General features: G+C 42.7%; 33 protein-coding genes and 1 riboswitch. Of the genes, 12 read left to right on the top strand and 21 right to left on the bottom strand.

Going from position 1 to position 44,805, the window contains the following annotated elements:
* The first annotated feature begins 162 nt into the window (after positions 1 to 162).
* Complete coding sequence (locus A3EO_RS12495) at positions 163 to 1,035, top strand: TonB-dependent receptor domain-containing protein (protein WP_018345523.1); 873 nt, start codon at positions 163 to 165, stop codon at positions 1,033 to 1,035.
* A 54-nt stretch (positions 1,036 to 1,089) separates the two neighbouring features.
* Here A3EO_RS12495 and A3EO_RS0100450 read toward each other — a convergent pair whose 3' ends face one another.
* The 4 genes from A3EO_RS0100450 to ttrB all read right to left on the bottom strand — a co-directional run bounded on the left by A3EO_RS0100450 (position 1,090) and on the right by ttrB (position 7,272).
* Positions 1,090 to 2,151 carry an ABC transporter substrate-binding protein gene (locus A3EO_RS0100450; protein ID WP_018345522.1) on the bottom strand — a complete coding sequence of 354 codons (1,062 nt, stop codon included), beginning with the start codon at positions 2,149 to 2,151 and terminating at the stop codon, positions 1,090 to 1,092.
* An 86-nt stretch (positions 2,152 to 2,237) separates the two neighbouring features.
* Positions 2,238 to 2,326: riboswitch (TPP riboswitch) on the bottom strand.
* A 101-nt stretch (positions 2,327 to 2,427) separates the two neighbouring features.
* Positions 2,428 to 5,514, bottom strand: coding sequence for a tetrathionate reductase subunit A (locus A3EO_RS0100445; protein ID WP_018345521.1), 3,087 nt, complete (start codon positions 5,512 to 5,514; stop codon positions 2,428 to 2,430).
* A complete protein-coding gene (gene nrfD / locus A3EO_RS0100440; RefSeq protein WP_018345520.1) occupies positions 5,507 to 6,547 on the bottom strand; it encodes an NrfD/PsrC family molybdoenzyme membrane anchor subunit in 1,041 nt (346 codons plus the stop codon). The genes A3EO_RS0100445 and nrfD overlap by 8 nt, the downstream gene beginning before the upstream one ends.
* On the bottom strand, positions 6,547 to 7,272 hold the full coding sequence (gene ttrB / locus A3EO_RS0100435; protein WP_018345519.1) for a tetrathionate reductase subunit TtrB: 726 nt from the start codon (positions 7,270 to 7,272) through the stop codon (positions 6,547 to 6,549). The genes nrfD and ttrB overlap by 1 nt, the downstream gene beginning before the upstream one ends.
* A 134-nt stretch (positions 7,273 to 7,406) precedes the next feature.
* Here ttrB and A3EO_RS13635 point away from each other — a divergent pair, with 134 nt between their 5' ends.
* From A3EO_RS13635 to A3EO_RS0100415, 5 genes are all read left to right on the top strand, one after another.
* Positions 7,407 to 8,153, top strand: a complete 747-nt coding sequence (locus tag A3EO_RS13635) for a phosphate/phosphite/phosphonate ABC transporter substrate-binding protein (protein WP_233432284.1) — start codon at positions 7,407 to 7,409, stop codon at positions 8,151 to 8,153.
* Positions 8,153 to 9,124 (top strand): sensor histidine kinase, encoded by a 972-nt coding sequence (locus A3EO_RS13630; RefSeq protein WP_233432283.1) that lies wholly within the window; start codon positions 8,153 to 8,155, stop codon positions 9,122 to 9,124. Before A3EO_RS13635 ends, A3EO_RS13630 begins: the two co-directional genes overlap by 1 nt.
* Positions 9,125 to 9,133: 9 nt before the next feature.
* Positions 9,134 to 9,715 carry a response regulator gene (locus tag A3EO_RS0100425; RefSeq protein ID WP_018345518.1) on the top strand — a complete coding sequence of 194 codons (582 nt, stop codon included), beginning with the start codon at positions 9,134 to 9,136 and terminating at the stop codon, positions 9,713 to 9,715.
* A gap of 27 nt (positions 9,716 to 9,742) precedes the next feature.
* Entirely contained in the window at positions 9,743 to 10,084 is a 342-nt protein-coding gene (locus A3EO_RS0100420) for a thioredoxin family protein (RefSeq protein WP_018345517.1), read from the top strand.
* 216 nt (positions 10,085 to 10,300) lie between these two features.
* Complete coding sequence (locus A3EO_RS0100415; protein WP_018345516.1) at positions 10,301 to 11,689, top strand: glucose/sorbosone family PQQ-dependent dehydrogenase; 1,389 nt, start codon at positions 10,301 to 10,303, stop codon at positions 11,687 to 11,689.
* 53 nt (positions 11,690 to 11,742) lie between these two features.
* Here the strand turns inward: A3EO_RS0100415 and A3EO_RS12490 are convergent, their stop codons facing one another.
* The 3 genes from A3EO_RS12490 to A3EO_RS0100400 form a co-directional block, all read right to left on the bottom strand.
* Positions 11,743 to 12,645 (bottom strand): DMT family transporter, encoded by a 903-nt coding sequence (locus A3EO_RS12490; RefSeq protein WP_018345515.1) that lies wholly within the window; start codon positions 12,643 to 12,645, stop codon positions 11,743 to 11,745.
* Between the two features lie 21 nt (positions 12,646 to 12,666).
* Positions 12,667 to 13,440, bottom strand: coding sequence for a M48 family metallopeptidase (locus tag A3EO_RS0100405; RefSeq protein WP_039082671.1), 774 nt, complete (start codon positions 13,438 to 13,440; stop codon positions 12,667 to 12,669).
* A gap of 84 nt (positions 13,441 to 13,524) precedes the next feature.
* Positions 13,525 to 14,448 (bottom strand): cupin domain-containing protein, encoded by a 924-nt coding sequence (locus A3EO_RS0100400; RefSeq protein ID WP_018345513.1) that lies wholly within the window; start codon positions 14,446 to 14,448, stop codon positions 13,525 to 13,527.
* 95 nt (positions 14,449 to 14,543) lie between these two features.
* Between A3EO_RS0100400 and A3EO_RS0100395 the strand changes: the two genes are divergently transcribed.
* Positions 14,544 to 14,882, top strand: a complete 339-nt coding sequence (locus A3EO_RS0100395; RefSeq protein ID WP_013746054.1) for a carboxymuconolactone decarboxylase family protein — start codon at positions 14,544 to 14,546, stop codon at positions 14,880 to 14,882.
* A 69-nt stretch (positions 14,883 to 14,951) separates the two neighbouring features.
* On the opposite strand, the gene ppa is transcribed toward A3EO_RS0100395, so the two are convergent.
* The 4 genes from ppa to argE all read right to left on the bottom strand — a co-directional run bounded on the left by ppa (position 14,952) and on the right by argE (position 17,911).
* Positions 14,952 to 15,479: an inorganic diphosphatase gene (gene ppa, locus A3EO_RS0100390; protein ID WP_018345512.1), complete on the bottom strand. Its 528-nt coding sequence runs from the start codon at positions 15,477 to 15,479 to the stop codon at positions 14,952 to 14,954.
* A gap of 112 nt (positions 15,480 to 15,591) precedes the next feature.
* Entirely contained in the window at positions 15,592 to 16,215 is a 624-nt protein-coding gene (locus A3EO_RS0100385) for a LysE/ArgO family amino acid transporter (protein ID WP_018345511.1), read from the bottom strand.
* The gene (gene trmL, locus A3EO_RS0100380; RefSeq protein ID WP_018345510.1) at positions 16,212 to 16,697 is read right to left on the bottom strand and encodes a tRNA (uridine(34)/cytosine(34)/5-carboxymethylaminomethyluridine(34)-2'-O)-methyltransferase TrmL; all 486 of its coding nucleotides are present in this window, start codon (positions 16,695 to 16,697) and stop codon (positions 16,212 to 16,214) included. The genes A3EO_RS0100385 and trmL overlap by 4 nt, the downstream gene beginning before the upstream one ends.
* Before the next feature lie 65 nt (positions 16,698 to 16,762).
* The gene (gene argE / locus A3EO_RS0100375) at positions 16,763 to 17,911 is read right to left on the bottom strand and encodes an acetylornithine deacetylase (protein ID WP_018345509.1); all 1,149 of its coding nucleotides are present in this window, start codon (positions 17,909 to 17,911) and stop codon (positions 16,763 to 16,765) included.
* 78 nt (positions 17,912 to 17,989) lie between these two features.
* Between argE and argC the strand changes: the two genes are divergently transcribed.
* The 3 genes from argC to argH all read left to right on the top strand — a co-directional run bounded on the left by argC (position 17,990) and on the right by argH (position 21,230).
* Positions 17,990 to 18,997 (top strand): N-acetyl-gamma-glutamyl-phosphate reductase, encoded by a 1,008-nt coding sequence (gene argC, locus A3EO_RS0100370; RefSeq protein ID WP_018345508.1) that lies wholly within the window; start codon positions 17,990 to 17,992, stop codon positions 18,995 to 18,997.
* A 4-nt stretch (positions 18,998 to 19,001) separates the two neighbouring features.
* Entirely contained in the window at positions 19,002 to 19,775 is a 774-nt protein-coding gene (argB, locus tag A3EO_RS0100365; protein ID WP_018345507.1) for an acetylglutamate kinase, read from the top strand.
* An 81-nt stretch (positions 19,776 to 19,856) separates the two neighbouring features.
* Positions 19,857 to 21,230 carry an argininosuccinate lyase gene (gene argH, locus A3EO_RS0100360; RefSeq protein ID WP_018345506.1) on the top strand — a complete coding sequence of 458 codons (1,374 nt, stop codon included), beginning with the start codon at positions 19,857 to 19,859 and terminating at the stop codon, positions 21,228 to 21,230.
* Positions 21,231 to 21,490: 260 nt separating this feature from the next.
* Here the strand turns inward: argH and A3EO_RS0100355 are convergent, their stop codons facing one another.
* The 7 genes from A3EO_RS0100355 to napF are packed head-to-tail and all read right to left on the bottom strand — an operon-like array spanning position 21,491 to position 27,526.
* Positions 21,491 to 22,108: a cytochrome c3 family protein gene (locus A3EO_RS0100355; protein WP_013746046.1), complete on the bottom strand. Its 618-nt coding sequence runs from the start codon at positions 22,106 to 22,108 to the stop codon at positions 21,491 to 21,493.
* A 10-nt stretch (positions 22,109 to 22,118) separates the two neighbouring features.
* A complete protein-coding gene (locus tag A3EO_RS0100350; protein WP_018345505.1) occupies positions 22,119 to 22,589 on the bottom strand; it encodes a nitrate reductase cytochrome c-type subunit in 471 nt (156 codons plus the stop codon).
* A gap of 3 nt (positions 22,590 to 22,592) precedes the next feature.
* The gene (napH, locus tag A3EO_RS0100345) at positions 22,593 to 23,456 is read right to left on the bottom strand and encodes a quinol dehydrogenase ferredoxin subunit NapH (protein WP_018345504.1); all 864 of its coding nucleotides are present in this window, start codon (positions 23,454 to 23,456) and stop codon (positions 22,593 to 22,595) included.
* On the bottom strand, positions 23,456 to 24,211 hold the full coding sequence (napG, locus tag A3EO_RS0100340) for a ferredoxin-type protein NapG (RefSeq protein ID WP_018345503.1): 756 nt from the start codon (positions 24,209 to 24,211) through the stop codon (positions 23,456 to 23,458). The genes napH and napG overlap by 1 nt, the downstream gene beginning before the upstream one ends.
* Before the next feature lie 27 nt (positions 24,212 to 24,238).
* On the bottom strand, positions 24,239 to 26,716 hold the full coding sequence (gene napA, locus A3EO_RS0100335; RefSeq protein WP_018345502.1) for a nitrate reductase catalytic subunit NapA: 2,478 nt from the start codon (positions 26,714 to 26,716) through the stop codon (positions 24,239 to 24,241).
* A gap of 21 nt (positions 26,717 to 26,737) precedes the next feature.
* Positions 26,738 to 27,013: a chaperone NapD gene (locus A3EO_RS0100330; protein ID WP_013746041.1), complete on the bottom strand. Its 276-nt coding sequence runs from the start codon at positions 27,011 to 27,013 to the stop codon at positions 26,738 to 26,740.
* Positions 27,014 to 27,016: 3 nt separating this feature from the next.
* Positions 27,017 to 27,526, bottom strand: a complete 510-nt coding sequence (napF, locus tag A3EO_RS0100325; protein ID WP_018345501.1) for a ferredoxin-type protein NapF — start codon at positions 27,524 to 27,526, stop codon at positions 27,017 to 27,019.
* A 225-nt stretch (positions 27,527 to 27,751) separates the two neighbouring features.
* Between napF and narQ the strand changes: the two genes are divergently transcribed.
* Entirely contained in the window at positions 27,752 to 29,455 is a 1,704-nt protein-coding gene (gene narQ / locus A3EO_RS0100320) for a nitrate/nitrite two-component system sensor histidine kinase NarQ (protein WP_115241556.1), read from the top strand.
* Positions 29,456 to 29,500: 45 nt separating this feature from the next.
* On the opposite strand, the gene def is transcribed toward narQ, so the two are convergent.
* Positions 29,501 to 30,016, bottom strand: a complete 516-nt coding sequence (gene def, locus A3EO_RS0100315; RefSeq protein ID WP_018345499.1) for a peptide deformylase — start codon at positions 30,014 to 30,016, stop codon at positions 29,501 to 29,503.
* A 200-nt stretch (positions 30,017 to 30,216) separates the two neighbouring features.
* Between def and dprA the strand changes: the two genes are divergently transcribed.
* On the top strand, positions 30,217 to 31,419 hold the full coding sequence (dprA, locus tag A3EO_RS0100310) for a DNA-processing protein DprA (protein ID WP_018345497.1): 1,203 nt from the start codon (positions 30,217 to 30,219) through the stop codon (positions 31,417 to 31,419).
* Positions 31,420 to 31,521: 102 nt separating this feature from the next.
* Here the strand turns inward: dprA and A3EO_RS0100305 are convergent, their stop codons facing one another.
* Both A3EO_RS0100305 and A3EO_RS13020 read right to left on the bottom strand, forming a co-directional pair.
* Positions 31,522 to 44,358: a YadA-like family protein gene (locus tag A3EO_RS0100305; RefSeq protein ID WP_018345496.1), complete on the bottom strand. Its 12,837-nt coding sequence runs from the start codon at positions 44,356 to 44,358 to the stop codon at positions 31,522 to 31,524.
* Positions 44,359 to 44,582: 224 nt separating this feature from the next.
* Positions 44,583 to 44,738 carry an ESPR domain-containing protein gene (locus tag A3EO_RS13020; protein WP_018345495.1) on the bottom strand — a complete coding sequence of 52 codons (156 nt, stop codon included), beginning with the start codon at positions 44,736 to 44,738 and terminating at the stop codon, positions 44,583 to 44,585.
* Between the last annotated feature and the right edge of the window lie 67 nt (positions 44,739 to 44,805).

Genomic DNA, 44,805 nt, shown 5'->3' with positions numbered 1-44,805 from the left:
GCTTTGCGGAGTAACATACAAAAATAGGAGTGTAAAAATGGTGCTATTTTATATTGTTATTGATTTTTCGCCAACATCGACAACAACAAACGCCAGATTCGCTTGTGCCTTATATCTCCGCCCTGAAAGGCAGAGTTTTACGGCACATAATCTGATAAATTAGTGCTATCCCCAAGCATTCGTTATGACAATTATCGTAGCAAAGAAAAAAGCCAAGGAAATTATTCGGAACATCGCTGGTCTCCTTCTTTAGCGTTGTTATGGAAAGCCACAGATTGGTTAGATCTTTCTGCTCGTTATAATGAAGCCTTCAGAGCCCCTTCACTGCAAGAAAAATTTACTTCCGGAAACCATTTTGGCTATAGCAGTCGTGGTCGAGCAACCTCAAATAAATTTATCTCTAATCCTAATTTGAAACCTGAGGTGGCAAAAAATAAAGAAATCTCAGCATATTTTCATTTTGATAATTTCATCACACAAAATGATAAAGCGGAATTAACCACCACCTTTTTCCAAAATGATGTGAAAAATCTTATTAATCTCGAAACCTACTATTCAAAACCGAATAGTGCATTTAATTTTATGCCGGATCTTTCACAATATCGTAATATTGCAAACGCTCGTTTACGTGGGTTTGAAATTGAAGGAAAATACAGCTTCAACAATCTTTCTTTTGCACTCAGTTATGGTCAAACACGCGGTAAAAATAAAAATAGTGGAGAATATTTAGAAAACATCAACGCCGATAAATATTCAGCCGCTATTGATTATGCTTTATTCGCAAATGCACTCAAACTAGGAGCAAGAATTAGTTACTATGCAAAACAAGATCGTGTTCCTCAAGACTCGCCTTCTTATCCAAGTTATACACTAACAGATTTAACGGCAAGTTTTTCACCGTTATCAGGTAGTTTAAAAAATATCCGTATTGATTTAGCCATTGATAATTTGTTTGATAAACGCTATTTACCGGCATTTAACTTAATGGAAGGAACCGGTCGCAATGTGAAGGTTGGTGTAAGTTACTACTTCTAAACGTCATTAAAAAAGGAACGAGAGTGCAACCTCTCGTTCCCATTCCAACATGATCTATTTCAATTTCACTTCATCCAACCATTTCTTCGTTAAACGCTTACCTTCTTCATCCGAACCAAAACGATCAAAATCAAAATTAATTAAATGCAATGTTTTCGGATCAACAGAATTTGGTGAGGCTTTTGCATAAATATTGGTTGGGATTTGATACATTCTCTCTTCTCGCCACGGAATTTCCTGTGCTTCTGCACTCAATGCCCAATCCATAAATAATTTAGCATTTTTTAAATTACGTGCGCCTTTGATAATACTGATACCACCTAAAGAATAACTATCCCCTTCACAAGGTAAAATTGCTTTAACCGGTGCGCCTTTTTCTTTTTCAGTCTCATAGCTATGAATAAAACCGACAGTTACCGCAGCATCACCTCGCGAAAGATTGGTTGTTTCTGTTCCACTTTGAGCATAATTTGAAATATTTTTATGCAAAGCTTTCAAATAACGGAATGCTTCATCTTCACCAAATAACTGTACCAATGTTGCAATAAAAGTATAACCCGTACCAGAACTTCTCGGATCAGGCATTTGCACCTGATCCTTAAATTTCGGATCAAGCAAATCTTTCCAACATTTCGGATACTCTTTAATGCCTAATTGTTTAAATTTTTCCGTATTTACGCCCATTCCCAACACAATCATATAACCGATCGACGTGTAATCACCGTGTTTAGCCAAGAGCGATTTTAATTGAGGAATAGTTTCAGCCTGTTTTGGTGAACGGTACGGATAGAGTAATCCCAACTCGGCAGCCTGAAAATGCGGTTCAAGCGTACCGCCGTACCAAATATCACCTTGAGGCTTGGTGCTTTCCGCTTTAATTTTAGATAACGTTGAGCCGGTGCTGTTGCGTACGAATTTGGCATCAACGTGATATTTTTCACCGAAAATCTGCGTCATTTTTTCACAAACTCGATATTGCACACTGCAATAAATGGTGAGTTGTCCTTCCGCTTTTGCCTGCTTAATTGGCATAAAAATCGCCAATAAACAGGATAAAACCAGTATTTTTAATAAAACACTTTTTAGACGATATTGTTGAGAATAATAAATTTGCATAACACTTCCTTGGAATTAATAAATATAAATAATGTTAACTGATGGGAACAAAAGAGAAACATTTCAATATTATATTGAATAGATAAGGCGTTTTCTTATTAGTTTCCTACGTCAGCATTAACTGAATCAGGTTCTCGGGTATGTTCTCAGCCATAAAGCACCCCGACTAATTCGAAATCAGTATAGGATCGGTTAAACTTTTCTGTCAAACGAATTTCTTTGCCAAAAAATAAGGTACACCGAAGTGTACCTTATTAAGTTTATGTGGGGTAATGATTAAATCTTGGTGATTTTTGCCGGTAATCCTTGTCGCACTGCGGAACCACACACCCAATCAACCCAAGGTGAAGCGATCTGTTTAGTATCATCAATCAAGCCAAGATCATTAATATTAATGCCCTGCTTAATGCGCTCATCGCCGGCAATCACTTTGCCATCAATTTCATAGCTGGTTGCACCAAGTTGTTTATGTCCATAACCGTGTTCAATCGCAATTGTACCCGGCATCACGCCATCAATAACCATCACTTGAACATTCACTTTGCCACCCGGTGTCGCCAATTCCACCAAATCGCCGTGAGCAATTTTAAATTTAACCGCATCTTGGCTGTTCATTGCCACAATGCCGCTTGGCTTAATGCTATGAAGGCGTAACAATGGCGCAGTAATGCTGCTCATCAAATTCGATTTAAACGACATTAACGCAAACGGCCATTCTGCTTTCGGATAACGACTTTCAACGGTACTGTTATCCGCAAATTGTGGTGCAAAATATTTCGGGCAACCGTGATAATGCTCACCGTTTTGATGATTTTTCGCTTTTGCCACCGTAGGATTCCACACCTGCAAGCACGCTTTCCATTTTGCTGTCATATTTTCACCGTCCCACGCACTGTTAAACGGCGCAAAACGTCCGCCTTTACAGAAAACGGTCGCGGCTTTCAACACTTCTTCCGGTTTTAAGGTTTTATTAAGCAACGGCATAATGCGTTCAACACCGGACAATAAACGATCTTCCTGTGTCGCATCATTCACCGGCTGTTTACCGTCAAAAGCGATGTTGGCGGCAGCACGTAAGAAATAATCTTCACTGCAGTTTAATGGATAAGTCTGCTGCTGATTATCGCTGATGGCATTCTCATCAAATCCCGGCAACCCCATTGCCTTGGCAACGTGAATGATAAAACTTTCCATACAGATAGTTTCACCATCGGCATTCTTGGCATTTGCGGATTGAATAACCGGCCAACGCGCCGTGCTGGTTTTAGTCGGCACACCTGCCCACGGCGTACTAAAGCCCCAGCTTTCAAAGTTGTGTGTATCCGGCACGATATAGTCCGCCAACGCAGTGGTTTCATTCATAAAAGCGTCCACAGCAATAAATAACGGCAACACTTTCGGATCACGTAACTTCTCTTCAGCAATATGATGAATACCAGTTAAACCATATAATGGATTGGTCATATGGCTAATCCACGCTTTTAATGAATAAGGATAACCTTGCAAGGCGGAGGTAATCATTTCCGACATTTGACCGCCAACAAACGGATACCAAGCTGCACGTGCAGGATAAGGCGAGCCTTGCGCCGATTTGCGTTTAAACTCACTTGATTTTTCATACTCACGTTTACTGCGCGCTAAATTTGTGCCTTTTGGTTTCACCATATCCGGGAAACTCGCTAGATTGTAACGAGAACCGGGTGCAAAATCTTTGAATTTACCACCACTGACACTCATTCCGCCTTTCTTGTTCATATTGCCAATCATCACATTGAGCAATAAGATCGCCCACGCAGTATAGAAACCATTGCTTTGCATTGTGCCGCCGTGAGTAATGGCAACCGCTTTATGTCCGTGTGAAGTAAATTCTTTTGCCAAAGCTTCGATTGTTGCCACCGGCACTCCGCACAAAACCGCATACTCTTGCAATGTATGTTCAAAGCAAGACTCTTTTAATAGAGTCAAGGCAGACTTCACTGCCACAGCAGAGCCATCTTTTAAGGTAACGGTTTCATCCACCCAAATTTGCGCTTTTGCCGACGATTTAGCGACAACAAATTGAGCATCTTCCGCATTTTTCACTAAATCATAATTTTCTACCACTTTATCTTCCGCATCCGGTGCAACATCAAACAGATCCTGTTCTGTCAATGCTTGACCAAAGCGTGGATGTTGTGGCTCAACGATAAATAAATGGGAGGCATTACAATAACTTGCTGCACCTGCCTGCTGCATTGCAAATTGGCTCGGTAATGATAAATAATCTGCATTAAAGCGTTCATTTTCAATAATCCAACGCAACATTGCCAATGCCAACGCTAAATCACCGCCCGGTAAAACCGGCACCCAACGATTGTTTTGCGTAGCGTGTGTTGACGTTAATTCCAATCGAGGCGAAACCACCACATAATCAAAATTATCTCCCGCACGTTTTTTCGCTAATTGACGTGCCTGACGTTTAAACGGGTTGCCTGACTGTGCCGGTGAAGTTCCCATAAAGAGAATAAACTCACAATTATCCCAATCCGGTTTTGCGTGTGAGTTTTTATCCAAATCATTCATCACCGCACCGGAACCGGCACGATAGGACAAACCGCAATAAGAGCCGTGAGAAGCAAAATTAATAGTGCCGAAACTGTTATTCGCAAAACGTTGCAATAACGGCTGTCTGCCTTCCGGGCCAGCAAAAGTCACGAAAAGCTGGTTCGCTTTCGGACCGAAATCCGGATTTTCCGCATCTACAGGCGTTTTCAAATCGCGAATCGCTTTTAAGCCATCAATATGACCTTCACCAAACAGATCACCACCATTCACCACTTCTTCAATTAATTGTTCAAAGCTAATGGTTTTCCATTTACCTTCGCCACGTTTACCCACACGTTTTAATGGTTGCGTAATGCGATAAGGGCTGTTTACCCCTTCCATAAACGCCGCACCACGTGCACAAGCGGTGGAGCGATTTTCCAAGCCGTTTTCACCTGCTACACTTAATTCTGCCTGTTGTAACGAGGTGTTGTAATTCAAATATTCATCGGCAGAAAGCGGATGATACGGATTACCGCTGATGCGAATGACCTTATTCTGTTTCAAATCCACTCGAGCACGCAAACCGCAAAGTGTCCAACAACCCATACATTGGGTATTACACACAATTTGATCGGTATTCGGCATCACTTTATTATTCTCAACCTTATATTCCGGTGCGAGTGAATTACCGTGAATATTATGTTTGGTTTTTTCACCGGAAGAACCTGTGAAAACGCCATTAGCAATTTCTTTCACTTTTGGTGAATAACCGGCTACAAAAGCAGCAGCACCAACAGCCAAACCGCCTTTAAGTAAATTACGACGTTTATTATCCATTACGCTGCTCCTTATTAATTAATCCGAATAATTGCCACAAAATCACACTTACAGTCACCCATAAACCGGCTACCGAAAGCATTCCTAATCCGCCGTCAACGCCCCAATTAAACTGATATGGGTTCATTAATGCGTTATATTTTGCGACAGTTTGCACTTCAAGTAACAACACCCAACGAACCATTGCGGTTAAGATAAGTGAAGCAATTAATAACAGACATTGCATTGTTTTTGCCTGTGCGCTGAACAGTGCCAATAATAAGGTCAATCCCCAAATCACAGCAGTGAATGCCACCGCCGGACGAGCTTGACACAAAATGGATAAATCCAACGCAGTTTCTGATGAGTGATAATAGATAGCTCCAACAGTCGCGGCTAATAACAGCAAACAAGCAATCACTAATGGTTTCATCAGCACTTTATTATTTGTACCGTTAATCATAGAAATCGCAAAATGTGTTAACAGAATTGCGCTCGGCAACGCACTGAAAATAATCAATGGAATGAGCCAAGGTTGATGCCACAACGGGCGCGCAACAACGTTATATACCTCCATTGAAGTATAAAGCAGAATTAAGATACTACTGATGATAGTTAAAATTCTAAAAATCCAACACCAAAGTGTGTTATTTAAATTGCCGACATAAAGCAATGCCAACCATTTTTGTGTTGGACGTTGCGGTAATTGACGCAATAAAAACAGAATATAACCGACCAAACTCAACATAAAAATTGGTAGGAAAATTGAGCCCCACGCCATCCACGACCAATTAGCCAAATAAACATAAAAATGCCACACTCTTCCCGGCTGATGTAAATCCGCAGTGAGCGCAATCGGTGCAACAATGGCAAAGCTTAATGCTACTAACAACGCTATCAATTCCGACTTAGACTGATAGGGTTTAACAAAAAAGCGAATACAAAGTGCGACAATAATGGCACATAATGCCAAGCCGATATAGAAGAAATAACTTACTGCCCAAGGTAGCCACGCAATAGCTTGCGGTTCAACTAAAACTTCGCGAATCATCATTATTCCCCCTTACCCTGCCAAAGCATAGGTTGTCCCTGTACACGGCTTACAAACGCATCATCAAGCCCTAAATAGAAAACGTGCGGCTGTGTTCCTGCTTCCGGTTTCAACACTTTTAATTGATCTTTATGACTATCAAACAGTTTTCTGATTTGGCTATTCAGATCGGCAAGATCACCAATAATTCGTGCTCCACCAACACAACTTTCCACGCACGCCGGTAATAAACCTGCCTCCAAACGATGCGCACAAAAGGTGCATTTATCTGCTGTTTTGGTCTCTTCATTGATAAAACGGGCATCATAAGGGCAAGCTTGAACGCAATAAGCGCAACCGACACAACGTTCATTATCGATAACGACAATGCCGTCTTTTTGTTGATAAGTTGCCTGCACAGGGCAAACCGGCACGCACGGCGGATTATCGCAATGGTTGCATAATCGTGGTAATAACACGTTGTTTACTGTCTGCTTACCATCGGTAATTTCATATTGACGTACCGTTGTCCGAAATTCACCGATCGGTGTTTGATTTTCGATATTGCAGCTGACGGTACAAGATTGACAACCGATACAACGGCGTAAATCAATAATCATCGCATAACGATGCTGTTGATCACCGCCACGTCTAGGTGGCTGAAACGCAATACTTTCAAGCGGAATCAAACTTGCGCCGAAAGTGAGTGCGGTCAGCGATTTAAGTGCTGTTCGTTTGACACTATCCATAATTTCCCCACTATTGTCGTTTCGTGCTATTGTTGGTTCTCTCGTATTGTGGTTGACCCTAAAATCGGTATCTATTGTGGTTTTCCACATAAATAGTATGGGTATTGATCTGAGTCAAAAAATAGGAGGCAATTTTGAGAAAATTCATTGTGCTTTCACTGACTTACATAATGCTGTCGCTCTTCCCTTTTTTTGCCGGCGCAGATAATTGGAAAATCGGTATTTTGGCACAGCGCGGTGAAACCTTTTTATCACAACAGTGGCAACCGTGGATAAATTGGTTAAATCAGCGTTATCCACAACAGCATTTTTCGTTGGTGCCGTTACAACTTGACGATCTTTCCCAAGATAAAGCCGATAACATTGATTTTATTTTAACCAATCAATCACAATTTTTTTATCTCAATGATCAGCCTGTCCGTTGGTTGGCAACATTACAATCCCCTCGTCAGCAACACACCAATGCCGGTAAAGTTGGCAGTGCGATTTTAGTCAATACAGAGAGTGATTTTCATCACATCACTGATTTAAAAGGGAAAACATTAAGTGCAGTTGGCGAAAATGCCTTTGGTGGTTTCTTGCTCGGCTACAACGTGTTATATCAACAAGGTTTAGTTGAAGGTAAAAACATTTTTTTCCGCTTCAGCGGTTTTCCGGTTGATAATACCGTTTTCTGGCTGCAACAGCATAAAGTTGATGCTGCTATTGTGCCTGTTTGTATCTTGGAAGATTTAGCCCGTGAAGGGAAAGTCAATTTCTCGGATTTCCGTGTGTTAGCGCCACAAAGTAACGACTTAGGCTGTGTTTCCAGCACTCCGCTGTTACCAAACTGGTCGTTAGCGGCAATGGCACAAGTACCGGATAACATCGTAAAAAAATAATGACCATTCTGCTCGGTGATGTTCCGGCAGATTTACCGCAATGGAATCCGCCTTACTCCGACCAGCAAGCGGATAATATTTTGCGAAATCTTTTCCGCCATCCACAACAACAAAATTTATGGCAAAGCGTAAAATATTGGATTAATCAGCACCAGTGGCAATTATTGCTGCTTCTATTTTTTATTATTTTCAATTACTTATGGATTAGTTATCAGGTTCATCGTAAAAGCAAAGCATTAACCCAAGCCCATCAGGAAATGCGCCTTTATGAACAACAACTGATAAAAGCTGACCGCTTAAGTATTTTGGGGGAAATGAGTGCCGGCATTGCGCACGAAATTAACCAGCCGCTTACCGCTATCGGAATGTACAGCGAAGGACTGAAACAACAGCTAAAACAACGATCCGACGCAACATTTGAATTACAAATTTTAGATAAAATACAAGTTCAGGTTGATCGCAGTCGGCAAATTATGCGCAACCTTACCGGTTGGGCAAAAGGTAAAGAAGACGAAAGGCTACACAATATTGAGCTGAAATCTTGCTTAGAAAAAACAATTGATTTTATCCGCCAACACTATAATTCCCGTGCCAAGATACGACTGATTTGTGCAAAACAGTGGCAAGTTTGCGTAAAAAAAACGATGTTGGAGCAGATCCTCTGCAACTGTTTGCTCAATGCACTTCAAGCACAGGCAAATAAAATCGTGATAAGCGTACAGGCGAAAGAGAACAGCATCCAAATTTTGATTGTGGATAACGGTAAAGGCTTTTCAGAAACCGAATTGGCATTTCCATTTGTGCCATTCCGCAGCCGGAAAAAAGAGGGCTTAGGTCTTGGGTTAACATTATGTCAGCGCCTAATCCACTCAATGCGAGGTGAAATTTATCTCAAAAATCGTCCTGCCGGCAAGGGTGCGATGGTGATTCTGGAATTACCGCTTAATCAGGGAGTTGGTGGCAAACAATAGGAGTTTCTCGTGAAAGTACATATCTTAGATGATGATGAAACGGTGGTCGATGCGGCAACATTTCTGCTTACTCAAGCAGGTTATGATGTTGTCAGTTGGTCAAACAGTAAAACTTTTTTAGAACAGGTTAACCCTTTTGAACCGGGAGTAGTGCTGTTGGATATGCGAATGCCCTATTTTGACGGTCGCCAAGTGCATAAAATACTCAAACAAAAAAACAGCGTATTACAAGTTATTATTATGACAGCGTTTGCCGATGTGGATATGGCAGTCAATGAATTAAAGCAAGGTGCTATCGACTTTTTACAAAAACCGATTCTTTTTGATCAGCTTAAAACTGCATTAGAAAACGCACGCATTCGCAGTGAAAAACGCTTTCAACAATATCAGATTCAGCAATGTTACGATCAACTTAGCGAAAAAGAGAAAGAGGTATTGGCATTAATTATTGAAGGAAATATCAACAAACAGATCGCAGAACGCCTCAATATTTCCGTGAGAACCGTTGAAGTTCACCGTTCACACATAATGGAAAAAATGAATGCCAAAAATGTTGCCGAGTTAATCAGAAAAGCGGATTTACTGGCTTAAAGCATTAAAAGCATTAATAGGATAAATATGAACAAACTGCTCACTATTTCCGCTATTCAACAAGCAATTCAAAGCCATACATTGAGCCTGCTGTTGATTAAAGCACCCAACTGTGGCGTGTGTACGGTGGTGGAAAACCAGCTGAAAAGCTTATTAAACGAAAATCAGGAAATTTACGCCGTTCAAGCGAATATTGGCGACACCCCTGAATTGGCAAGCTATTTTCACGCCCTCACCGCGCCGGTGGTGATACTTTTTTTCGAGAGCAAAGAGGTCGAGCGTTTCGCTCGTTTTATCCCTTACCAACAGCTAAAAACGGCGTTGGCAAAGTGGACCGACTTTGCTGCTGAAGAGGACATAAGTCATTAAAAACAAAAGGAAAAAACACTATTCTTCTAATTTCCATAAATAGGGATAGTGTTTTTCTATCCCCGACAATTTGAGTTTGTTCCAGAATATGAATATTTAAAGCAAAACGCATATTATTCTTTCTTATTAGGAAAGAATATCTTTCAAAATACTTTATTGTCATAAATATCTCTGCTCTATATAATCCGCGCGATTTTTTAATCTTAGGAGAAAATAATGAAAAAATTAGCTTTTGCAGGCGCATTATTTGCTTTTGCAGCAACAAGTGCCAGTGCCATTGATGTGGTCAGCAAAGATGGCAAGGTGGATTTTGGTTCACGTTTTGAAGCAACGGTTTTAACTAACAATGTTGATGGCGGTTGGGAGATGATCTGGGGGCCGAAAGAGCAACTTTGGCTAACAGAACGTGCAGGCAGAAATATCGTCAGCATTGATCCAAAAACCGGTGAGAAAACCGTGTTGTATCATTTTGCGAATGCTTATGAGAAATTCCCACATCAAGGCGTGTTAGGGTTAGCCTTAGATCCAAATTTTGATGCGGGCGAACCTTATGCTTATGCAGCTTATACTTACAATGATGGCGAGAAAAAATTCGCCCGTATTGTACGTTTAACCTATGATGCGAAAGCCAATAAATTAGGCGATGAGCAAATTGTGATTGACCACATTATCGCAGGCGTGGATCACAATGCAGGACGCATTAAATTCGGCCCAGATGGCAAACTTTATTACACCACAGGTGATTTAGGTTATAACCAAGGTAAACACGTTTGTGATGAAATCACTTCACAAAAATTGCCAACGGCTGAGCAAGTGAAAAATCACGATCACAGTGCTTATAACGGCAAAACCTTGCGTATCAACAAAGACGGTTCAATCCCTGATGATAACCCTGTGATTAAAGGCGTGAAAAGCCACATTTATACTTATGGACACCGCAATCCACAAGGTTTAGTGTGGGTGGGGAATCACCTTTATAGCACAGAACAAGGCCCATCAAGTGATGATGAATTGAACAAACTTGAAGCAGGTGGAAACTACGGCTGGCCACACGTTGCAGGCTTTAAAGATGATTTAGCTTATGTTTATGCAAATTATTCTGCAGCGAAAAACTGCCCGAATGTGAAATTTGATCCAAATGTGATCCCTGAAGGCGTGCCGACTCAGAAAGAAACAGATTATAAAGAGCCAGTGGTTGATCCTGTGAAAACCTTCTTCACCGTGAACAATGACTACAATTACACCAACGCTACTTGTGGTAAATTGGCTTACATTTGCTGGCCAACCATTGCCCCGGGTAATGCGGTATATTATCCGAAAGACGGCGTGATTCCTGAGTTCCGTAATTCATTATTATTAGCAACCTATAAGAGCGGTTCGATTTATCAAGTAAAAATGAATGAAGATGCAAGCAACGTGCAAGGGGACACAGGAAAATATTTCACCAGTGCAAACCGTTATCGCAATGCGTTAGTGAGCCCTGATACTCGCAAAATCTATGTGGTAACAGACAATATGGGTAACGGTCGTCAATTAGATGACACGCCAACATCAAAAATGGCAAACCCGGGATCAATTATTGTGTTTGAATATATTGGTCAATAATACTGAAACAATGTCAAACTAAAGGGATTGAAGTAAACTTCAATCCCTTAATTTTATTTTTTTAACGAACGAATTTTCGATTTTTTTGGTTGTGAGGAAACCGAACCGAGATAAATGGCGAACATCGTAATTGCTGCGCCACCCCATTGAATCAGATTGATTGGTTTATCCAGCACGGAATAATCAATCACCAGTGCGGCAATCGGTTCAGAAAGCAGCAACAAACCGGTTACCGCCAATGATAACAACGGCACTGAATAGGCGATCATTCCCCACGCAAAACATTGCATCACCGCGCCGTACACAAAAACCCAAAACCAATCCAAGGCGGTTGTCGGATAAAGATTGTCAAAATTAAACAGCAACGAAGGGATAATTAAAGCCAAAATACCGCCGACACTGACCAACAACATTAAAGGGAAAATGGCACAAGGCTCGGCTTCGTGCGTTTTACGAATATAAACCATCGATAACGCCAACAACAAACTGGAGGCAACGCCACTGACAAAGCCCCACAAAGCATTATCATTGTGCTGAAATTCGCTGCCGGTAATCAAATAAACACCGATAACCGCCAACACTAAACTGAACAACTGCACTGCGGACTGTTTCTCTTTGAAATAGAAAAAGCCAATAGCGGCAAGAAAAAAAATCTGCAAACTGTTCAATAAGGTGGAAATTCCCGGCCCGACCGCATACACACTTTCGTGCCACAATCCCAAATCAAAAGCTAAAAATACACCTGCCAGTAAACCATAACGAATTGTCTGTTTTGACTTCGGGAACGGTTGTTTGAAAAGTTTTGCTAAAATAAAAAAGATGATTGCCGCAATCAATAACCGCCAAAACGCAATGGCATAAGCGCCCACCGGAACGTGAGCAACAATCAAACTGCCCAAACCGAAAACAATACATCCAATCAAGATGCCGGGAATTGCAAGCTTTTGTTTTTGCATAGAAATTTCCTCAATATGAGATTATTTTTTTGATGCCTGATATAACTCCATTGCTTTCGGCATTAATTTTTCTAAATGTGCTTTACGCGACTGATCGCTCGGGTGAGTAGAAAAAATAGTTGGCACATTACCGCCACCGCCCAATCGCTGCATTTTATCCCATAAACCGGGAGCAACTTGCGGATTATAACCGGCTTGCGCACTCAACATTAAACCAATCTCATCCGCTTCGCTTTCTGCACTGCGAGAGAAAGGTTTCATTACTCCCAAATCGGCAACAGTGCCGACCACATCCTGCGACAAACCGCTATCCATTCCTTGAGATGCCAACGAAACGGAAACAATCGCTGCCACCACACCGACAGCGGTCTGACGATTTGCTTGGCTTTTACCGTGCTCCAACAATGCGTGCGCCATTTCGTGTCCCATCACCACCGCGATCTCTTCATCGCTTAAACCTAATTTATTGACTAAACCGGTATAAACCACCATTTTACCGCCCGGCATTGCCCACGCATTCACTTCATTTGATTTAATTACCGACACTTCCCACGCAAACGGCACACCGGTTTTATTATATTGACGCGCATAAGGCACCATTCGATTAAACACTCGATGCACACGTTTTGCCGTTGTTGAGGTAGTATCAACATTACCTTTCTGCTTTTCCGCAGTAATCGCTTGACGATATTGGTTCGCCGCACTCTGATTCATTGTGCGGGTATCGGCACAACTTGCCACTAAAAATAAGATAAAACAGCTGCTTAAAATACGTTTAGAAATGGTTGATAACATCATCTTTTTCCCCTGTTCTCTCGGTAAAATGCTCACTATCATTTCTTTTTTTCTATTAAAGATCAATAGCAATTTTTTAACATTTCACCCATTTGTCAGTAAATTTTTGCGATAACGCGCCGGTGTTGTACCGAATTGTGCTTTAAAAGCATCAAAAAATGCCGCCTCCGATTGATAACCGATCTGCGCCATAATTTGGCTTGATGACAAATTTGTCTGCCGTAACAACTTCGCTGCCATCGACATTCTCAGCAAACGAACAAAGGCTTGCACACCCATTCCGCTTAACTGTTGAAAACGACGCGCAAAAGTGGCGCGCGACATATAAGCCTTTTGTGCTAACTGCTCAATGGTGTAATTATCCGCCAAATTGTGAAAAATCGGCGTAATTGCCTTGCTCAAGGCCGAGTCTGAAAACAGCCGAATTAAACTCTGCTGTTCCGACAATGAAGAGAGATGACGCAACGCAAACAGCAACAAAATTTCACACATTGATTTGATTACGGTGGCACTGCCCAAATGACGCGCTAACGCCTCCTGATAAATTAAGCTGGACAACGCATTCAACTGCGGAATCTGTTTCAACGAAACAATCAACGGTTCCGGCAACAATGATAACAAACCGGCAGCAGCTTGATTCCCTGCTCGGTAATGCCCACAAATCATCTGCAACGAAGGATCTTGTTGGCAATTATGCCGATACAAAATGCCGTTTTGTTGCTCTACCTGCACGGAAGAATATTCCGCCGCATCGCCAATTTGGTGCATACTGCCTTGCGTCCATAAACAGAAATCACCGGCTTGCAAACGGTGCACGCTTTTATCCGATCGCATTTGACAATGACCGCTCAACAGCAAATGAAAACAGGCTTTCCCTTTTTCCGCTTGCGGTGCTTGCATTAAATAGGGCGAACGAAAGCTACAAAAAACATCAATTTCTGTTTTTAAATCTAAAAGTTCCAAAAATTTATCAATACTGTCCATATTCACAAAATAAGACGAAAACATAGTTTTTTGCTATTTTAGCAGCTTTATCGTCTAATCAACATCGTGCAAAATAGCACCCATCAGACAACAATATGAAGAATTTTAAGGAGCATCTTATGTTAGATTGGAAAAAATTACGCACTCAATTAATGAATCGTTTAGGCTTATTAGGCAAATTACAACCGAATACAATGCAGGCTTATCAACTGCTCAGTAAAGCCGGCGATGACGTGTTGGATTTGAAAACCAAAGAGTTGATTTCGCTTGCTTGTGCGGTAACCACTCGTTGCGATGGTTGTATTGATGTGCACACCGATGCCGCGATTAAAGCCGGTTGCACACAAGAAGAGATTGCAGCGGCATTAAGCGTGGCGATCGCAATGAATACCGGTGCAGCAATGGTTTATTCCGCACGTGTTCTTGATGCACACGAAGCGTGGAAAAATAATAATTAAGTGCAATGCAGATAAAAAAAGCCGTTATTTCTGAAAAGAATAACGGCTTAATTGCATTAAATGACAAGATTATTTTTTAGCACGTTCAAACGAAGCTAAAATTTCTTCACGCGCTGCTGCGGCATCAGCCCAGCCGTCTACTTTCACCCATTTTCCGGCTTCTAAGGCTTTGTAGCTTTCAAAGAAGTGTTGGATTTGTGCTTTCAATAATGCCGGAATATCGTTCACATCTTTGATGTGATCATATTCTTTCGTTAATTTGCTGTGTGGTACGGCAATCACTTTTGCATCTTGACCTGATTCGTCAGTCATTTTTAACACACCGACCGGACGGCAACGAATGACTGAACCCGGTTGTAACGGATATGGCGTTGGTACTAAAACATCAACAGGGTCGCCATCTAAAGAGAGGGTGTTGTTGATATAACCATAGTTTGCCGGATAGAACATTGCAGTTGCCATAAAACGGTCAACAAATAATGTGCCGGTTTCTTTGTCAACTTCGTATTTAATCGGATCTGAATTCGCAGGAATTTCAATCACAACATAAATATCATCCGGTAACGCTTTGCCGGCAGGTACATTTTTTAAACCCATTTCTTTATTCCTTCTAAGAAAAGTTAATCATTCAGTATATAGGGCATTTTATAAGGCATTGCCCTATAAAAACGTTGCGATTATAGCCCTAATTGCAACAAATTGTCGAGGATTAGCTCAACAGCGTTATTCCATATTGAAATAAGCTCCAAGCAATCATTAGCATAATCACGCCAATCACAAAATCAAGAATTCGCCAAGTGATCGCTTTTCGAAATAGCGGTGCTAACAATGTTGAGCCGTACGCCAAACCGAAAAACCACGTGGCAGAAACGCAAAGTCCGCCAATTAAGAAGGCGATCTTTTCCTGCCACGCCAATGTGCCACCGATACCGCCGATAATCACCACCGTATCAATATAAACGTGCGGATTCAGCAAAGTGACGCTCAACGTTAATAAGATGGTTTTGGCTAAAGACGCACTATTTTCCCCAGCTTGCAGTTGTAAACTGGCATTGCCGCGATAAGCACTGCTCCACGCTCGCAAACCATAAATCAATAAAAAACCGGCTCCAATGAACGCTAATGTCACGGAAGCAACATTATTGTGGCTGATAAAAGTTCCCAACCCCAAAACGCCGAGGGTAAACAGCACCACATCACACAAAAAGCAGATTAAGGCAACCGCAAAAATATGCTGTTTCAGCAAGCCTTGTTTCAGCACAAACGCATTTTGTGCACCGATAGCGACAATTAAACTGCCTGTCACTAACACGCCGTGAATAAAAGCGTTCATAGTTCTCCTTGATAAAGATTAACCGCACCTTGATAACCCAGCTGTCGCCAAGCCTCATAAACGGTCACCGCCACTGAATTGGAAAGATTCATACTACGACTGTTGGCACACATCGGAATACGAATTTTCTGTTCAATCGGCATTGTATTTAAAATAGCCATCGGAATGCCTCTGGTTTCCGGCCCGAACATCAAATAATCGCCCAGCTGGAACTTCACTTGGCTGTGCGCCGGTCCACCTTTAGTAGTTAAAGCAAACAGCCGTTTCGGTTGTTCTCTCTCTAGAAATTCAGCGTAACTTTGATGATGTTTAATCGTGGTGTATTCGTGATAATCCAAACCGGAACGGCGTAACCGTTTGTCATCCCACTGGAAACCGAGCGGATGAATCAAATGCAAACGAAAACCGCAGTTAGCACAAAGACGAATAATATTTCCCGTATTTTGTGGGATTTCTGGCTCATAAAGGACAATATCTAACATAATAAAACCTCTTAAAAACTTAAAACAATTCAATAACTTATTTTTTAACTATGATCAAAAATGGCTTAGGCGCAAAAATGTCTGATCAATTTTTCTAATAATGCTTTGGTCGGTTGAATATATTCCGCTGATAAAAATTCATCCGGCTGATGTGCCTGTTCGATTGAACCCGGCCCCAACACCAACGTTGGACAAAGCTGTTGAATAAACGGTGCTTCGGTGCAATAGTTGGCAGACACACAAGGCTTACCCAACAATTTTTCCACCACTGCCACAATTTCTGCTTTATGCGAGCATTCATAACCCGGAATGCCGTCGTGCAAGTGTTTAATCTGAATCATATCGCCGTATTGTTCAATCAACGGTTGTAATTTCTCTTGCACCATTTCATCCAATGATTCCAAGCCCATATTCGGCAATGGTCGAATATCAAATTGTAATTCACAACAACCACAAATACGATTAACGGCATCACCGCCGTGAATAGAACCGAAATTCATTGTTGGATACGGCACCGCAAAAAAATCATTATGAAATTTCATTTTCAACTCATTGCGCAACTCAATTAAATGTGCCGTTGCTTGATGCATAATTTCAATCGCATTCACGCCTTTTTCCGGATCGCTGGAGTGTCCGGAACGTCCAATCACAGTTACCCCGTCGCCGAAATGCCCCTTATGCGCACGCACCGGCTGCAACGAAGTCGGCTCACCGATAATGGCACAATCCGGACGAATCTCCGCGTGCTGTGCGAACGTTCTTGCCCCCAACATCGTGGTTTCTTCATCCGCAGTTGCCAAAATCCGCAACGGCTTCTGTAATTTGCTTAAATCCATATCTCGCAACGTATCGACAATAAAAGCAAAAAAGCCTTTCATATCGGCTGAACCTAATCCATAAAAACGTCCCTCTTTTTCAGTTAATTTAAAGGGATCAAACTGCCAACGACCGGCATCAAACGGCACCGTATCACTATGCCCTGCCAGCAACAATCCGCCGGCACCTTCGCCGTAGGTCGCCAATAAATTGAATTTATGATTTGAGCCGGCAATCGGCAAAATATCGACCTTAAAACCGAGGTCGTGCAACCAATTTGCTAACTTCTCAATTAACGGTTGATTACTGTGATCGAGTTTTGGATTATCTGTGCTGCTAATTGTCGGAATTTCAATAAGTTGTGAATATAACGAAAGAAAATCGGGAAGATTTGCCATATTTACCTCAAATAAACATTGATTCAAATAAAATAATTATGCAAAATATTAGCATAATTAATCACTATTTTATTTATTATGCTTAAAACACTCATCATCGGAGCGAGCGGTTATACAGGTGCCGAACTCGCTAACATTATTACCAAACATCCACAATTTGAACTTTGTGGACTCTATGTTTCTGAAAACAGTCTGGATAAAGATAAACCTATTTCCGAGATTTATCCACAACTAAAAAGCGTTGTTGATTTACCTTTACAACCATTACCGCAAGATTTAACCGAATTGGCTAAATATGCAGATTGTGTTTTTCTTGCCACTGCTCACGAAGTAAGCCACCGCCTCGCACCCATCTTTTTAGCCGGTGATTGCAAAGTGTTCGATTTATCCGGTGCTTACCGCGTGAATAATGCCGAGTTCTACCAAAAATTTTACGGCTTTGAACACCAATATCCACAATTATTGGAAAAGGCGGTTTACGGTTTGGCGGAATGGAATGAACAGCAGATTAAACAGACCGATTTGGTTGCCGTTGCCGGTTGTTATCCGACCGTTTCACAACTTTGCCTTAAACCGTTAATTGAAAATGACTTGTTAGATGAACAACAATTACCCATCATCAATGCGGTCAGCGGTGTCAGCGGTGCCGGTCGCAAAGCCAGCCTCACCTCCAGTTTTTGCGAAGTCAGCCTCAATCCTTACGGCGTATTTACCCATCGTCATCAACCGGAAATCGCCACTCATTTAGGCAGAGAAGTGATTTTCACCCCACATTTGGGCAACTTTAAACGTGGTATTTTGGCGACAATTACGGCAAAATTAAAAGCAAATGTCGATACACAACAAGTGAAATTTGCATTTGAACAGGCTTATCACGATAAACCGTTAGTGCGTCTTTATGACAAAGGTTTTCCAAGCATTAAAGCGGTGGAATTCACACCTTATTGCGATATCGCTTTTGCGATTAAAGATCAACATATTATTATTGTCGGCGCGGAAGATAATCTATTGAAAGGTGCAGCGGCACAAGCGGTTCAATGTGCTAATATCCGTTTCGGCTTTGAACCAACATTAGGATTGATTTAAGACAATGAAACCATTAGTGATTAAAGTCGGCGGTGCTTTGTTGGACACACCGCAAGCGATGCAAAATCTGATCTCAACTTTGGCACAATTTAAACGCACACAACAGCGACAAATTGTGATCGTCCACGGTGGCGGTTGTATTGTTGACGAACTGATGCAACGTTTAAATCTGCCGGTACAGAAAAAACAGGGCTTACGCGTTACGCCGGCGGATCAAATTGATATTATTACCGGAGCATTGGCGGGAATTGCCAATAAAAAATTGGTCGCAATGGCAAAAACTGCCGGTTTAAATGTGGTCGGGTTAAGTTTGGGTGATGGCAATTTAACCACCGCAACACAGCTTGATGCGGAATTAGGGCACGTTGCCACCGTTCAGCCAAAACAGGTTGCATTATTGAATGCGCTTTTGAATGCGGATTTTCTGCCGATTATCAGCTCCATTGCAATTGATGATGATGGTCGGCTAATGAATGTTAATGCCGATCAGGCAGCCACTGCGATTGCGACCTTGCTACAAGCGGAATTGGTGATGTTATCGGATGTTGACGGCGTGCTTGATCAACAAAAAAATCTGATTGCCGAACTGAATACGGCTCAAATCGAAAAATTAATTGCAGAACAAGTGATTACAGATGGTATGATTGTCAAAGTGAAAGCGGCTCTGACCGCAGCACAAGCATTAAATCAAGCCGTTGAAATTGCAAACTGGAAAAAAACGGAAAAATTAGCAGATTTATTTTCCGGACAACGTATTGGCACAAGAATTGCACCTTAATTCGGTGCAACAAAAACTTAATGATCTTAATGATAAAGAATGCCGCCGGCTTTGGCGGTTTCGTTTTTTGAGGAATAAATTATGGCACTTTGGGGCGGTCGTTTTACACAAGCGGCGGATCAACGTTTTAAAAATTTTAATGATTCATTACGTTTCGATTATCGGTTGGCACAACAGGATATCGAAGGTTCTATCGGCTGGTCGAAAGCACTGGTCAGCGTGAATGTTTTCAGCGCAGCGGAACAGAAACAGGTTGAAGCGGCACTGATTGAACTGAAAGAGGCGGTGGCAAATAACCCGGAAATGATTCTGCAGGATGATGCGGAAGATATTCATAGTTGGGTGGAAAGTAAGCTGATTGAAAAAGTGGGCGATCTCGGTAAAAAATTGCACACCGGTCGTAGTCGTAACGATCAGGTGGCGTTGGATATTAAATTATGGTGCAAACAGGAAATCACCTCTTTGCAACAATCTATTCGCCATTTACAAAGCCAACTTATTGTTACTGCGGAAAATAACCAAAATACGGTAATGCCGGGCTACACGCATTTACAACGCGCTCAACCAATCACTTTTGCCCACTGGTGTATGGCATATTTTGAAATGTTGGAACGTGATTTTTCTCGCCTTGCCGATGCTTATCGCCGTTTGGACACCTGCCCGTTAGGTTCGGGTGCTTTGGCAGGAACAGCTTATGCAGTCGATCGTGAGCAGTTGGCGAAAGATCTCGGTTTTCAACGTGCCACTCGCAACAGCTTAGACAGCGTTTCCGATCGTGATCACATCATTGAACTGTTGGCAACCGCCTCGTTAAGTATGGTGCATCTTTCCCGTTATGCCGAAGATTTAATTATCTTTAACAGCGGTGAAGCCAATTTCCTTGAATTATCCGATCGCGTCACCTCCGGTTCTTCATTAATGCCACAAAAGAAAAATCCGGATGCTTGCGAATTAATTCGTGGTAAAGCCGGACGTGTTATCGGCGCATTAAACGGAATGTTGGTAACGGTCAAAGGTTTACCGCTCGCCTACAACAAAGATATGCAGGAAGATAAAGAGGGCATTTTTGATGCACTTGACACTTGGCACGCTTGCCTTGATATGGCGGCATTAGTGCTTGAAGACATCAAAGTACATCAAGAAAAAACACGTAACGCCGCCTTGAAAGGCTACTCAAATGCCACCGAACTTGCCGATTATTTAGTTGCGAAGGGTGTTCCTTTCCGTGATTCTCATCATATTGTCGGTGAAGCAGTGGTTTATGCGATTAGCAAATCCAAAGCGTTGGAAGAGTTACGTGTCGATGAATTTAGACGTTTCAGCGATGTCATCAGCGAAGATGTGTATGCGATTCTCTCTTTGGAATCCTGTTTAAATAAACGTTGCGCCAAAGGCGGCGTATCACCGCAACGTGTTGCAGAAGCGATTGAAGAGGCGAAACAGTTAATTAAATAATGCGCTTATTTATCTTAAACAAAAGCCAAGTCATCACTGACTTGGCTTTTGTCTTTCGGTGCTTTCCTACAAAATCTATCATTTTAATAGACAAAATTGTTTACCTTTTTATCAACAAAAGTGGCAAACTTCGCACATCGATTTGCACATACTTAAAAAATTTTTTGCTTAATACGATTACTCATTTCTCTCTGTGTTAAGCGAAAAAAATGGTGTCGAAATTTCGACACCATTCCTTTTTTCCACCAAGCACCTAATGCTTATTTATTCTCTTCTTTCACATTACTGAATGTCGGCGGCAAGCCTTTCATATCAGGAAGTTGGTGCGCAATACCTTTGTGGCAGTCGATACAGGTACGATTTTCTTTAATCGCCAATTCGTGCATTCTGGCAGCCACTGATTTTTGTTGAGAGAAGTCCATACGGTCAAAGTTATGACAGTTACGGCATTCCTGTGAATTGTTGGCTTTCATACGCTCCCATTCACGTTCTGCCATATGCGCACGACGCTGATTGAATTTCTCCAGCGTGTCGGTGTAACCCATATAATAGGCATAAACCTCACGTGCTGCTTTAATTTTACGCACAATTTTCGGAATAAATTCGTGCGGAACGTGGCAATCAGGACAACTTGCACTGACACCGCTACGGTTTTGATAGTGCGCGGTATGCAAATATTCCGGATAGACATCGTTGGTATGGCAGCTTGCACAGAACTCTTCAGTGTTGGTCTGCTCAAGTGAATAGTTAAATCCGACCCAAGAAACGATACCGGCAATAAACGCCACCACTAACAACGTACCAACTGCAATTTTGCTCGGGCTTCTAAACCATTTCCAAAAACGCTTGATAATATTCGGTTTTTTTTCTGTTGTCATAGTTTACCTCTTATTGTCCGTAACCCGGCAACGGTTTAAATTCATTAGGCACAATCGCTTTAGCATCTGTTTGTGGCACGTGGCACTGCAAACAGAAATAACGTCTTGGCGATGCGTTCGGTGAAATCGCACCGTCACGCGACATAAAGTGCGTCGGGCTGATACGAGTTGCCCCGGTAATACGAGAATTTTCCGCACTGTGGCAATTTAAACATTGGTTCACATTTTTAGTCACTTGCATACCGGTAACGCTATGTGGAATAAGCGGCGGCTGATTCACATAATTTAATGCCGGTGCATTCTGTTCTTTCGGCACATTATGCACTGACGGCGCAACATTTTCCGCTGCGTTAGCTACCGGAATGCCCTCTTTTTCTAAAGGAACATTATTGGGATTTTCTTCTGCAGCAAGTACCGATACAGAGAATAAGCTCGCCAACAACAAACCGGCGGCAGAGAATACTTTGATTTTTTTTACCATTTTTCACTCCTGAGAAGGATTAAATCTTGTCGAAAACTTAAAAACATTTTCAGCACATACGTCAAGACAACGTCCGCAACTGATACAATCTTTGGAAAGCACAAGTTGGCTTTCGTCTTTTTTACCGTGTAATGGTGAACGTAAAACTTGTGGTTCAGGACAGACGTTATAACAATCCATACAGTTATCGCAACGCTGCCGATCGATCACTTTTACGCGGATAATGCCTTTGGCACCAATCACGCCATAAGTTGCGCCAATCGGACATAAATGCCCGCACCAACCGTGTTCCACCACTAATAAATCAAACACAAATACAGCCACAATCAACCAGATACCGGCACCGAAACCGAAGATTAAGCCGCGTCCTAACGCTGCCACCGGGTTCAGCCACTCCCACAATAATGTGCCGCTGATTGCACTGCCAATTAAAATTAAGGCTAACAGCCAATAACGCAAATTGCGTGAAAGCTTTAATGTTTGTCGCCAGCCCAATTTGCGCCGTAACCAAGCCGCACTGTCGGTGACCACATTCAAAGGGCAACACCAACCACAGAACACTTTACTACCGACAATCGCATAAAAGGCAATCACAATGACAACGCCGATTAAGCTCGTCAAACTCGGTAGAAAACCACTGGCTAAACTCTCCAACGTAATTAACGGATCGGTTAAAGGAACGGTATCCAGCAACAGACTGCCGCTGTAATTGCCTTTTAAAATCCAAACATTAAATAACGGCCCGCTCAAAAACATCGCCAAGATACTGAATTGGCTTAAACGACGTAATAACAAAAAGCGATTGGCGTGCCACCAACCCAATTTTTGTCGAGCCTCTTTTCCTGCCTCTTTTGGTGAGTTCGCCATTATTTCACCTCCGGCTGCCGTACCGGCAAACTGATGGTTTCGCCTTCAAACAACGAATGGCCTGCCTTATCTTTTTCTTGCCAACCGAAACGGTAATGATGTCCGAGAACCCCTTTTGCCAACTGCATCGGCAACACTTTGATCGCCGCTTCTTCCAACACACAAGCCTCTTCACATTTACCACAACCGGTACAGGCATCGGAATGCACTGTCGGAATGAGATAGGCGTGTTTGCCGGTGCGTTCATTATGTTGCATTTCCAGCGTAATCGCTTTATCGATTAACGGGCAGACACGATAACAAACATCACAGCGTAAACCTTGCCAGTTAAGGCAGGTTTCGTGATCAAGCAGCACCGCCAACCCCATTCTTGCCTGATTAATATCATCGGCATTCGCATCCAATGCACCGCTCGGGCAAGCTTTCGCACAAGGAATATCCTCGCACATTTCGCACGGTTTTTTACGCGCAATAAAATAGGGGGTTCCTGCCTGTAAATCAGAAACCCACGATGCTAAATAAAGCATATCGTATGGGCAAGCCTGCACGCACTGTCCACAGCGAATACAGGCTTCGGCAAACTGTTGCTCATCACTCAAAGCAAACGGCGGACGCAACGCTACGCCATCTTTCGCTAAGCTCTGTTTTTGCGGCAAGCCAAGCAAAATGCCTAAACTTGCCAATCCGCCAACTGTTTTCGTGGCATCTTTTAAGAAACGTCGCCGTTCCGGAGTAATTACACGCTCTTTTTTCATTACCGTTCCAACTAAACTTAATGTTGTTTAGATTTTAGTGACTTTAACCGCACATTTCTTGAAGTCAGTTTCTTTAGAAAGTGGGTCAGTTGCATCTAATGTCAACAAGTTTGTTAATTGTCCTTGATCGAAGAACGTAGTAAACACTAAGCCTCTTGGCGGTTTATTGCGTCCACGAGTATCAATAATGGTTTCCATCTGTCCACGACGGGATGCAATCACTGCCTTATCACCGTGACGTAAGCCGCGATCTTTAGCATCCAACGGGTGCATATAAAGCACGTTGGTCGGGAAGGCACGATGCAATTCCGGCACACGACGAGTCATAGTACCAGTATGCCAATGTTCAAGCACACGACCGGTTGATAACCATAGATCGTATTCTTGATCCGGCACTTCTGCAGGTGGCTCATAAGGTGCAGCAAGAATGACAGCACGTTTGTCCGGTTTACCATAGAAGCTGACTTCTTCACCGGCTTTAACATATGGATCATAGCCTTCACGGTAACGCCATAATGTTTCTTTACCGTCAACCACCGGCCAACGTAAACCGCGTGCTTTATGATACATATCAAACGGTGCTAAATCGTGACCGTGACCACGACCGAAAGAGGCGTACTCTTCAAATAATCCTTTTTGGATGTAATAACCGAAATGTTCCGCTTCATCATTCGGATGATCACCGATTTCACTGTTCGGATATTTATTAACTTGACCGTTGGTAAACAACACTTCATAAAGTGTTTTACCTTTAAACTCAGGATTTTTCTCTAAAATTTCTGCCGGCCACATTTCATCAGTGGTGAAATATTTAGAAAATTCTACTAATTGCCACAAGTCGGATTTAGATTCACCCGGTCCTTTCACCATCTGATGCCAGAATTGAGTACGGCGTTCCGCATTACCGTAAGCCCCCTCTTTTTCTACCCACATTGAGGTTGGCAACATCAAATCGGCAGAAATCGCACTTAATGTCGGATATGGGTCGGAAACAATAATAAAGTTTTCCGGATCACGCCAACCAGGCAAACGCTCCTGATTGATGTTCGGCCCAGCCTGCATATTGTTATTACACATTACCCAAAGCACATTCATCTTACGATCTTTGAGCATACGATCCTGTAGCACCGCGTGATAACCGACTTTATCGGAAATAACACCAGCCGGAATCTTCCAAAGTTGTTCTGTGTGTTCACGATGTTTAGGATTGGTGACCACTAAATCCGCCGGCAAACGGTGAGCGAAAGTCCCCACTTCACGCGCTGTACCACAAGCAGAAGGCTGACCGGTTAACGAGAACGGCCCACAACCCGGTTTAGAGATCTTGCCGGTTAACAGATGCACGTTGTACATCATTTGGTTTACCCACACGCCACGTGTATGTTGGTTAAAGCCCATTGTCCAGAAAGAGACCACTTTCTTATTCGGATCGGCATAAATTTTCGCCAATTCTTCCAATAAGCCTTTATCCACACCACTGAGTTCGTGCGCTTTCTCTAATGTATATTCGGAAACAAATGCTTTGAATTCTTCAAAAGTGAAGTTTTCCATTTTGTCGCTGCCCGGATTTTTCGCCTCTTTTTCACGCGGATCAGTTGGGCGCAAACCATAACCGATATCGGTCGCTGCTTTCTTGAAAACGGCGTGTTTGCTGACAAAATCTTCATTGACTGCATTATTTTGAATGATGTAGTTAGCGATATAGTTCAAAATTGCCAAGTCAGATTGCGGAGTAAATACCAAACCATAATCCGCCAATTCAAAACTACGATGTTCAAAAGTAGAAAGTACAGCAATCTTGCAATCCGGATTGGATAAACGACGGTCGGAAATACGTGACCACAAAATCGGGTGCATTTCCGCCATATTTGAGCCCCAAAGCACCATGACATCCGCCTGTTCGATATCGTTATAACAACCCATAGGTTCATCAATACCGAAAGTACGCATAAAGGCAACCGCTGCGGAAGCCATACAGTGACGTGCGTTCGGGTCAACATTGTTGGAGCGCAAACCGGCTTTAAATAATTTATTTAAAGCGTAACCTTCCCAAATGGTAGATTGTCCGGAAGTGAAACAACCGACAGCGTTTTTACCATTTTTCGCCATCGCTGCTTTAAATTTCTCTGCCATTGTTTTAAAAGCGACATCCCAACTGACCGGTTGGAATTCACCATCTTTGGCATATTTACCGTCTTTCATTCTCAACATTGGTTGAGTTAAACGGTCTTTTCCGTACATAATTTTCGGCAAGAAGTAACCTTTAATACAGTTTAAACCACGGTTTACTTCCGCATCCGGATCGCCTTGTGATGCCACAACACGCCCGTTTTGTGTTCCCACTAATACGCCGCATCCGGTACCACAGAAACGACATACCCCTTTTTCCCATCTGATTGAAGTATCTGCCGCTTCAACATTTTTGATAGGAATTGTCATACCGATCGCCGCTGCGGCTGCTGTTGCCGCATTGGCTTTCATAAAATCGCGTCGACTTAAATTCATCATCATCTCCCCACTAAAAAATCACTCGCCTAAGTCCTGTTGATGATAGACCAAAGAAACATTGATTACGCCGTCAATATTGCGCGCGTTCTCCATATTTTCCAATAAAATCCGTTGGTTATGTGACTGCATTACTACCACTAATTTTCCCAACTTCGGATCGGAACCGTGTATTTCAGTATGCGGAACTGCTAACAACGCGGCGGAAATCTGATCCAGTTTTTCCGGACGACCTTGCACCACCACACCGCATACGTGCCACTCTTGGGCATTTTCCATAGAAATATTTTCAGTCATTTTCTATATTTGATTCTGTACTAACATTGAAATTGCCTGCACCGGACAAGCCGCTACACAAGCACCACAACCATTACAACTTTGCAAATCCAATTGTGGCTGGGCAACTTTTCCTAACATCGGTTTAAAAAAAATCGCTCGCCACTCACAACTATCCTGACAACTACGGCACTCAACCTGTTTATTGGTTAAACAATTATCCGCTATTGAAATTTTATGTTGCCACGCTTCGGTTGTGGTCGGTCGAAATATCGGTTGCTGACAGGCTTCAACACATTTCTGACAAAATGTGCATTCCGCTTGTTGAAAAGAAACCTGCGGAAAACCGCGTTCATCCTTGATTAACACTTGCGTTTCACACTGCGCAATGCAATCTCCGCATTGAGTGCATTGTTGAAAAAATATCTCGCTGTCCGCCCACGGCGGTAAAATCGTTTTTTTATTGACTACCGTTGTGGCTTCACGAATCTTGCCGCTAAGGAATTTTCGCCGAGATAAATCTATATTTTGCATAATGGACGCAAGCTTTCTAACGATTAATTAACCAATGATTATTATCGAAATAAACTACCACAAGTCAGTAACCGCTATGAGGTATATTCTGTTTTTTTGCTTTTTTCTTGAGATAAATCAAAACAATGATCATCTCTTTTTTCACAAAAACCGTGGTAGGTTATCGCCACAATATTGCGGCTGGAGTAAAATGCCTGCCTTACTGTTAAGAATTTGGAGAAAAACGTGGCGAAATATTCGGTTTTAACCCGTGTAGCGAAATATTTAATCGGCATTATTTTATTGGCAAGTTTTTGTATTTCCTTAGTATTTGCACTGTTGATCAGTAGCCAAAGTGATGCGGAAGCGATCAATTTAGCCGGTTCACTGCGTATGCAGGCTTATCGCCTGATTTACCAAATGGAACACGAGCAAGATACAGTTGCGCACAATTTGCAGCAATATACGCAAACTTTACAGGAAAAAACCTTAAATGATCTACAAAACAGCTACTTTGTGCCGGCTAACGTCAAAGCCGCTTATCAAAATGTGGTCAATAATTGGCAGCAGATGAGCAGTTTTGTGCGCCAACAACAAATTAATCAATATCAAGCCCAAGTCGATCAATATGTTGCCAAAGTGGATGATTTTGTCGCCGAATTGCAACATTTCTCCGAACGCAAAATTATTATGGCGATACTGATTAGTATCTTCTCCATCATCACGATTTTGGTGATCGGTTCTTATATGCTGTGGTATATGAAGCGTGAAGTGCTGAACCCAATCGAAAAATTGGTGCAGGCAAGCACACAAGTGCAAACCGGACATTTTAAACATATTCCGTTGGATGTGGACAAACCGAACGAACTCGGCACGCTTTCTGAAACTTTCACCAAAATGGCAAGTGAGTTACAGAAACTTTACTGGTTCTTAGAAGAAAAAGTGAGCGAAAAAACAAAAAAACTAAGCCAATTAAATCGCACACTCTCAATGTTGTTTCATACTTCACAAAAAATTACTCACATCGATCTGGATTACAATCAATTAACCGAAGTGATCGCCGAAATTCGTGCCAGCGAACATTTGCGTTATATCGAACTGATTGTTTACGGTGCGGAACATCTTGATCTCTCATCGGGCAAAGCGGAAGAGAATTATCCGTGGCAAGAGCAAAAAATCAGTGTCAACGGCAAAATTCTCTCCTGTTTACGTTGGCAAGCAGGCTTACCTTGCCCTGATTTACGCCTAATGCAAAGTGTTGCACAAATGCTGGGGCGCGCGATTTACTTTATCCAAACGCAACGTCAACAACAACAGTTGGTATTAATGGAAGAACGCTCAATTATCGCCAGAGAATTGCACGATTCGTTGGCGCAGGTGTTGGCATTTTTACAAATTCAGCTGACATTGTTGAAACACGCCTTAAAAAGCAGCGATCCGCAAGCCAAAGAGAAGAGTTTTAAAATTATCGCCGATTTTGAACAAGCACTTAACGATGGTTATGTGCAGCTGCGCGAACTGCTTTCCACTTTCCGCTTAACCATTCAGGAAGCCAACCTCAAATTGGCGTTGGAACAGGTGATTGAATCATTACGCAATCAAAGCGATGCGCAAATTACACTGGAATGCTCATTGCCGTCACAAATTTTCACGGCACAACAGTTGGTGCACGCCTTACAAGTTGTGCGCGAAGCGTTACTGAATGCGATTAAACATTCTCAAGCGACCTTAATTGAGGTGATCGCACATACCAATCAAGACGGTGAAAATGAAATTATCGTTGCCGATAATGGTATCGGTATTCCTTCTTTGGATGAGCCGGAGGGACATTACGGCTTAAATATTATGCAAGAACGCACCGCACAACTGAATGCGACTTTAACCATTCAACGCCGCCCGACCGGTGGTACGGAAGTCAAAATTTTATTGGCGGATACCTTAGCGAAGTAAAACAGAAGCATAAAAAATCTCGCACTTAGGCGAGATTTTTTATCGTTATTTATGCGCACGTTCCAATTGTTTTTTATATTTCACTAGCTTGTCTTTAATACGATTTCGTTTTAGCGGAGACAAATAATCAACAAACATCACACCATTTAAGTGATCGATTTCGTGTTGAATACAAATTGCCAACAAATCGCTAGCCTCAAGCGTAAACGGTTCGCCGTTGCGATCCAGCGCTTTAACTGTAACTTTCTCTTTGCGTGGCACTAAGCCTCGGAAACCCGGCACTGATAAACAGCCCTCTTCAATCCCGGTTTCACCGTCACTCTCGACAATTTCCGGATTAATCAAAACCAATTGATTACTTTTATCACCCTCAACATCAATCGTGATAATACGTTGATGACGGTTAACCTGCGTTGCCGCTAAACCAATCCCTTCTTGTTCATACATTGTTTCAAACATATTATCGATAAATTCCCGAATTTCATCGTCCACCTTTTCCACCGGTGCTGCCACCGTTCTTAAACGCTCATCGGGAAAACATAACACATCTAATATCGCCATACGCTCTTCCTTTTTTCAAAACCTTGCATTTTACTGATTTTTTCAATAATTAACACACCCAATTCTACCGCAAAAAGCAGATTTATTTTTAATCTGCGATCCGCTTCGCACTTTTTCAAACTCAACACTGACAACGGCTATTAATGGGGTAAAGTGCCTTTTTTTCAATCTGTTTTCGACTTTTTCAATCGTTTTCCGCTATGCAAACAGTAACCACACTTTTACGTTTAGCACTGCTGCCGCAATTCGGTGCTATCAAAATTCAACAACTGCTTGAACAAATCTCACTAGATACGCTGCTCAGCTACGATCGACAAACACTCAGCCAAATCGGTTGGAATGCTGCGCAAATTCAGGCTTGGTTTTCACCGCCGCAAGCGATTATTGACACCGTTCTGAATTGGCAACAACAGGCAGACAACCATATTCTGCACTATTTTGATCACAGTTACCCGCTGTTGTTGAAACAAACTCGCTCCGCACCGCCACTGCTGTTTGTTAAAGGTAACATTGATGTACTCTCTTCGCCACAAATCGCTATGGTAGGCAGTCGCTATTGTTCACCTTATGGCGAACATTACGCCCAAACCATTGCCGGCGAACTGGCACATAGCGGCATCACCATTAACAGCGGTTTAGCCTTAGGCATTGATGGCATTTGTCATCGTGCCGCTTTGGATAATCACGGCAAAACCGTTGCTGTTTTGGGCAGCGGCTTGGATCAATTTTATCCGACTCGCCACAAAAAATTGGCACAACAGATTCTGGAAAACAATGGTGCGTTGGTATCGGAACTATTTCCCAACACACCGCCTATTGCAGAAAATTTTCCACGCCGAAACCGAATTATCAGCGGTCTCTCATTCGGCACCATCGTCATCGAAGCCTCGCAAAAAAGCGGTTCATTAATTACTGCACGTCTGGCATTGGAACAAAATCGCGAAGTGTTCGCCGTTCCAGGTGCATTGGACAATCCATTGAGTCAAGGTTGCCATCACTTAATCAAACAGGGGGCGTGGTTAATTGAAAATGCACAGGATGTGTTGGAAATTCTAACACCGCAAATTTCATCATTAATGCCGTTTACACCAGCAATAGCAGCGCAAACACCGACGCCAACCGGCAATCGCTCTACTGCACAGAACACGATCGCAATATCGCCGCAAGCAAAAACCGTTTACACGCCGCCGACTATCAACAAAAAAGCGGCAATCAAACTTGATATTCCGCCACAACATCAAGCATTAATGCAACAATTAAACAGTGCAACCGCGATTTCACCGGATGAACTTTCGACCGCATTAAATCGCCCTATCGATCAAATTCTGACTGATCTGTTGGAACTGGAAATGCTCGGCGCAGTGCAACAAATTCAAGGCGGTTATATTAAAAATATCGGCTGATTGTGCTTGCATAATTTCACTTAACTCACTGTTTTATAGGCAAAAAAAGAAGTGCATTGCGCAATGCACTTCTTCTGTTTTTATTTATGGCTGTGGCAAAAATTACCAAGTATAACCAACACTGACCGAACCGCCGGTGTCACCGTTACTGGTGGTCATACCGGAAATACGAATGCCGACTTTACCGCTGTCGGAAAGTTTGGAAAGCCCTAACGCCACCGCACTTTCACCTTTGAACACCGCTGAACCGACAGAAACCGTTGTACGTCCACGTTCAGTCGCTTGTTGCAATCCGGCTGTCGCCATCGCTCCGGCAATGCCGGCTCTTGATTCTTGGGTTAAGTGGTCAACACGACGATTAACATTGTTAATCGCTTTGCTGGTCGCATTCGCCAATTTATTCATTTGACCAACATTAACCGCATCGGTCGGATCAATACCGTCTTTAACATTGGTAATACGTGTACCGCCAACATCAATCGCTTTTTCACTGCCTTGATATTGCGATTGGTTAACAACCGAGATAGTGGTCTTATTGTCGCCTTTACCCAAGATCAATTTTTCCACTTCCAAATTGCTGGTATCCATACTTACGGTGTAAGCAGTTGTGCCGTTTGTGCCTGTGCCTTTAGTTACAATCACATTCTTGCCTGCTTTCACCTCTGTATTACCGGATTTAGCAATCTTCACTGTTTCGGAAATGGCTTCACTTACCGTATTCTTACCGGTGCCGCCGATGCCGTTTTCACCGCTTTTACCATCCTTGACTTTACCGTCTTTATCAACTGTCACACCTAAAAGATCTGCCACTTGACCGCCGGTTACCGCCTGTTGTGAACCATTTTTGATCTCACCGTTGGCAACATCAACCGTACTTAACTGATCGTTAGCAACCGCTTTGTCATTAAGTTTAGTAGTATCTTTCACCACTTTAACGCCTGCCGGTGTTGCGGTAGAAGCAAAGTTAACTGCACCGTTTTCCTGCAAATGATAGAAATCATCACCGACTTGAACCAACGGTTTACCGTCCGCATCAACATAGGTCATTGGGATACCTTTGACGCTAATGGTATAACTGAATGTTCCTTCAGCCTCTTTATTCACTTCAGAAACATCAACATTCGCGCCGGCTTTCACCACTACGGTATCACCCAATTTTGCTGTTTGTGTCGACTTAGTCTTGCCGTCATCATTGCTGGTCGCAAAGTTCATACCTTTATTCACAACCTCATTTTTAATGTTGTTGATATTGGTATTCACTGCACCAATTGCGTCATCCATTTGACCTTTATTCACCGCATCACCTCGGTTTTTGCCATCCGCAATACCGGTAATACGTGAATTATTGGCATTAATCGTATTGTTCGCTTCAAAAGACAATTTACCTTTACCTTCACCACCACCGATAGAATCTACGGTTAAGTCTTTATTTAAGGTGATATCAACTTCACCGTTGGCATTGACCGCAGTTTTGATATTGCTATCCCCTTTAAAGTTAAGACCATCGGCAAGTGAAACGGTTGGTTTATCAACCTTTTGACCGTCTTTATCGGTGTAACCTTGACCTTCGGCTTTGTAGGTCAATTGTGCAGAAGCATTGACGCTACCCTCAGTGAGGACTTTTGAAGCACCATCAACACCGTCTTTACCATCTTTACCGGCAAGACCATCCACACCATTTTTCACGACAACATTACCCTCAGCATCGACGCCAATATAACCGTCTTTGCCATCTTTACCGTCTTGACCTTTACCATCCAAGATAATGCCATCAAAGGTCGGAGTTTTCTTCATTTCTATGCGAAGTGTGCCTTTATCATTGCGCGTAATTAAATTATCCGCTGAATAAACAGCCTCACTATAGGTCGCACCAGATTTACCTTGAATCAACAAGGTTGTGCCTAACGCTTGATGAATTGGATTGTTGCTGTCATTACCGGCAAAGCTTAAACCGGCTTGCGCCACAGTTTGTAAGTCACGCAAGGTTACAGCACGGCTAAGCTCATTGGCATTGGTATTGGTATTGGCTAATAGACTAGCAACAGTGGCATTCACTTTTTGATCTTTTAAAGCCTTGGCGACAGCCGCTTTTTGCTCATCAGTCAAGTCTTTACCGCCATTGGCAGCTTTGGCTAAGTTTTCAGCATTTGCTTGCTCTTCAGGAGTTACCTCAGCAACCACAAGATTGTCTTTTAAGTTGGCAATCGTAATTGGTTTCGTAGTTCGACCATCGGCATTGACCGCAGAAAGAATCACCTCATCGGATTTCGCAATCAAATCCTCATTGCCGGCTAACGTAGCAAGCTCTTTTAAGGATTTACCTTGACCAGCAACATCTGTCGCGACAGAACCGTCAGCCTTAACTTTGTCTTTGGCATACCATAAGCCATCATTGGCTTTGGCATAATTATCTACCAAGTCTGTTTTGTAGAAAGTGCCGTTTTCGGCAATCAAACGATTACCTGCTGTGTCGGTATACACCATAGTGCCGGCTACCCCATCACGCAAGGCTTGTACTTTGTTGATGACAGTGGTGCCATTTAAGCCGTCTTGACCTGCTGGTCCCACAAGGCTTTGACCATCTTTGCCTGGAACCCCTTGCTGACCAATAGCGGGCGTACCATTTTTACCATCGACACCATTAACACCGTTGCTACCGTCTTTACCCACACCAATAAGATTTCTCAAATTGTTCAATTGTGCAAGATTGACTGCAGAATTATCAGCAGTACCGGCGGCAATACCATTGAGAACGACATCTTTTGAATTACCGTCAGTACCCGAAGATAAGCTAATTGCGGGTTTATTGGCATCCGTATTCGGAGTGAGGTTAATAGTCGGCGCATTATTGCCTGCTTTTAAAGCCAATGCTGCAAATTCTGGCTTGTCTTTCATTGCAAGCAATAAATTACCGTCTTTCACCTCTGTTTTGAGATTTTTGCCTTTGTAAGCGGTATCGCTCAAATCAGCGGATTTCGCCACCAAAGTATCTCCAAAATACTTCGTCGTAGGGTTTTTACCATCACTAAAGGTAAGCCCTTTATTATTGGCAGTGATTAAATCATCTACCGCATCTTTCAAGCTTTCTGGTGCTGTATTATTAGTGCCACTACCTTTGACAGCGGTATCAAATGTCGGCGCCGTGATTTCACCATCTGAACCCACTTTAGCGCCTACTGTTGTTGCCATCGTTTTAAGTTGAGCCATATTCACAGCATCCGTGTCATCCACACCTTTAAGCACACCCTTGATTTGTGCGCCATTTTTAGTACCGCTACCACTTAAGGTTAGGATACCTTCGCCCAATGTGATCAACAATGGTGTGCTTGAGGTTTTCGGTCCCTGGATAGAACTTATACCGGTCAACTGATCTTTAAGATTAAACTTAATTTGACCACCATTATCCGCCCCTTTGCTAATCTCGATATTGTCAGAGAGGCTGGTAAAGTTAAAGCCGGTAGTCAACGGTGTCTTACCACCATCGCTACTTACCCCTTTACTATCGGTAACTTTATACGCAATAGAAGCACTGTTGCTGGCGGTTTGCAAATCCGTAATAGATTTTTTCACCGCAGATAACTGACTCATATTAACTGCATCGCTATCATCAACACCATTAGCCACATTGGTGATTTTGGCATTGTTGACAGAAATTTGTGGCGCTTGTGCAGGCGTATCGCCTGATTGCGCCACACCTTTAATAAAGCTTAATTTAGCCGCTAAGTCATTGCCCCCTTCACCAGAGATAGAGGTAATGCCTGTTAAGACATCATTAAGTTTGTAATTCACAACACCATTGTCTGCCGTGCTCGCCGTTAAATTAGTCGTTCCGCTACCATTGGTATCACTCGCAGCAAATGTCAATCCGGTATTTAAAGCCACGTGTTTAGTTGGATCTTCACCACTGGCTTTATAAGCCAATTGACCGGTACCCACTTGATCAGTGACATATTCTTTAAGCACATCAGAAGTAACAAGACCACCTTTGCCATCTTTTACATCCTGTGCACTGGCTTGTTTCAGCGCAATATTTACCTTGCCATCTTTTATCGCAGTGGCAATATTTTCCCCTTTGAAGCTGGTATCTGTCGCGCTATCTTCGGTCACAAATTCAAGCGTTTGACCCAAGGTTTTGGTGGTGGTTTGTGCATTAGCAGGACCTTCGGCTTTAAAGGTAATACCTGTGTTGCTAACACTTGTATTTAAGGCAGAAATCGCGCCTGCCACTGTGTTTTGACCAGTACCACCGATACCTTTTTCGCCTGTATAACTTATTGAGCCGTCTTTATTGCTAAAGCCTTCACCCAATACTGTCGCCACAGAGGAAACCGAGGTATTTAATTGACGACCGTTAATTGCCTCTTGGCTACTTGCGCTGATTTCACCATCTGCCACTTGTTTAAGTTTGGCATTATTCACAGAAATCTCAGGTGCCGTCATCGTACCTGATTTATCGGTAAAGGTGATACGCGCAGCATCTGCATTGGTCATAGCACCCGCGCCAATCGAGTGGATATTATTAAGGTCTTTAGCTAATTTCACTACCAAAGTGCCTTCGCTAGTATCTTTACCCACCACAATATTGCCTGAAGCACTTTGGAAAGCAGCGTAATTATCTTTTGTAACGCCCTCACCTTTAATACTTAAGGTTTGTGATAAAGCACGATTAACTACCGCCTCATCATTGCCTTGGAAAGCAAGACCGGCTTGTGCCAATACTTGAAGATCAGCTGCTGTAGCAGCGCGATCTAAATCTACTTTAGTTTGTTGCTCAGGTTCTTTATCTTTATCAGCAGCTAATAAAGCGCCCACTTTAGCTTTAGCATCGCTAAATTTTGCCTCAGACGTTGTGGCTGTTGTTGGAATAGCACCCAATACACTAGCGAGATTAGACACGCTAATCGGTGTGGTGGTATTGCCAGTTGCATTAACCGCTGAAAGAATAACATCACTTGCATCAAGTTTGTGACTATCCGCACCGTCCAATTCGGAAAGTTTTTTACCGCTATTTTTACCCGCTTCTGTCACTGTACCATCAGCTTTCACATTACTAGCAGCATACCATAAGCCGTCATTAGCTTTCTTCATATCTTTGGTTAAGGTCTCTGGATAGTAATATTTACCATCTTCAGACATTACCCGAACTCCTTTGGCATCGGTATACACCACAGTACCAGCCAAACCGTCACGCAAAGCTTGTACTTTGTTGGCTAGGCTTTGACCGTTTAAACCGTCTTGACCAGATGGACCATTAGCACCATCTACGCCATTAATACCGTTTTCGCCATTAAGCCCCACCGCGTTAGCCACCACATCCAATTGGGCTTTATTCACGGCAGAATTCGGATCAGTACCGGCTGCTACACCTTTAATTTCAACATCTTTATTATTCGCATCAGATAGCGCTAATAAAGTTGATGAACCATCATTCGTTTTGCCCGGTGTTAAATTAATCGCTGGATCTGTACCGTTTTGTAAACTTAAACCTTGGAAAGTTGGTTTAGTTTTCATTGCGATACGAAGCGTGCCGTTATCATTATGTGTCACTAAATTGTCAGAGGAATAATCAGTTTTGTTGTAACTTGCATCCGATTTTCCTTGAATAGACAAACTTTGTCCCAATGCTTTATGAATCGGATCATTTGTATCATTGCCACTGAAACTTAAGCCGGCTTGTGCCAACACTTGAATATCCGCCACAGTTGCCGCACGATCTAAGCGATATTCATCCCCTTTCAATAAAGCAGCTACTTTGGTTTGCGCATCACGAGTTTTCTCTTCATCCGTGCCACTCAGTTTGCCAAACACACTTTCTAGGTTAGCTAAAGTAATTGGTGTGGTGGTTGCGCCATCTTTTGCACTTACCAATGAAAGCAGAATATTGTCGGTGGTAACACCGTTAACAGTGGTTGCCGTAGCATTTTCTGTCGGTTTACCCTCAGCATCATTCCACGCTGTCGCCTCATACCATTGACCATTGTAGTAATGTTTGCCGGCAACATCTGTCTCTTTGTAGAACTCACTTGCACCGGTTGCATTGGTCACTTTCACTAATTTATTACCGTCTTTATAGGTATAAACTACAGTACCTCTTAAACCGCTTTCTAAATCATTTAAACGATCAGCAATAGTGCCGTGTTCGCTATTATTAGTACCGACGATACTAAAGATTTGTTTACCGGTAATCGCATCACTGGAAGTTTTGCTAATATCACCATCGGCTAAACCGGTTAATTTCACATTGCTAGCCGTAATGTTGGCAGCGGTATCGCCGTTTTTACTATTAAAGCTTAAACGTGCCTCAGTGCCGCTCGCATCTTTTGAACCGCTACCGATAGATTTAACATCACGCAAATCTTCGGCTAAAGAGAAATCAATAACACCGGCTTTTTCTTGCTTAGTCGGTTCCACAGAAATCAAGATATTTTTATTGGTTGAGGTAGGTGAGCCGTCACCGCGGAAGTCAAAGCCGGTTTCGCCATTGACCGAACCTACTTTTCCATCAGAACCATCACCATTGGCTTTATAGTTAAAGGTTACGCCGGACAATGCTTCGCCGTTATTAAGTTTATCAATTGCAGTCTTAACTTGCTCACTCACGCCAAATTTTAAGATAGGGGCTTTATGCTGTTTACCATCCTCTGTATAAGCATACTCGTTAGTATCAAAGGCGGCATTCACATAACCGTCACCTAAAAGTTGGATACCTTCACCTAAATTAACTGCTTTTTTGTTTGGTGTAGTCTTACCGTCAAACACAGCAATCCCTGCGCCATTGACTGCACTGACAAAATCATCCTGCAACGCAGTCACTAAGTTTTTCTTAGAAAGCGAAAGTTTAAAGGTGTCACCATTAATACCGTCAGACTTAGTGCCGACAATATCAAGTAAGTTGGTATCCCCTTGTGCGGCTTCCCCTTTTACAACCGCCGGTTTCGCCGCTGCTAAAGCAGAGTAAACTGCACTTGAAGTGACCACACGATTAGCGTCATTACCGGTGTTGGTAATAGCAGTGGCTTTGTTTAATGTCAAAGTAACATCGCTAGCAGACGCTGTAGTAGTAATATCGCCGCTATCCGCTCCTTTGATATTAAACGCAATCGTTGGAGAATCAAGGCGTTTTGCAGTGGTTGAGCCACTATTACCGCTCAAGGTAATGGTATTATCCAACAATGCCGTAGCGTCACTAATTTCTTTGCTAACAGCTTGATCTAATTTCGATTTCGCAATCGTGCCTTCCGCAATCTTCGCTCCGGTCACAGACGCATCTTTGATTTTGTCTGTTGTTACAGCATTATTTGCCAACATCGCTTCTGTAATACCGCTGTTTTTCACTTTAACAGTGACTTTGCCATTGCTTGCATTGGTTTCAATTGCACCTTCACCGCCAATAGCAAAACTAATACCGCCGTCTTTATCTAGACGCTGTGTACCTGTTTTGGTGCTGTTATCTGCGGTCAATTCAATGGTTTGATCAGCAGTCGCTACGCCTTTAGTGGTGTCAATTTGGTTTAATTTCTCTTTCACTGCTTGTGATAAAGAGAGTTCAAGTTTGGCATTGGTTCCATCACTTGCTGCGGCCGTTTTCGCTTCAATATCAGTACCACTGACATCCAATGTTTTGTTTAAGCCGACCACTGCATCGGTTGAACCGCTTGCCGCACCTTTGAAGGTAATACCGGAAACACTGGAAGCGAGATCATCTATGCCTAATTTCTCTTTCCAAGCAGTCACATTACCTTCATTTAAATTGCTGGCATCCACTTTAGCAAAATCACCTGCCAAGCTGTTGGCAACTCCCTCTTTGTTTAAAGAAAGGGTGTAACTATTGGCACTTAAATCATCATTTTCTGTTTTGCTTATGCTTAATAATTTACTTGAGTCATCAGCAATTGCGACTTTGGTTTTAGCACCTTTCACTGCCTCATAAACAGCACTGGATGACACTGCTTTTTTGCCTTCGGTAGCATCATTAGTAACTGAAGTTGCTTTATTTAAACTAATAGTTACTGTATTGCCACTGGCATCTGTTTTAATATCGGTGCCATCACCATTAATGCCAAACGCAATTTCTGCTTTTGAAAGGGCTTGTGTATCAGTCGCACTATTGTTGGTCGTTAATTTAATAGTGTTATCCGATAACTCACCACCGGCATTAATTTTTTGTTTTAAGGTTTCTGCCAAATCCTCTTCGAGAATAGTGCCATTGAGGATTTGTGCCGTAGTGACTGCATTATCAGCCAACTTAGCCGTAGTCACTGCTTTATCAGCAAGATGCGTTGTCGTAATGCCTTTTTCAGCCACTTTAACCGTTACGGTAGAACCACTCGCTACGGTATCAATAGAGCCATCACCACTGACGGTGAAATTAAGCCCACCTTGTTGATCAAAGGATTGCGGATCAGTCGCAGTATTATCTTTAGCCGTTAATTTCAATGATTGATTAGCAGATACCAATCCTTCATCAGGGATTTTATCCAATTTGTCTTTCACATCTTGGCTTAAATCAATGCTTAGCCCATCTGTGCCAGCCGTTGTCGTGATACGTTTACCACTCTCAGCGCCTTTCACATTAAGGGTTGTACCTAGCTTAATGGTTTGCTCGCTGCCTTGATCTCCTGCTACTTTAAAGCCTTTGTCAGTCAAATCTTTAGTAATAGTGGTCGTCGCTGTGCTCACCATCGATTCCACTTGACCTTTGTTCACAGCATCGCCGTTTTCTGTGGCATCTGCTACATTTTGAATACGTTGACCACCATTATCCAAGCCATTTTGCGTCAATCTGACAGTGCTACCTGAGGTGCTAGGTTGAATTGTCACACCACTGCCGTTAATCGTGGTGGTAGTGCCGTTATCGGTAAATTGTGCTGAGGTCAATCCGGTTAAATTTTTGGCTAATTGAACCAATAAACCTTCACTACCGGCAGTCACACCGATATTATTGCTGCTCAAATCACTCGCTTCAGTTTTACCACCGTAGACTTTAAGGGCTTCACCTAATTTTTTAGCCTGTTGCTCACCGGCATCACCGCTAAATGTCATTGCCCCCAAGGCATTACGCCATTTCTGTTGATTGCCGTTTTCGCTCGTAATATTGCTGGCATCTGCTTTCGCATAGTTTTGCTCAAGTTGATCGGTACCGGCAATTTCTTTGATCTTGTCATTGTCCAAAGCGATATTAACGGTTTTCTTGCCGGAGCTGTCCGAAGTAGAGGTCACGCTTAAAGCACTCGATTCCTTGCTCGCATCCTCTTGCACCACAATCGTATCGGCAATCACTTTGCGTCCGTCATTAGTGATATTGTCCAAGGCAACATTCGCTTTGCCGGCTAAACTGCTATTCACATCCTCCGGTAAATTATCCAATTTAGTTTTTAACGCATCGACAAGTTGGATATTAACGCCACCTGTCGCTGTTTGCGTTTGAATGTACTTATTCGCACCATTTTCGCCTAAGCCATCGCCCAAGATTTTGAATGTGCCACCAATAGCCGTATTCACATCTATACCACTATTTGCTGTGAAGGTAATCCCTGCTAAACCTAAAGCTTGCAAATCAGCGGCGGTAACGGCTCGATTTAAGTTCGCGCCACTTAAAGCATAAAGACCGCTTGCTGCTTTGCCGTCTACAGCCGGTGTGCCGATAAAGCCTTTAGCTTGCTCAACTGAGGTCACCTGTGTTGCCACCGGAATATTCAATACACTCGCGATATTTGCCAATGTAACCGGTGTTGCGGTTTTACCGTCCGGATTCACCGCAGAAAGCATCACTTTATCGCTACCAATAGCCGTGCCTAATTCTGCTAATGTTTTACCGCTGGTATCATTGGCATCTTTTAAGGTGCCGTCAGGATTGACTTTGCTAGCGTCGTACCACAAGCCGTTGTTGGCTTTTACTTTACCGCTCACAATATCAGCAGAATAGTATTTGCCATTTTCAGCTAACACGCGTTTACCGTTGGTATCGGTATACACCACTGTCCCTGCTACGCCATCACGCAATGATTGCACTTTATTCACTAAAGTCGTGTCGTTTAAACCATCACGACCGGCTGGTCCTTGTAAACCATCTGTCCCGTCAGCACCTGGTACACCTTGAGCACCTTCTGCACCGGCTGTACCGTCTTGACCAGCGACAGTTTTACCGTCAGCACCGCTGGCGCCATCAACACCATTAATAGGTTTGCCGTTAAGACCGATTTTTTCTGCCAAATTGGTGAGGTTAGTATTGGTAGCAAACAATTGTGAACCATTGATGGCATCCGTTGAGTTTTCTGCAATCAACCCTGCCGCCACACCTTGAACACGACGCGTTTGATTGTCATTGCCAACAGTGACAACGCCAACCGGAGTTGACCCGGCAAACTTACCAAATGTTTGCCCACCGATAGTCGCTTCTTCGTATTTATCTGTCGCACCAGCACTGCCTGTTGTGACGACATTGCTTTGCGCACCAAGATAAACTGAATTGGCTTGGCTGGCTTTTAATTTATTATCGCTACTTTCACCGCTGCCCAAAACGAACACATTATCTGCACTGACTTCAACATTATTACCGACCACAAAGCTGCCTTTTTCGGTTTCAGTTGTTGTCGCTGTGCCGATGGTGTTGTTATTACCGACAGAGTAAGAGTTGTCATAATTGATGGTGCTTGGATCACCGAACGCACCGGCATTATTACCGGCAATGCTTAACGCTGTACCGACTGCAATTGAGTTATTGCCGGAAACATTGTTATCTTTACCCATCGCAATGGAAGCATTGCCACTCACTTTTGATTTCGTGCCGATTGCAATACCATCTTCACCGGAAACACCATTTTCACCGCCTGCTTCTACGCCCAAGGCAATGGCATTTTTACCGCTTGCATTGGTTTTTGCTTTCCAACCAAAGGCAATGCTGTCTGCCCCTTGCGCACCATCATTATCGTAGTTGGTGCCTTTTTTCAAGTTAGCAATTTGCTCTGCAGTGAGATTATTTGGTAAGCGCGTAGAATCACTGTCAAACGCCGTTGTCAATCTACTCACATAATCATCATATTTAGCTTTATCAATTCCTTTGGCTTCTGCTAATAAACTTTGTTCTAGCGCTTTAAGCTCTGAACTTAAGCTATCAAAACGACCACCCTCATTGAGTTTGTCCGCCTTATCTTTCATCGCTTGTAGGCTAGCCTCATTAACTTGCTCACCGTTTAGGATTTCACGTGCTTTAAAGCCAATCCATTGTTTTTCTAAAATGATATATTGTTGATAATCTTTAACCTCGTTGAGGGTACGTCCTAACTTGGCCGCTTCACCCGCTGTATTAGATTTATCAATGGATTGATATTGCACCCCACCGCCATTTTCTAAGCTATCAATGCGGTTATCAAATTTTTCATCAATAGTGCGAAGTTGTGCCACGTTGGCAGCATCTGTATCCGCATAACCAGAAGCTACGTTAGTAATACGGCGTTCATTATTAATTGCCCCCACAGAAATCAAGCCAGTTGCCGCTGATGTCGGAATCGCAATGGCACCTTTGGCAACCCAACCAGGTTGATCTAAATCACCAGGTTTATAGTCTGTTTTGGAATTTACCCCTAGAGCGACAGAGTTATTGATACTGGCTTCAGAATAGTTACCAATCGCCATTCCATTGGTTGTGTCCTCTTTCACTTTTGCCACTTTACCGATAGCAGTAGAGTTTGCGGATCTTTGTCCAATATAAGAACCTACCCCTAACGCCATAGAGTCATTGGCATAAGAGCGAGAAGAGTAACCGGCAACGAAGTTATTTCTACCCGCAGCATAGGTATTTACACCGAAAGCAATAGAATTATCCGCAGTGTAATCCGTATGTGCAAATGAACCAATAGCCAAGCTAGATTGTGCATCGGCAATTGTTGAGTAGCCGAATGCCATCGCATTAGAACGCAAGGCAAAGGCATAACGCCCCATTGCAAAAGAGTTTTCAGCGGCATCGGAACTGTTAAAAGTGCTGGTAGAAGTGGACGTTTTATAAATTGATTTACCACCGATATTTAAATATTCTTTTGATTTGTCTTTCTCAAACAGCGTTTCATCGGTAAACATTTGTGCCACACCGCCAAATTGCGTACCGTTAACATCACCCCCTTTAATTAAGGTATCCACGCCGGCATAGAATTGTTTTACTTTCTCGTCATCAATAGAGCCATCTGCCTTAAACAGATCCAATGCGTGTAAACCTCGGGTAAAACCTAGCAACTTGATATATTGTTCACCATTAATTTTTGCGCCGGCTGCAGAGTCATAACCAAACGCCAACGCCCCCTGACCAATCGCTTTAGCGTTATAACCATAAGAGAAAGAACCTTGGGCAGCGGATTCCGTATAGTTACCCATTGCGATAGAGTTAGGTGCAAAAACACGTGATTGCTCACCAATTGCTGTACCTCCCACCGCATCTTGCGCAACGAAGGTACGAATACCCATTGCAGTAGAACGATCGGCTAAGGCAAAAGAAAGTGAGCCCACTGAGGTCGAAACCTCACCACCGGCAATCGCACGTGAACCAATCGCAATCGCCCCTAATTTAGCGGCATAGGTTGGGGAATAGATTCGCATATCCGAACCATTACTAATGTATTTATTATCAAAGGTTTGTTGAGAATAAAAACCATCCGATCCATATAAAGCACCAAAAATATTCCGGATAGTATCTATAGGTAATTTATCTTGGTATCTTGCATCAACAATATCATCATTACCGATAGCAATTGAGCTGTTACCATAAGCTAAAACATCGTTACCTAAAGCAGTGGCTTGTCTCTTTGCCTTTGCAAAACTACCGAATGCTGTCGCTTGCTCACCATTAGCAGTAGCTTGAGCACCAACTGCTACTGAATTTGGTCCGCCTACAGCAAGTGCTTGATAACCGATTGCAACTCCGGCATTCGCACTGTTAACTTGTGACATATAACCTATAGCAACTCCATGTAGAGAGACACAGTTTATATTATCAGCCTCATTCTCTTTAATATTTAGTGCAACCATATGTAAATATCGTCCACAACCTTGAGCAGTTGGAACAATATTCCCATAATCTGTGTTTATATAATAAGCCTCGGCATTTTTGCTGACATCAAATAGACCAATAGATAAGAAAATGGAAAAAGAAAGGAAAGAGAGTGCAAAGGATTTTAGCTTATACCCCCCCCCCCCTCGATGGCATTTGACACTAATTGACTTTCAGCTAATTTTTCAGATTTTTGTTTACGTTTTCCCGGCGTTAATTCTGACACAGCAATAAAAACACCTTTGATGTGATCAAAAATGACTCTAAAAATATGGTTCATAAATTACCCTCAACATTATGATTTGTTGCTAAAAAAAGCCTACCGCACAAAAAGCTTGTTTCGATTG

It is taken from the genome of Gallibacterium anatis DSM 16844 = F 149, from assembly GCF_000379785.1.
GTDB lineage: Bacteria > Pseudomonadota > Gammaproteobacteria > Enterobacterales > Pasteurellaceae > Gallibacterium > Gallibacterium anatis.
The sequence above is the reverse complement of the archived record's forward strand: the minus strand, read 5'-3'. Positions and strand labels throughout refer to the sequence as shown.

What these genes read in the sequence shown, in the direction of transcription:
- A3EO_RS0100450 (WP_018345522.1), bottom strand. Translation starts at nt 2,151, where the DNA reads ATGCAAATTTATTATTCTCAACAATATCGTCTAAAAAGTGTTTTATTA.
- A3EO_RS0100445 (WP_018345521.1), bottom strand. Translation starts at nt 5,514, where the DNA reads ATGGATAATAAACGTCGTAATTTACTTAAAGGCGGTTTGGCTGTTGGT.
- nrfD (WP_018345520.1), bottom strand. Translation starts at nt 6,547, where the DNA reads ATGATGATTCGCGAAGTTTTAGTTGAACCGCAAGCTATTGCGTGGCTA.
- ttrB (WP_018345519.1), bottom strand. Translation starts at nt 7,272, where the DNA reads ATGGATAGTGTCAAACGAACAGCACTTAAATCGCTGACCGCACTCACT.
- A3EO_RS13630 (WP_233432283.1), top strand. Translation starts at nt 8,153, where the DNA reads ATGACCATTCTGCTCGGTGATGTTCCGGCAGATTTACCGCAATGGAAT.
- A3EO_RS0100420 (WP_018345517.1), top strand. Translation starts at nt 9,743, where the DNA reads ATGAACAAACTGCTCACTATTTCCGCTATTCAACAAGCAATTCAAAGC.
- A3EO_RS0100415 (WP_018345516.1), top strand. Translation starts at nt 10,301, where the DNA reads ATGAAAAAATTAGCTTTTGCAGGCGCATTATTTGCTTTTGCAGCAACA.
- A3EO_RS12490 (WP_018345515.1), bottom strand. Translation starts at nt 12,645, where the DNA reads ATGCAAAAACAAAAGCTTGCAATTCCCGGCATCTTGATTGGATGTATT.
- A3EO_RS0100405 (WP_039082671.1), bottom strand. Translation starts at nt 13,440, where the DNA reads ATGTTATCAACCATTTCTAAACGTATTTTAAGCAGCTGTTTTATCTTA.
- A3EO_RS0100400 (WP_018345513.1), bottom strand. Translation starts at nt 14,448, where the DNA reads ATGTTTTCGTCTTATTTTGTGAATATGGACAGTATTGATAAATTTTTG.
- A3EO_RS0100395 (WP_013746054.1), top strand. Translation starts at nt 14,544, where the DNA reads ATGTTAGATTGGAAAAAATTACGCACTCAATTAATGAATCGTTTAGGC.
- ppa (WP_018345512.1), bottom strand. Translation starts at nt 15,479, where the DNA reads ATGGGTTTAAAAAATGTACCTGCCGGCAAAGCGTTACCGGATGATATT.
- A3EO_RS0100385 (WP_018345511.1), bottom strand. Translation starts at nt 16,215, where the DNA reads ATGAACGCTTTTATTCACGGCGTGTTAGTGACAGGCAGTTTAATTGTC.
- trmL (WP_018345510.1), bottom strand. Translation starts at nt 16,697, where the DNA reads ATGTTAGATATTGTCCTTTATGAGCCAGAAATCCCACAAAATACGGGA.
- argE (WP_018345509.1), bottom strand. Translation starts at nt 17,911, where the DNA reads ATGGCAAATCTTCCCGATTTTCTTTCGTTATATTCACAACTTATTGAA.
- argC (WP_018345508.1), top strand. Translation starts at nt 17,990, where the DNA reads ATGCTTAAAACACTCATCATCGGAGCGAGCGGTTATACAGGTGCCGAA.
- argB (WP_018345507.1), top strand. Translation starts at nt 19,002, where the DNA reads ATGAAACCATTAGTGATTAAAGTCGGCGGTGCTTTGTTGGACACACCG.
- argH (WP_018345506.1), top strand. Translation starts at nt 19,857, where the DNA reads ATGGCACTTTGGGGCGGTCGTTTTACACAAGCGGCGGATCAACGTTTT.
- A3EO_RS0100355 (WP_013746046.1), bottom strand. Translation starts at nt 22,108, where the DNA reads ATGACAACAGAAAAAAAACCGAATATTATCAAGCGTTTTTGGAAATGG.
- A3EO_RS0100350 (WP_018345505.1), bottom strand. Translation starts at nt 22,589, where the DNA reads ATGGTAAAAAAAATCAAAGTATTCTCTGCCGCCGGTTTGTTGTTGGCG.
- napH (WP_018345504.1), bottom strand. Translation starts at nt 23,456, where the DNA reads ATGGCGAACTCACCAAAAGAGGCAGGAAAAGAGGCTCGACAAAAATTG.
- napG (WP_018345503.1), bottom strand. Translation starts at nt 24,211, where the DNA reads ATGAAAAAAGAGCGTGTAATTACTCCGGAACGGCGACGTTTCTTAAAA.
- napA (WP_018345502.1), bottom strand. Translation starts at nt 26,716, where the DNA reads ATGAATTTAAGTCGACGCGATTTTATGAAAGCCAATGCGGCAACAGCA.
- A3EO_RS0100330 (WP_013746041.1), bottom strand. Translation starts at nt 27,013, where the DNA reads ATGACTGAAAATATTTCTATGGAAAATGCCCAAGAGTGGCACGTATGC.
- napF (WP_018345501.1), bottom strand. Translation starts at nt 27,526, where the DNA reads ATGCAAAATATAGATTTATCTCGGCGAAAATTCCTTAGCGGCAAGATT.
- def (WP_018345499.1), bottom strand. Translation starts at nt 30,016, where the DNA reads ATGGCGATATTAGATGTGTTATGTTTTCCCGATGAGCGTTTAAGAACG.
- dprA (WP_018345497.1), top strand. Translation starts at nt 30,217, where the DNA reads ATGCAAACAGTAACCACACTTTTACGTTTAGCACTGCTGCCGCAATTC.
- A3EO_RS0100305 (WP_018345496.1), bottom strand. Translation starts at nt 44,358, where the DNA reads ATGTCACAAGTTAACAGTGCGAATGCCGGAGTTGCAATCGGTTATCAA.
- A3EO_RS13020 (WP_018345495.1), bottom strand. Translation starts at nt 44,738, where the DNA reads ATGAACCATATTTTTAGAGTCATTTTTGATCACATCAAAGGTGTTTTT.